Origin of the sequence: Microbulbifer taiwanensis, from assembly GCF_014904815.1 — a bacterium.
Lineage (GTDB): Bacteria > Pseudomonadota > Gammaproteobacteria > Pseudomonadales > Cellvibrionaceae > Microbulbifer > Microbulbifer taiwanensis.
In genome coordinates, this window is sequence record NZ_JACZFR010000012.1 from 57,672 (window position 1) to 115,342 (window position 57,671).

At 56.0% G+C, this 57,671-nt stretch carries 52 protein-coding genes, 2 tRNA genes and 1 pseudogene (1 of these 55 only partly in view); 20 read left to right on the forward strand and 35 right to left on the reverse strand.

The genetic code is table 11. The annotated features are described in order from the left end of the window. Window positions 1-158, forward strand: partial view of a hypothetical protein gene (locus IG627_RS04090; RefSeq protein ID WP_193190224.1) — the end only. 406 nt of this gene lie to the left of the window's left edge; the window shows 158 of its 564 coding nt (coding positions 407-564); its start codon lies off the left edge, out of view; its stop codon occupies window positions 156-158. Window positions 159-177: 19 nt separating this feature from the next. Here the strand turns inward: IG627_RS04090 and IG627_RS04095 are convergent, their stop codons facing one another. The 3 genes from IG627_RS04095 to IG627_RS04105 form a co-directional block, all read right to left on the reverse strand. Further along, window positions 178-438 (reverse strand): hypothetical protein, encoded by a 261-nt coding sequence (locus IG627_RS04095; RefSeq protein WP_193190226.1) that lies wholly within the window; start codon window positions 436-438, stop codon window positions 178-180. Next, window positions 435-647, reverse strand: coding sequence for a hypothetical protein (locus IG627_RS04100; RefSeq protein WP_193190228.1), 213 nt, complete (start codon window positions 645-647; stop codon window positions 435-437). Before IG627_RS04100 ends, IG627_RS04095 begins: the two co-directional genes overlap by 4 nt. A gap of 154 nt (window positions 648-801) precedes the next feature. Next, window positions 802-3,525, reverse strand: coding sequence for a hypothetical protein (locus tag IG627_RS04105; protein ID WP_226864696.1), 2,724 nt, complete (start codon window positions 3,523-3,525; stop codon window positions 802-804). Between the two features lie 713 nt (window positions 3,526-4,238). Between IG627_RS04105 and IG627_RS04110 the strand changes: the two genes are divergently transcribed. Then, window positions 4,239-4,793 (forward strand): recombinase family protein, encoded by a 555-nt coding sequence (locus IG627_RS04110; protein ID WP_193190232.1) that lies wholly within the window; start codon window positions 4,239-4,241, stop codon window positions 4,791-4,793. Window positions 4,794-4,935: 142 nt separating this feature from the next. On the opposite strand, the gene IG627_RS04115 is transcribed toward IG627_RS04110, so the two are convergent. Next, window positions 4,936-5,208: a helix-turn-helix domain-containing protein gene (locus IG627_RS04115; protein ID WP_226864697.1), complete on the reverse strand. Its 273-nt coding sequence runs from the start codon at window positions 5,206-5,208 to the stop codon at window positions 4,936-4,938. A gap of 179 nt (window positions 5,209-5,387) precedes the next feature. Between IG627_RS04115 and IG627_RS04120 the strand changes: the two genes are divergently transcribed. The 6 genes from IG627_RS04120 to IG627_RS04145 all read left to right on the forward strand — a co-directional run bounded on the left by IG627_RS04120 (window position 5,388) and on the right by IG627_RS04145 (window position 8,130). Beyond that, a complete protein-coding gene (locus IG627_RS04120; RefSeq protein ID WP_193190234.1) occupies window positions 5,388-5,798 on the forward strand; it encodes a hypothetical protein in 411 nt (136 codons plus the stop codon). A gap of 52 nt (window positions 5,799-5,850) precedes the next feature. Next, complete coding sequence (locus tag IG627_RS04125; protein WP_193190236.1) at window positions 5,851-6,177, forward strand: hypothetical protein; 327 nt, start codon at window positions 5,851-5,853, stop codon at window positions 6,175-6,177. A gap of 631 nt (window positions 6,178-6,808) precedes the next feature. Beyond that, a complete protein-coding gene (locus IG627_RS04130) occupies window positions 6,809-7,075 on the forward strand; it encodes a hypothetical protein (RefSeq protein WP_193190238.1) in 267 nt (88 codons plus the stop codon). Then, entirely contained in the window at window positions 7,072-7,326 is a 255-nt protein-coding gene (locus tag IG627_RS04135) for a hypothetical protein (RefSeq protein WP_193190240.1), read from the forward strand. The genes IG627_RS04130 and IG627_RS04135 overlap by 4 nt, the downstream gene beginning before the upstream one ends. Continuing rightward, window positions 7,304-7,711, forward strand: a complete 408-nt coding sequence (locus tag IG627_RS04140; RefSeq protein WP_193190242.1) for a hypothetical protein — start codon at window positions 7,304-7,306, stop codon at window positions 7,709-7,711. The genes IG627_RS04135 and IG627_RS04140 overlap by 23 nt, the downstream gene beginning before the upstream one ends. Next, the gene (locus tag IG627_RS04145; RefSeq protein WP_193190244.1) at window positions 7,708-8,130 is read left to right on the forward strand and encodes a hypothetical protein; all 423 of its coding nucleotides are present in this window, start codon (window positions 7,708-7,710) and stop codon (window positions 8,128-8,130) included. Before IG627_RS04140 ends, IG627_RS04145 begins: the two co-directional genes overlap by 4 nt. Window positions 8,131-8,268: 138 nt before the next feature. Here IG627_RS04145 and IG627_RS20835 read toward each other — a convergent pair whose 3' ends face one another. The 5 genes from IG627_RS20835 to IG627_RS04165 all read right to left on the reverse strand — a co-directional run bounded on the left by IG627_RS20835 (window position 8,269) and on the right by IG627_RS04165 (window position 12,298). After that, window positions 8,269-8,568, reverse strand: coding sequence for a hypothetical protein (locus tag IG627_RS20835; protein WP_226864698.1), 300 nt, complete (start codon window positions 8,566-8,568; stop codon window positions 8,269-8,271). A gap of 174 nt (window positions 8,569-8,742) precedes the next feature. Then, the gene (locus IG627_RS04150) at window positions 8,743-8,994 is read right to left on the reverse strand and encodes a hypothetical protein (RefSeq protein ID WP_193190246.1); all 252 of its coding nucleotides are present in this window, start codon (window positions 8,992-8,994) and stop codon (window positions 8,743-8,745) included. A 2-nt stretch (window positions 8,995-8,996) separates the two neighbouring features. After that, the gene (locus IG627_RS04155) at window positions 8,997-9,434 is read right to left on the reverse strand and encodes a hypothetical protein (RefSeq protein WP_193190248.1); all 438 of its coding nucleotides are present in this window, start codon (window positions 9,432-9,434) and stop codon (window positions 8,997-8,999) included. A 307-nt stretch (window positions 9,435-9,741) separates the two neighbouring features. After that, the gene (locus IG627_RS04160; RefSeq protein WP_193190250.1) at window positions 9,742-10,254 is read right to left on the reverse strand and encodes a hypothetical protein; all 513 of its coding nucleotides are present in this window, start codon (window positions 10,252-10,254) and stop codon (window positions 9,742-9,744) included. An 88-nt stretch (window positions 10,255-10,342) separates the two neighbouring features. After that, complete coding sequence (locus tag IG627_RS04165; RefSeq protein WP_193190252.1) at window positions 10,343-12,298, reverse strand: recombinase family protein; 1,956 nt, start codon at window positions 12,296-12,298, stop codon at window positions 10,343-10,345. 35 nt (window positions 12,299-12,333) lie between these two features. On the opposite strand from IG627_RS04165, the pseudogene IG627_RS04170 reads away from it, so the two are divergent. Next, window positions 12,334-13,743 (forward strand): annotated as a pseudogene (locus IG627_RS04170) (YifB family Mg chelatase-like AAA ATPase); the annotation flags it as partial. Window position 13,744: 1 nt separating this feature from the next. Here the strand turns inward: IG627_RS04170 and bla are convergent. The 9 genes from bla to IG627_RS04215 form a co-directional block, all read right to left on the reverse strand. Beyond that, window positions 13,745-14,599, reverse strand: coding sequence for a subclass B3 metallo-beta-lactamase (bla, locus tag IG627_RS04175; protein ID WP_193190254.1), 855 nt, complete (start codon window positions 14,597-14,599; stop codon window positions 13,745-13,747). A 41-nt stretch (window positions 14,600-14,640) separates the two neighbouring features. Then, entirely contained in the window at window positions 14,641-15,585 is a 945-nt protein-coding gene (locus IG627_RS04180; RefSeq protein WP_193190256.1) for an alpha/beta hydrolase, read from the reverse strand. Window positions 15,586-15,611: 26 nt separating this feature from the next. Then, window positions 15,612-16,019: a cupin domain-containing protein gene (locus IG627_RS04185; protein WP_193190258.1), complete on the reverse strand. Its 408-nt coding sequence runs from the start codon at window positions 16,017-16,019 to the stop codon at window positions 15,612-15,614. Between the two features lie 36 nt (window positions 16,020-16,055). Continuing rightward, complete coding sequence (locus tag IG627_RS04190; protein ID WP_193190260.1) at window positions 16,056-16,625, reverse strand: GNAT family N-acetyltransferase; 570 nt, start codon at window positions 16,623-16,625, stop codon at window positions 16,056-16,058. A 26-nt stretch (window positions 16,626-16,651) separates the two neighbouring features. Further along, window positions 16,652-17,134, reverse strand: a complete 483-nt coding sequence (locus IG627_RS04195) for a GNAT family N-acetyltransferase (protein ID WP_193190262.1) — start codon at window positions 17,132-17,134, stop codon at window positions 16,652-16,654. Between the two features lie 8 nt (window positions 17,135-17,142). Then, on the reverse strand, window positions 17,143-17,598 hold the full coding sequence (locus IG627_RS04200) for a YaiI/YqxD family protein (protein ID WP_193190264.1): 456 nt from the start codon (window positions 17,596-17,598) through the stop codon (window positions 17,143-17,145). Then, window positions 17,595-17,819, reverse strand: coding sequence for a DUF3565 domain-containing protein (locus IG627_RS04205; protein WP_193190266.1), 225 nt, complete (start codon window positions 17,817-17,819; stop codon window positions 17,595-17,597). The genes IG627_RS04200 and IG627_RS04205 overlap by 4 nt, the downstream gene beginning before the upstream one ends. Before the next feature lie 268 nt (window positions 17,820-18,087). Then, a complete protein-coding gene (locus IG627_RS04210; RefSeq protein ID WP_193190268.1) occupies window positions 18,088-19,458 on the reverse strand; it encodes a hypothetical protein in 1,371 nt (456 codons plus the stop codon). 90 nt (window positions 19,459-19,548) lie between these two features. After that, the gene (locus IG627_RS04215) at window positions 19,549-20,409 is read right to left on the reverse strand and encodes a helix-turn-helix domain-containing protein (RefSeq protein WP_193190270.1); all 861 of its coding nucleotides are present in this window, start codon (window positions 20,407-20,409) and stop codon (window positions 19,549-19,551) included. A 130-nt stretch (window positions 20,410-20,539) separates the two neighbouring features. On the opposite strand from IG627_RS04215, the gene rep reads away from it, so the two are divergent. Continuing rightward, complete coding sequence (rep, locus tag IG627_RS04220) at window positions 20,540-22,573, forward strand: DNA helicase Rep (RefSeq protein ID WP_193190272.1); 2,034 nt, start codon at window positions 20,540-20,542, stop codon at window positions 22,571-22,573. A gap of 134 nt (window positions 22,574-22,707) precedes the next feature. Here rep and IG627_RS04225 read toward each other — a convergent pair whose 3' ends face one another. Further along, window positions 22,708-23,121 (reverse strand): c-type cytochrome, encoded by a 414-nt coding sequence (locus tag IG627_RS04225; protein WP_193190275.1) that lies wholly within the window; start codon window positions 23,119-23,121, stop codon window positions 22,708-22,710. Between the two features lie 360 nt (window positions 23,122-23,481). Between IG627_RS04225 and IG627_RS04230 the strand changes: the two genes are divergently transcribed. The 4 genes from IG627_RS04230 to IG627_RS04245 all read left to right on the forward strand — a co-directional run bounded on the left by IG627_RS04230 (window position 23,482) and on the right by IG627_RS04245 (window position 27,722). After that, window positions 23,482-23,558 (forward strand) — tRNA-Arg (locus IG627_RS04230). 206 nt (window positions 23,559-23,764) lie between these two features. Next, window positions 23,765-24,445 carry a monofunctional biosynthetic peptidoglycan transglycosylase gene (gene mtgA, locus IG627_RS04235; protein WP_193190276.1) on the forward strand — a complete coding sequence of 227 codons (681 nt, stop codon included), beginning with the start codon at window positions 23,765-23,767 and terminating at the stop codon, window positions 24,443-24,445. Window positions 24,446-24,730: 285 nt separating this feature from the next. After that, the gene (locus tag IG627_RS04240) at window positions 24,731-25,315 is read left to right on the forward strand and encodes a CAP domain-containing protein (protein ID WP_193190278.1); all 585 of its coding nucleotides are present in this window, start codon (window positions 24,731-24,733) and stop codon (window positions 25,313-25,315) included. A 148-nt stretch (window positions 25,316-25,463) separates the two neighbouring features. Beyond that, complete coding sequence (locus IG627_RS04245) at window positions 25,464-27,722, forward strand: TonB-dependent receptor (RefSeq protein WP_193190280.1); 2,259 nt, start codon at window positions 25,464-25,466, stop codon at window positions 27,720-27,722. Window positions 27,723-27,797: 75 nt separating this feature from the next. On the opposite strand, the gene IG627_RS04250 is transcribed toward IG627_RS04245, so the two are convergent. The 3 genes from IG627_RS04250 to IG627_RS04260 form a co-directional block, all read right to left on the reverse strand. After that, window positions 27,798-28,508, reverse strand: coding sequence for a class I SAM-dependent methyltransferase (locus IG627_RS04250; RefSeq protein ID WP_193190282.1), 711 nt, complete (start codon window positions 28,506-28,508; stop codon window positions 27,798-27,800). A gap of 39 nt (window positions 28,509-28,547) precedes the next feature. After that, entirely contained in the window at window positions 28,548-29,003 is a 456-nt protein-coding gene (locus tag IG627_RS04255; protein ID WP_193190284.1) for an Rrf2 family transcriptional regulator, read from the reverse strand. Window positions 29,004-29,259: 256 nt separating this feature from the next. Beyond that, a complete protein-coding gene (locus IG627_RS04260) occupies window positions 29,260-30,954 on the reverse strand; it encodes an alkaline phosphatase D family protein (protein ID WP_193190286.1) in 1,695 nt (564 codons plus the stop codon). A 145-nt stretch (window positions 30,955-31,099) separates the two neighbouring features. Here IG627_RS04260 and IG627_RS04265 point away from each other — a divergent pair, with 145 nt between their 5' ends. Further along, on the forward strand, window positions 31,100-32,593 hold the full coding sequence (locus IG627_RS04265; protein ID WP_193190288.1) for a C13 family peptidase: 1,494 nt from the start codon (window positions 31,100-31,102) through the stop codon (window positions 32,591-32,593). Between the two features lie 187 nt (window positions 32,594-32,780). Here IG627_RS04265 and IG627_RS04270 read toward each other — a convergent pair whose 3' ends face one another. Next, a complete protein-coding gene (locus IG627_RS04270) occupies window positions 32,781-35,261 on the reverse strand; it encodes a hypothetical protein (protein ID WP_193190289.1) in 2,481 nt (826 codons plus the stop codon). A 251-nt stretch (window positions 35,262-35,512) separates the two neighbouring features. Here IG627_RS04270 and IG627_RS04275 point away from each other — a divergent pair, with 251 nt between their 5' ends. Then, entirely contained in the window at window positions 35,513-38,182 is a 2,670-nt protein-coding gene (locus IG627_RS04275; RefSeq protein ID WP_193190291.1) for an FG-GAP repeat domain-containing protein, read from the forward strand. A 218-nt stretch (window positions 38,183-38,400) separates the two neighbouring features. Here the strand turns inward: IG627_RS04275 and IG627_RS04280 are convergent, their stop codons facing one another. From IG627_RS04280 to IG627_RS04295, 4 genes are all read right to left on the reverse strand, one after another. Then, the gene (locus IG627_RS04280) at window positions 38,401-40,602 is read right to left on the reverse strand and encodes an OsmC domain/YcaO domain-containing protein (RefSeq protein WP_193190293.1); all 2,202 of its coding nucleotides are present in this window, start codon (window positions 40,600-40,602) and stop codon (window positions 38,401-38,403) included. Between the two features lie 234 nt (window positions 40,603-40,836). Next, window positions 40,837-41,148 (reverse strand): hypothetical protein, encoded by a 312-nt coding sequence (locus IG627_RS04285; protein WP_193190294.1) that lies wholly within the window; start codon window positions 41,146-41,148, stop codon window positions 40,837-40,839. Between the two features lie 8 nt (window positions 41,149-41,156). Then, window positions 41,157-41,693, reverse strand: a complete 537-nt coding sequence (locus tag IG627_RS04290) for a hypothetical protein (RefSeq protein ID WP_193190296.1) — start codon at window positions 41,691-41,693, stop codon at window positions 41,157-41,159. Window positions 41,694-41,997: 304 nt separating this feature from the next. Beyond that, window positions 41,998-42,570 carry a tRNA-uridine aminocarboxypropyltransferase gene (locus tag IG627_RS04295; protein WP_193190297.1) on the reverse strand — a complete coding sequence of 191 codons (573 nt, stop codon included), beginning with the start codon at window positions 42,568-42,570 and terminating at the stop codon, window positions 41,998-42,000. Between the two features lie 2 nt (window positions 42,571-42,572). Here IG627_RS04295 and IG627_RS04300 point away from each other — a divergent pair, with 2 nt between their 5' ends. Continuing rightward, complete coding sequence (locus IG627_RS04300; RefSeq protein WP_193190299.1) at window positions 42,573-43,028, forward strand: GNAT family N-acetyltransferase; 456 nt, start codon at window positions 42,573-42,575, stop codon at window positions 43,026-43,028. After that, window positions 43,021-45,039 (forward strand): DUF2075 domain-containing protein, encoded by a 2,019-nt coding sequence (locus tag IG627_RS04305; protein WP_226864699.1) that lies wholly within the window; start codon window positions 43,021-43,023, stop codon window positions 45,037-45,039. The genes IG627_RS04300 and IG627_RS04305 overlap by 8 nt, the downstream gene beginning before the upstream one ends. A gap of 196 nt (window positions 45,040-45,235) precedes the next feature. Here the strand turns inward: IG627_RS04305 and IG627_RS04310 are convergent, their stop codons facing one another. The 5 genes from IG627_RS04310 to IG627_RS04330 form a co-directional block, all read right to left on the reverse strand. Then, on the reverse strand, window positions 45,236-45,781 hold the full coding sequence (locus IG627_RS04310) for a DUF6933 domain-containing protein (RefSeq protein ID WP_193190301.1): 546 nt from the start codon (window positions 45,779-45,781) through the stop codon (window positions 45,236-45,238). Between the two features lie 222 nt (window positions 45,782-46,003). Continuing rightward, a complete protein-coding gene (locus tag IG627_RS04315; RefSeq protein WP_193190302.1) occupies window positions 46,004-47,161 on the reverse strand; it encodes a slipin family protein in 1,158 nt (385 codons plus the stop codon). Between the two features lie 417 nt (window positions 47,162-47,578). Next, window positions 47,579-47,649 (reverse strand) — tRNA-OTHER (locus IG627_RS04320). 175 nt (window positions 47,650-47,824) lie between these two features. Continuing rightward, window positions 47,825-48,940 carry an RNA 3'-terminal phosphate cyclase gene (gene rtcA, locus IG627_RS04325; protein WP_193190304.1) on the reverse strand — a complete coding sequence of 372 codons (1,116 nt, stop codon included), beginning with the start codon at window positions 48,938-48,940 and terminating at the stop codon, window positions 47,825-47,827. Window positions 48,941-49,077: 137 nt separating this feature from the next. Continuing rightward, window positions 49,078-50,304, reverse strand: a complete 1,227-nt coding sequence (locus IG627_RS04330) for an RtcB family protein (RefSeq protein ID WP_193190306.1) — start codon at window positions 50,302-50,304, stop codon at window positions 49,078-49,080. Between the two features lie 225 nt (window positions 50,305-50,529). On the opposite strand from IG627_RS04330, the gene rtcR reads away from it, so the two are divergent. Both rtcR and IG627_RS04340 read left to right on the forward strand, forming a co-directional pair. Then, entirely contained in the window at window positions 50,530-52,125 is a 1,596-nt protein-coding gene (gene rtcR / locus IG627_RS04335; RefSeq protein ID WP_193190308.1) for an RNA repair transcriptional activator RtcR, read from the forward strand. 508 nt (window positions 52,126-52,633) lie between these two features. Further along, complete coding sequence (locus IG627_RS04340) at window positions 52,634-54,553, forward strand: FG-GAP repeat protein (protein WP_226864701.1); 1,920 nt, start codon at window positions 52,634-52,636, stop codon at window positions 54,551-54,553. 174 nt (window positions 54,554-54,727) lie between these two features. On the opposite strand, the gene IG627_RS04345 is transcribed toward IG627_RS04340, so the two are convergent. The 3 genes from IG627_RS04345 to IG627_RS04355 form a co-directional block, all read right to left on the reverse strand. Beyond that, window positions 54,728-54,859, reverse strand: coding sequence for a DUF885 family protein (locus IG627_RS04345; RefSeq protein WP_193190311.1), 132 nt, complete (start codon window positions 54,857-54,859; stop codon window positions 54,728-54,730). Then, window positions 54,843-55,559 (reverse strand): virulence RhuM family protein, encoded by a 717-nt coding sequence (gene rhuM / locus IG627_RS04350; RefSeq protein WP_319024499.1) that lies wholly within the window; start codon window positions 55,557-55,559, stop codon window positions 54,843-54,845. Before rhuM ends, IG627_RS04345 begins: the two co-directional genes overlap by 17 nt. An 81-nt stretch (window positions 55,560-55,640) precedes the next feature. Then, the gene (locus tag IG627_RS04355; protein WP_193190312.1) at window positions 55,641-57,413 is read right to left on the reverse strand and encodes a DUF885 domain-containing protein; all 1,773 of its coding nucleotides are present in this window, start codon (window positions 57,411-57,413) and stop codon (window positions 55,641-55,643) included. Window positions 57,414-57,671 lie beyond the last annotated feature (258 nt).

The window sequence follows — 57,671 nt, forward strand, 5'->3', positions numbered from 1 at the left end:
CCATAATAAATAACATAAAGGAAGGAATTGGCGGACTGATTGCTAGACACGCTGATAGATTAATTAATGGGGTAAAATACCACCCAATGTTGATTGGCGAAGATTTTTTACGTGAATCAGGTCTACTTATAGAGTTTGGCATTTCCAGACCGGCATGAAAAACAAACAACAAAGAGATTAACCCCATCGGAGATGTGCACCAGCGATAACACGCGGTGAAAACAATTCTTCAACCTCTTCTTGGAGAACCTTCATCTGTTCGGAGTTTCCGCCTGACAAGATTAGCTCATCTAAAAGCCCTTCAATGAAGGGTTTCAACATAGATTTGAAGGCGTCTGCACGATCAATCTTCAGTATTTCAACAGCGGTTTTAAAAATATCGGAATACCGCCGATCCAGCTTGTTGATAACCAAATTTGTTTCATCTGGTGTGTTCATCGCTGCCCCTCCATCCATTCACTAAAACTCTTGAACGGCAAATTATCCGGGCGTTCAAAGTTGTTAACTTTCTCAAGTATCAGTTTTTCATCTTCGGTACGGTCTTCTTCTGGCTTTGCTGCAATTGCGATTATATTACTTACACGCTTCCAGATTTTTCGCTTTACAACGTCAACCCCAGATTTCGCTTGCTGTTCTGACAACTCCATTATGCGTCCCCCCGGAAAACTCCAAACCCCTTAAACTCATCAAAGAAACCCAGCTTATCCAGTAATTGAAGGGTTTCGTAATCGAAATTTAATTTTGACATCATGCTCACCTTTGTTGATTTCGCACATATATTTATCCAATGTGCAAAATCGGCTATTCGCATGACAGGATTGAAGCATCCAGACCATAACGCTCCAATTCACGGGATTTCTTTAAGTTGAAGATACCGACCACCCCACCCGTGTAGAGCGTACAGACTCGCATAGGGTCGCCAGAACGCGGATCAAGCCCACTGTCTGGATAGCCATTCTTCGCCAGAACTGATACAACGTAGTTCAATACAGCGTGATATTGTTTCTCACTGGCTATTCGCGCTTTCATGAAAAGGTAGACACGGAAACTTCCACTGGGGCTGTAATTGGAGCAGACCACAAACGAATGCTTGATGATACCCTTTTGTTTATTTTTCCGAGTTGGATTAAAGATTTTCACGAAGTCGTCCGGCGTCAAGCATGATCCATAGAAATCCAGTATTACAAAATCAGCTGAAACATTCTCGCCTTGTTCGATTCCGGCAGATATGCGCGTCATATCCTTCTCATTGTGGAGAAATTCCTTGTGCTCACGCTCCACCCACTTGGCAAACTTAACGGGTGGAAGAGTCTTCAATTTTGGCTTATCGCGCTTCCCACTGTGGACCGCACAAGAAACGCCTTCCCGCTCTTCCACCGCACTGCCACTAGAGAATCCATTGACACCGTGGGTGCTACTGATTCCCGTGAAATTCCCTTCACATGTTGAATCAATTCCACAAGTGGCGGGAGCGGAGCGCCCCCCGGCGAAGCCGGTAAACGAGGTTACAATGTTGGAATTTGGTTCAAATGGCTGAAGGCTAGTCACTATGCGGGATTGCACCATTTCACCTGTACTATAAAAGCTATTAGGTACAAGAAATTTGGTGCAAATTCGCATGGCTAAAGGGATGTAGCAACCTTGACCTTTGGATGAACATTCACCGCTTCGCGGGGTGGTCGCTTCGCGCCCGCTTTTATCTGTCGAATCAGCTTCACATGTGAAGGGAGCGAAGCGCCCCCCGGCGAAGCTGGTTAAGGTGAAACCACTGGAAACCTGTTGAAACTGCTGAAAGTCAGCAATCATGCGGATTTGCACCGAACCTGCTGTACTATAAAGACTATTAAACACAAGAAAATTGGTGCAATCCGGCATAGTTACAGGGATATAACCATTTCGACCACTGGAACCAATGTTACGCATTTTCCGGCGATGCCGCCGGGTGGTCGCTCCGCTCCCACAATCCTTTGTTGAAGTCGAACTTGTTGAATCAACTTCACTAGGCTCCAGAAGGTGACAGGCGAACTCATTTTCATCAATATGGCGGATTCGCACCACTTGGTCCGGATATCCACTTGCGAACCGCTTTGCTGTTTCCACCGCAGAAGAGCGGTCCATTAGGAAAACGGTAACAACGGCTTCACTTTTGTCATCTCGGATGGAAGAGCGCGAAACAGTCTGATACACAGTGTTTAGTGTCATGTCTTGATAGATGAGATCATCCGTATAACCCAATGCTGCAAGCATAGATTGCTGTTTCGGCGTGTTGTTCAGCGCGGCATCAAAAACTATCACGTTCTTGTCTTGAAACTTGTTGGAACCATGCTCCTTCGCACTGATTACTGTGCAATTGTCCAAACAGGTTATTTCACGGTCTTCACGCCGGTCATTGTTGGTCGCCAGCAGGAAGTTAGGGTTCCCCATCTTGCGCAGTTCTCGCATTAGCTTATTATCAACATTCGTTCCATGACCCTTCAAGTATTCCTTACTGTTACGGCGCTTTTCGTCATCTGATATGACGTAAATGAATTGCAGGCGGTCAAGGCAATTAGGTTTATGATTACCCCCATAGCGAAGGGAGTTCTTGTACACGGCGTTCCGTAAAAACTTCAGTTTATGGATACTAGAAAATCGGTGATGAAACATAGACAGGGAAAAATCGGCACTGATCACTGTGCAGCTGTTCCAGCCACTCAAAAAACCGCTATTCAACTGAGATAGGAAGTAGGTTTCACCATCTTCAGAGTCGTATTTCTTCTTTAACGGCTTCCCTATCATTTCCCATTGCGAATTTTTTACATAAACAGTTTCAACGCGACTCAGTACAGCATATAGAAACTTTCGTTCTGATTGGTGATATGTTTGCGCGTGATTTTCCAAATGATCCCGCAATTCTCTTACAGAATTTGGAATAACAGTAAAAACTCGGTCATCAATGGTCTTCTGTTTTACGCGACCATTCTTGTAATATTGGACTTTGCCATCCTTAATGACGGGAACTTCCGACTTGCAATGTGAAACAAGTCGATCAAGTTTCACATAGTCCTTTACGGTTTCTGGGAAGTTATGAACCTTTGTATTATGCGGCTGAAACAATGTCGGGAGTTCGTCAAAGTATAAATCAATGTCCCAACGCTGAGGACGTTCCAACCGCGATAGATGTTTGAACGTCTCTTGAGTGATCAACAGGATTCCGGATGCTCCGGCGATTCCTGCTGTACAGTTCTTCTTCCCGGTATAACGGTTGATCCACTGTTGAGTCTGTGCGCTTACGCTCAAATCTTTCGTGGCGCGTTTGTGGTTAAGGTTTTCAATCTTCTTTTCTGGGCAACCAGCGTCAAGCAGCCCCTGTTCCCACTGGTTAAGGTGTTCAATCTTGTGGCAGACGACAATCTGGGGATTGAACCGGGAACGGTTCTTCACCAGTTCATAGGCTAAGGTTGACTTGCCGGAGCCGGTAGCGGCTTCCAGACAGCCAAGGGGCGGAAAATTGCCGATTTTATTTCGTGCTAAATACTCTTGCATTGTGGACCTTGTTATTGTTTTTATGTTGGTCATTCATCATTAAAGACGCTGATGGGCGTTCACGTGTGTCGTCACGTCTTACCTTGCCCAAGGATGGGCACTAAAGCCACTGTCAGTTTTTCCACGGTCTGACAGTGGCTTTTTCATTTCCTATCAGGATTTCCCTTTCAGATACTCCACAAGAGCCATATGGACCACATGCGAGGCGCTGAAGCCCGACTCGTGGGCATAGTCTGAAAGTTGCTTGACGACATGTGGGGGAAGGGTGAAATTCTTCCGCACCTTGGGTTTACTGCTGATCATAATTTAAACACCTTTATTATTGTTATTCGTGGTGCACGTTTTCGCCCACTATTGTATGTAGACGCGGAAAACCGGTAATTCTGAAAAGAATTGAAATTTTTTGGAATGGCGGGATGTTGAGTGAAACGAACTCAACAAATTAAGTTAGTGCGTCTGCCCATTATACCACCCTCTGGCAAGATGCCACTCCCTCACCTATCGCTACCCCTTCACCGAGCTTCCAGCCCCTTCAGCACTGCCCGCGTCCAAGTGCCGTATGCACTCAGACTTATAGCCGGGTGCACCTTCAGGCAAGCCCAAGGGCGGAATCCGAACGCCTCACAATGTATAGAACGTGAGACACCACCTTTTCATGTCTCACAAAGTGGCTCATAATTGCATTCTCATTTTCTCTTAGGAAACTTGGAACAATGGCAATTGTTGGCTATGCACGGGTCAGCACCACCGGGCAAAGTTTGGATGTGCAGCTTGATAAACTCAATGCCCACGGCTGCGAACGAATCTTCAAGGACAAGCTTTCAGGCACCACAGCACAGCGTCCACAGCTTCAGGAGTGTCTTCGCTACCTAAGGGACGGGGACACCCTTGTTTGTACCAAACTGGACCGTCTGGCGCGTTCTACGCTACACCTACACCAGATTGCCGATGACCTGCAATCAAGAGGGGTAGAGTTTGTTGTGATTGATCAGGCTATTGACACCAGCACTTCCACCGGGAAACTTATGTTCGGCGTCTTGGGGGCTATCGCTGAATTTGAAACTGCGTTGAGGCATGAACGCCAGATTGAAGGCATTGAGAAAGCCAAGGCGAACGGAGTCCGATTTGGACCAAAGACTCTCCTTGATGATTCCCAGATTAAAGAACTAAAGGCAAAGCGTGACTCAGGCGCGTTGATTCGGGACTTGATGAAGCATTACCGGCTAAGTAAGGCAACTGTATACCGGTACCTGAAAGAGTCCGTCTAGACCTTCCCCCATGTTAAATAGGCTGTGGGACCACTAGCCTCCCGTATAAATAATACTGTGAACGCTCCTTGAACATGTTCACTGCCGGGCATAGCTCCCCCGGTACCTAAAGCCCCCTGAGTCTGCCAATAAAGGGGGCTTTTTACTTTTCTGTACTTTTTGGCTTCCCCGCATCGTCGTAATTCAATAAATCTTTCGGCTCCACCTGTAACGCCTCTGCCAATTTAAATAGATTCAGCAAAGAGCAGTTCCTTTTTCCCGTCTCAATGCCGGAAATATATGTTCGGTCAAGCTCACAAAGCCCACCAAGGTCTTCTTGTGTTAGGTCCAGTCGGACCCGCAATTCCCGTATATGTTCTCCAAACGGCTCTAGTACGGGTATCCGTTCCATCTTCGTGCGCTTGTCTCGCGCCATTTGTGTACCGCTCCCAAATGGCACACATAAACAACAATGGCACAAAAATGCCCATGGACTATACGTCACATATCGGAGAAAATAGGGAGACGTAGACTTTAAGTCACATTTCATGTGTGAATTGCACGCATGACGATCACTTTACATACAGATTGATAAAACAAAGAAGGACCCTACAGATGAAGCCGATCAAATTTTGCTCACCTTTGGTGGCTGTCCTTGCCTTCACACTGACAGGCTGTGACCAAGGTGGCTATTCCGGGAACGGCGACGTACTAGCACAGGCAGCAGACAATGCGAATGCCGCACTCGCTACCGCTGAGAGTATGGTGTACGCAGGCTTTGCGAAAAGAGTGGACGCTGAAATGCTGAAGCTCTTTCAGGAGCAGCCAGAATATCAGGGTTTCGTATCATGTATTCAAATAGAACTGGCGCTGCAAAAATGGACGGCGGATCAGCACGAATTCTTCATGAATGCCACTGCCGGAACAGGTGACATAGAAAAAATTGACGAAGAAAAGTATTCCGAAGCTGAAATGAAATATTACTTTGGTCCCATTCTTATGGCGAACGGTCAATGCGCTGGCTGATAAGCAGTCGCTGACCAAAAGTCAAAAACTTAAACATTAAGGAAAAATTGAAATGCTTTACCTAATCGTGGCTGCCAGTGCATTGTGGGTCTATTTGGACGCGACTAAACATAGAATAGGGAAGACTCCAGAGGGTGGCTTCCTGAACGCAAGCGCGGGTGGACTTGCGATAGCGACCATGCTCTTGTGGGTGGTGGCGCTCCCCCTGTACTTGATCAATCGTAATAAGCTCAAGAAGAAGGCTGAAGAACACCCTGTAACTGTGAAGGCTCGCGGGGTGAAAGCATTTTTGATAGGTCTTATCGGCTTCGGATTCTGTGCAATGGTTCTTTATGCTGATTACATAGCACGAATGGAACAAATGGCGCAGCTTCAGTAAACCGCTGTCCGGGCATCATATACCATATGGTGCCCTATCCTGCCCTTTCCCTACCTTCACCCTCGTCCCATAGAATACAACCCCAGACCGCCCTGTTTACATCCGAAGCCAGAAAGCAGTTGTATCCCATGCATCCTTATGGATGCGCATAACATAAACACCTTCAAAACACCGATTCTGGGAAATCTGACAAATTCGCCACGTGAAGAAATTTATAAACGCGATGATGTAAATTTTACCTGATTTTAAACCATATGAAGAAACTACCAGCAGCCAGCCCCAAAATTGCATCCTAAAGCTCTTTCACCACCCATTATCGGGACGATCCACGTAACCCACCAAGCGTTTGCCGAGGAATGACGCATAAAAAATACCGATTCCCCGACAAACTCGTATCCCGCAAACACCAATGCGTCAAAAACTCGCCAATTCCTGTGAAAACCAGCAATCCAATAAAAATCTTTGCGTCATTCCGGTGTGGACTCTTTGCGCACTCGCACTTACGCCATACCCGGCGAGTCTCGACGAAAAACTCTCACAAGTCGCAATTCTTCCACACGATGAATTCACAAATGTATAAATACTCTATAGGGATTTACCCATTTTTAGCCAATTTTGGAGACGCAACACTATGCCACTTCCACAACCACTCGAAGCAAAACCAGCCGCAGAATATGCCACTGCCGTAAAGACAGCTATCGGTACCGCTGTTGATTCCGCTGATCTAATAGCGCAACTGACTACATTCGACGCCGATGCATTACGGTTGAACGCCCGACTTGTACAGGGCATGAAGAACGCACTTCAAACCCTCGCATTCACTGCACTGGAACAGAACCTGATTCTTGAGGCTATCACAACGCTTGGCGGTGAAGCCGCGGGATTTGACTTGCCATGAACTACGCAAAAATCCTGAGCGAGCGTTACGCCATAGATGACGAAGTCATCAAAAAATTCATTAAACAGATAATGAAGGAAAACGGTTTCTCGACACTGGACCAAGTTTGCGACTTTCTTCTTCGGCAGTTCGTAACTGTACCAGATACCCACCCAAACTATGAGCCTTACCGATACATGTATGCGCGCATCAAACAGATGCTCCGAGAAGAACAAGGAGGAATAGCAAATGTATATAAAAGCCGTCGATGAACTAAACGAACATCCAGAAGGGGAAAAAATTCTAAAGCGTGTGAACCGGAAAATTTACAACCAGGGCGAAGATGGGAAGTTCTGTGCCTTCCTTCCTTCTTACATCTTGACCGCAGCCTCGTATATAGATCGTATGGATAAACTCTCGGATGCAATGGAAGTTGGTCATGCACTTGACCGATTCAGTCCATACGAAACGCGTTTGTTTCTGCGGGCTTGCGCGATTGATGACGAAGAAGATTGCGGGAAAGACTACCGAAAAGAAGTTAATAACCAAATTCGTGTAGCGAACCGAAATCTATCACGACTGATTGAACGTGAAATGGAAAAATATGAAGAAGAAAAGGGAACCTTCTGGGGTAAGATGAAACAGGTGTTTGTATGATCAAGTTCTTTTCGCAGCTAAAACAACAAGAAAAGACTGCTTTTGACGATCTGTATAAAACTGCGGTGAAGGAAGGTCCGGAATGGTTTTGTACAATGTCGTTTGGCGAGTTAAAACGGATTTCCGATTTCGCTTCCCAGCATTCTTGGGAAGTTGACTTGAACAAGGTCAAGAACAAGTTCACACCGTTTGAGTTCCACATGATTGAATCGTTACAGAAAACGAACCGCCAACAAGCAATAGAACAGCGAGAACGAGTGGTGAAAACCAATACCCAACGTTCAACACGATTTGCCGAACACTGGCTTTCAAACCTTCAGACACGACGACAAATTGAAGAATTGGAATCCAAGGTTAAGCAGAAGGCGCCCAGTGATATGGAATCACAATGGCGAAATCTTCAAGGGATTTTCGAATAACGGACACAGCAACGGTTATAGTTAAAATGTTCCCGGTTCGTGATCCGAATCATCGCATTCTACATAAAGAACCGGGAACGCGTTTACGCCCATTTACTGGGGCGTTTTTTATTGTGCCCATACTTAGTCTTGCCAAGTTTATTTTGGCAATTCTTCGTTGCTGTAATCGAAGTTCGCTCTTTTAATCGAAGACCTTTCATAAGCTATCTGCTCTACAACATCTGAATGTTCGTACATATAGTAGACGTGCTCCCAATCTGGCGGGATTTCGCGCATGTATATATTTGGGTAGCCAGAACTTTCTAATAGCCACTTTAGTGTTGATGCCAATGACCGAGATATTGAGCCATTCCAGTATCTACCGCAGTGCCTAATTGATTCTAGAGCCTCATTCAGAAGATGCTCTTTTACATGTGCTTCTTTTTCTTCGGGAGTCATATTTCACTTAAAATTAACAGTTTCATTCTTTGGCTAGTCATACAAGCGCGCCCGAATCATTGGATAGGTCGGCAACTACGGAATTACTATTTTTTGTAGGGAGGTCGCATCTGTCATGATATAATTGCAATACCAGTTTAGCTGAGACTTCCCTTAGCTATACCCTCTATTACTTCAAACAAGTGCGTTAATTTTATTGACTAAATCCTTGGGAAGTTCACCTTTATCCTGAAGACTGTTGTACTTATCCTTCAGGCGTCCTAACAGAGTCACGTAGTCATTTAACTCTTCCTCCGCTTCATAAAGGTCATCATCGTCAACATCTTCAGAATCGACATACTCCTTCAAATTCTCGATGTTACTTATGAGCGAGTTAAATATAACTATGCAGTCTGACCACGATACTTCAACATTACTTTTGCTCACTACTACGCTCTCCTACCGGACAAATTAGCCTTATTTAAAGCCAGTTCAGATTCAATGTTTACTATTTTTTGGGCTTTCTCAAACATGGTTTCCAGCAATGCGATATATTCACTTTGCTTCATTCGCCTAGTGGCGACAATATGAACATGCCCAGCATTTACAAGATCCACAGCTATAGCCAAGCCCGAAGGAATAGGTGTATTCGCCTTAATTTTCCATCTGTTTCTACCGCCGTCAAAAATTTCATTCGCGGACACGCCGGCATGGGAAGGTAAAACATACACAATTCCAGTATGCGGGTCTGTCATTAACTTAGAATCCTGCGAACGTATATTCCCATCCTTATTTGTAAACTTGGGAATATTGGAATTGCCATTCCTATATAAATCACGCTCAATTTGTCGTATATCGGAAATATAAAAGTCCATTTCGGTTTTCATCAGCTTTCTCCATTACTACTGTAGCCAAATATTATGAGAGTCCAAGAAGTTAATCGAAGTCAAGTATGGTCTGTCAATTTCAAATATTCGATTCATGCGATTTGATTGCACATTAATCGACACTATTTGAGTATTGACTTAGAATTCTTTCTATATAAGATCATCCTTGCTGGTTGGCAGGACTCACCAATCCTGCCAACGATACCAGAAAGCTCCGTACCAGTCCCATTCGCTACTTCACTGGGCTTCATAGCTGGCGCGAAAATCTATTATCTGAGGGGTGGCATTTGGACAAGTGAGTGGATTTCTATTCACGGACTTCTTCCGGATATTTTTCCCGATAAATCGCGTAGACTTTGTTCATCAAATCATTTTGACGCTTATACGCGTCAATTTCCCAAGGACGCTTAAGATATGGTGTACCTTTGGGATAAAATATTCCTTCCCACTCCCAACCTAACCCCATAGGTACACGATGTTCTTCACCGGTATCAAGACATCTCATCGAACGGGCATATTCACCATAATTGAGTCTACCTGAAGCATATTGCTGTACGTGGATTAACTCATGGCATATAGCTACCATTTGTCTATCAAGGGAAGCATCTTGCTCAATTTCTATAAGAAATTTTGCCCAATTTAATCCATCTCTCTTTGAAATTACATGCCCATACCGTCCGTATTTTTCTTCGCTCGAAGCGAATTTTTTAAATCTTAATTCTATACAGGGCACATCCAGTTCAAGAACGTCAGCAATAATACGGGTAAAGTTTTCAAGATTTCTCCTATATCCTTCTGGAACAGAAAGCTGCAAATCCATACATCCTCCTTAATGAACGATTAAACATGTTACGTAAAATAATGCCGGTTTTTGGTGCTTTCTAACTCTGAGCGCCTTACACTTCCCATCATATATTGACAGCCTCAATTGGTGATGGTGGACGCCATTCCAGATTATCTAAACTTCCACTTTCATCTAACTTCATGTTCATATGGATCTTGGTTGGGTCTTCAGTGTGTGGCATTACCAGTCGGCTTTCTCCAGACTTGTACCGAATAACAAAGTACGGCGCTTCTACTGCCGTTGATTCCATACGCTGCTTGTCACTCTTGCGGATGGCATTTTCTATCTCTATAGACCAGTTGTTACCAGCATTCTTCTTCATCCGCTCTATCTTCTGATCAGTGACTTCATCGCTAATGAAATTTCCCCGATTGAAAACTTCAATTTTGTCGATAAGGGATTGTAGAATCCCTTGAACCTTAAAGCGAAGTTCATACAATTTCTTATCATCTTTACATTCGTTCATTTTGGCAATCAAGCCAATAAGATTATTGTGAAGCTCCTTACCTTGCTCTTTACGGCTATCAACTAATCTTTTTTCCGACTCTAGTTTTCTAATCTCCCTTGGAATCTCATCCTGTCTTGACTCATACTTTATTAACTCATCCATTATTGTTCTTGAAATAGCATTAGATTCTTGCATTGCTTTCTTATATTTTGTTATCTGCCTGTTAGCTTCCTCCAACTGATTATTAAGTGATTCAATTTTATTATTTATTATTTGCGTTCTAGTTTTCCTATCATTATCGGTCCCAGTGATAACCGATTCCGGAATATCTTTGACGTGGGTGAAGAACGCAACCTCAAAGTCGTCATACCGATAAAGCACCCGACAACCCTTACACTTAGAACCTTTCTCCTTTGCCGCTGCACATTGGAGATAACGGTTCTCGTAAATCTTTCCGTTGTATTTCGAGTCTTTATTAGCGTAGACCATGCCGCGATTTTTGTCTGGGCACCTGTACTTCGATGCATTCCCATCAACTGAATAACCACATACAGCTAACTTCTGGAAAAGATTGGAGATTGTTTTTCCTTTTCTTCCTCCGCCTCGCATTTTCTGGTCTGCCTTTAAGTTTCCATCTTCATCGCGATTCAGATCACGTGAACGGCGGGCAGCTTGCACTTTTTCGTAATACTCTTCACTGATTATTGCCGGGAAGTGATTTTGGATAATTTCTTTTCTTTTGCTCTCCCCACATTCACTCGGGATACTTATCTCTAACTCGCCAATTAACTTGCGGTTGTTAACAATTCGCGTTATTGAACTGTTGTGCCATTGATTTGGCTTTCGTTTATCGACTTTAATTCCCGATCCAGACCCCCAAGGCTCAACTCCTTGTTTCGTCAGTCGTTCAAGTATGTACCCATTGCCCCGACCTTCTATAACCCATTCGAGAATTTTTTTAATTACTTTTACTCGCTCGTGGTTGATCTTGTAACCGGTTCCTTCGTCGCCCTGACCGTCTTCAGCAATATCAAGCCATTTTGGGGCGCTCCATTTACCAAGAACCTTTCTTTTACCGTCTAACAAATCTTGTTTGGCGTTTCTCTTTGCAGAACGAATATTAATGGACTTGATTCTACTCTCATCATGAGAACGCTCCATGTGAAGAATCGTCGCCAATAATTCGATGGCTCCGTCATTTTCTTCACCATGTATTTTATTATTGTCAATGACCGCAACTTTAATACCGCTATTCACGAGCGTTAAAAGAGGAGCTAATGCCTTTCTAGGCTCCATGCGCGAAAACCTGTCGAAGTTCTGAAGCAGAAGGTATGAGCCCTTTGCAATTGTTCCATCTTCTACAAGATCAATGAAACGCTTCAAATTGCCAGATTCAAGGTTCTTTCCTTTATAAGCACTCACACCAAGATCATGTAGCTTCAAACTGTCGTCATAATCAAGGTTATGAACCTCGGCAAACTTTTTAGCCGTGTCGATTTGGCGACGTATTGAATCGCCCTTTTCTTGGGCTGTGGTACTGAATCGAACATATTGATATGCCTTCGGCTTCATGATCGGGTCACCTTGCGCTGATTTTTGGGTTAATCATACCATCAATTCATATCGTCGGCCTGCCCGAAGCCGCGGTGCGCGAGAGCCGCGATCGGGTGCGCAGCGCGCTGGTCAACAGCCACTTCGAGTTCCCGCAACGGCGCATCACCGTCAACCTGGCACCGGCGGACCTGCCCAAGGAGGGCGGCCGCTACGACCTGGCCATCGCTATCGGCATACTCGCCGCCTCCGGGCAGGTCCCCTGCGAGTCGCTGGAAAGCTATGAGTTTATTGGCGAGCTGGCGCTGACTGGCGCCCTGCGCGAAGTGGCCGGCAGCCTGCCCGCCGCCATCGCCTGTGCCACTGCCGGGCGCAAACTGGTACTGCCGCGGGAATCCGGCTCTGAGGCGGCGCTGGCAGGCGGTGAGGTGAAGGTGGCTGACTCCCTTCTCCAAGTATGCGCCGAGCTACACAGTCGCGAGCCCCTGCCGCAGGCGCAGCGGCCAGAGAGAGAGGAAGCCAGGGGCTGCGCCGACCTGGCCGATGTGCGCGGCCAGCTGAAGGCGAGGCGCGCGCTGGAGGTGGCCGCGGCCGGCGGCCACAATCTCCTTTTTTACGGTCCACCGGGGACCGGCAAGACGATGCTGGCCAGCCGCCTGCCGGGCATACTGCCACCGCTGGCTACGGACGAGCTGATCGAAGTGGCCGCCGTCTATTCCAGCGCCGGCCTGGCACAGCTGCGGCAGCGACCTTTCAGGGCCCCGCACCACTCTGCCTCATCCACGGCGCTGGTCGGTGGCGGCAGCAACCCGAAACCGGGGGAGATCTCCCTGGCCCACCGCGGCGTGCTCTTCCTGGATGAGATGCCCGAGTTCCCCCGCCACGCCCTGGAGATACTGCGCGAGCCGCTGGAGAACGGCGAAGTGCGCATCTCCCGCGCCCGCGCCCAGGTCACCTACCCCGCCAACTTCCAGCTGGTCGCCGCCATGAACCCCTGCCCCTGTGGCTACCTGGGCGAACCCCGCTGCCGCTGCACCCCGGACCAGATAGACAGGTACCGCAATAAACTCTCCGGCCCACTGCTGGATCGCATCGATATGCAGGTGGAGGTGGCGAGCATGAGCGCGGGGCAGCTACAGGATACGCCGGTCGGCGAATCCTCGGCACAGGTGCGCGCGCGGGTGGCCGCGGCACGGCAGAGGCAACTGGCACGACAGGAAAAAATCAACGCACAGTTGCAGGGTTCCGAGCTGGACCGCCACTGCGCGCTGGGAAAAAACGAGCAGACACTGCTGCGACACTCGGTGGAACAGCTGGGTCTCTCTGCGCGCAGCTATCATCGCGTGCTGAAAGTCGCGCGCACCCTGGCGGATTTGGCTGGGGAGGAGCAAATCGGCGCAGGGCAGATTGCCGAGGCGCTGGCGTATCGCAATCTCGACCGGCGGCAGCTGGCAGAGACTATCTGAATCACTCGTTCAACTGATTGTCCAGATTCTTCTCTGCTGTTTCGGTATAGGCCCTGCAGTTGATCCCATTCTTTTGCACCGCCTTTTCCCTGAACTCCCAACCACTACCCCCCGGATGCGGTGTCAGCAGCAGGTCGCAGGGAAGCGCGCGCACCTTTTCAAAAGTGCTGCGGTAGTCTTCGACGATACGCGGGTAGCGGGGATTGTTTTTCAGTTGGTAACCGGGCGCGCTGAGGCTGTCGACATAGGCGATGTTCACCGGCTTGCCATCGCGGCTGTCGCGCCAGGTCCAGGCCATGCTGCCGGGGGTGTGGCCGGGAACAAAGTGCACACGTAGTTTCAAATCGCCGAGAATCACTTCCTCGTCGTCCTGCAGCAGGCGATCAGCTTGTACCGGCGGGAAGAGAATGCCGTCGCCGAAATGGATATCGTCGGCACCACCTCGGGCGAGCAGTACGGCGGATTCGGCGTTGCTCAGCAGCTGTGCACCTGTTGCGCGCTTTATTTTTGCCAAGGAGCCCGCATGGTCACCGTGGGCATGGCTGTGCAGAATCAGCTTCAGGTCAGTCGGCTCGACGCCAAGGGCGCGCATATTTGCCAGCAGGTGATCGGCTGTCTGTGGCATGCCACCATCGATCAGTATGGCGCCGTCGCTGCCTTTCAGCAGTAGCGTGGTCATCGCCTCTGTGCCTATCTGCCAGGTATTCTCGGCGATGCGCAGCGGTGCGACCGGCGTGATCCAGGAATCCGGCACCTCGTAGGCCTTCAGTTGCGGCAGGGGATCATAGGCCTCTGCCTGCACCGTGCAGGCCATGGCCGCAACAATCGCGGCTGCAATTCCGGCTTTTACTTCCATTAATTCACTCCGTTTGCTTCTTCTTGCTGTTTTGAATTTTTTCAGGGGCAGCCGGGTCTGTCGCCGCCCAGCGCAGAGCCGATCCACGCGGATATTCTGGAAAAGACTGCTTCGCGGTGATTCTCACCGTCACTGTCCGTCATAAAGTGGTCGTAGTCGGACAGTTCCCAGTAGGTAAGCTCGCAGCGACTGGCGGCCCGGTAGGCGTCGCGCGCGGCGCGCGCAGACTGCACCGGCGCGAACTGGTCCCGCTCGCCCTGCACCAGCAGCACCGGCGCTTCAGATTTCAACAAATGGTTTACCGGAACGTCGTCCACGACATCGGCCCACCAGCGATAGGAATTGCCGCCCCATCTCTCGGCACTGTGCGGGTTGTTGCGCGCCTCCGTGAATTTCGCATGCGCCATTTTTGCCGCTTCCGGCGGTATCACCCGCGGGAGGGATACGGCCAGGGATTCGCCAGGTCCGGAGGAGAAGACCACCACCGCGTCGGGCTGCAACCGCGGCGCCAGTCGCGCGACGACGGCGCCGCCCTCGGAGCCGCCGAACAGCACCAGCTCGCCATTCCACCAATCGGAATCCTTCAGTTCGCCGATGACCTGTGCCACATCGTCGGCACGCTGGCTCACCGTGTGATGGGCAAAGTATTCTTCGGAACAATCGCTCATCGGGTTTTGCGGCTGGTCGCCGTGGCTTACGCCGTATTTCTCCACCAGCAGCGTCGAGAAGCCCTGTGCGACGGACCTGGCCTGGGCGACGACCGGATTCCGGATTGCCGGCAGGCAGCCGGAACCCTGGGCGATCAGCAACAGGCCCCGCTTTTCTTTCTGGGCCGGATGCTCGATGGACCAGTGGATGGAGGAGCCATCCTGGCGCTTGCTGGTTTTCTTGATCGGCTCCGCGACCAATTTAGCGGCCGTCAAAACGGATAGAGTGGCGATAAAAATCGCCGTCGCGGCTTTTGCGATCGATAAATTCGGCTGCACGGATTGGAGCTCCCTGACGTCCGGTGTTACTGGTGCTCGCGAAACCACTGTACTATCGCCGGCATATCCTGCTCGAAGCCGCCGGGAATATAGATATTCAGCAGGCCCGCGCGCTGGTCGGAGTTGTTGGCGAAGTCGTGGGTGACGCCGGCGGGTACGCGGATAAAGTCGCCGCGGCTCGCCTGCACCCAATTCTGATCCACCAGGAAATCCATGGTTCCCTCGATCACATAGAAAATATCGTCGTTGGCATCGTGGCAGTGGGCACCCGGCCCCGGCTGCCCGGGATCCAGCCACCACTCGGAGATGGAGTAGCTATTGTCTGTCTCTGCACCATCGGCGAGGAACAGGCTGCGCATGCCGCCCATGTCGTAGCGGCGGCCCTCGCCGGCGGGGATATGCAGGACGCTGCTTCTCTCTTTCTGTTCGCTCATCAGACGACTCCATTTGTCGATGGATTAAATCAAGTTTCAGTCAGGTTTGTTGTCGCGTCTCCACTCGGCGGCCCTCAATCGGTAGAGGCAGTGACGCCGCAGCGGGCTGCCTTCCGGCAGCAGCGGGTGCTCGAATGTCTGCGGATCCTCGCGCATGCCCAACCTTTCCATTACCACGCGGGAGGGGCGGTTGTTCACCACTGCGAAGGACACCACTTCGTTCAACCCCAGTACCTGGAAGGCCACATCCAGTGATGCGCGCGCGGCTTCGGTGGCATAACCATGGCCCCAATAGGAAACCCCGAGACGCCAGCCAATTTCCACACAGGGGGAAAACGGCAGCTCCTCCGGCGCATGCTTGATGCCGACAAATCCTATAAAGCGGTTGTCTTCCAGTCTTTCCAGCGCCCAGAAGCCCCAGCCGTGTTCGGCGATATGGGCACTGGCACGGTCTACCGACGCATCACTTTCCTGCCTGGTCTGAATTCCAGGAAAATATTTCATCACCCGCGGGTCTGCATTCAACTCGGCGAAGGGCGCCCGGTCCTCGTTGCACCACTGGCGCAGCAGCAGGCGCTCGGTCAGTGGTTCGATTAATTTCTTCATAATCCCAGTGGTGCGCACGACGCACCCTACGCTGCAGTTAAAGCCTCTGCCGGCGCGATCATATAGTCGCAGCCTTCCAGCCAGCCGGGGGAATCGGGGTAGTCGCTGTAGGCAAAACCGAGTTTCTCGTACAGCTTCCGCGCACGGGTATTGTCTTTCAGTACGAACAGCGAGCACTCGCGCGCGTTCAGTTCTCGGCAGCCCCTTTTCGACAATTCGGTGACCAGTGTCCTGCCCAGGCCAGCGCCCCGGTGCCCGGGTGACACTATCAATCGGCCCAGGTGACAGCGGTCGCGGCGCTCGTAGTACTGGCCGAAAGCGAGCGACTCGCCATCTTCGTCGAGCAGCACACAGCTCGGCAGGTCCGGCCAACGGCAGTCCTCGATAAAGGTCTGCTCGGTGAACGGATAGCGGAAGGTCGGCCCGCCCCACTGGCGGCATTGGCGCAGATCCGGCAGCCAGGTCATCAGGGTGCGCAGGTGCTCTTCTGTGGCGGTGATCAGTCGCATAGGGTTTCTCAAGTCCTTTTGTTTTTTGCCAGCCACTGGTCGAGCTGATCGGCGAAGGCCTTGCGCTCCTGCTGCCCGAGGGGTGGCGGCCCGCCCGTGTGCATGCCGCTGGCGCGCATGGTGTCCATAAAATCACGCATGTTCAGGCGCGCGCGAATATTCGCTTTGGTGTGGCGCTCGCCGCGCGGGCTGAGGGCCGTAGCGCCCTTGTCGATCACCTCAGCGGCCAGGGGAATATCACTGGTAATCACCAGGTCGCCGGCATCGCAGCGCTGCACGATTTCATTGTCGGCCACGTCGAATCCGGAGCTCACCTGCATCGACTTGATAAAGCGCGACGGCGGCACCCGCACCGGCTGGTTGGCCACCAGGGTCATTTCGGTGTGGGTGCGCTCGGCGGCGCGGAAGAGTATCTCCTTGATGACCACCGGGCAGGCATCGGCATCGACCCAGATTTTTGTCACGACTTTCTGACCTCGTCTTGATTGTCCGGCGGCGCGCCTTCATCGCATTTTTTGCAATTGAGCAGGTGCCCGAGCATCGACTCGCGCCCTTGCGCCGTCTCCACCCAGGGGCGGTTCTGCCAGGGCGGGTCGTGGCGCACATGCTGGTTGTGGCCGCAGGCGAGCTTCGCCACCCAGTGGTTTTCCTCGTCGCGGTGATAGCCGGCGATGGGTTGTTGCATGGGGTTGGGCCCGGCTGGGGGGTTTTGGGCTTTATAGCGAATCGGGGTGGGGATGTATATGGAGGGCGGGAATCCAGGATGTGCAACTTTCACATCTCTTCGTCATTCCGGCGCAGGCCGGACTGTGTGGGCATGGATGCCGTAGCGAGCATTCGCGCAGCGAATGGCCCCAAGGGCGTGGCGCAGGAGCGCCACCTAATCCAGGTGCCACCAAACTGGATACCGGCCTGCGCCGGTATGACGTGACAATTGTGCAGGCGCGGCGGAATCAGTTTTCGCTGGCTTCCGGGACTGCGCCCTCGGCTTTGCGCCAGCGGGGCATATTGCCGTTCACCGCCACCAGCAGGAAAACCGCCGCCGCGATCGCTGTCCAGACGCCGAAGATCGCCAGCAGATAGCCGATCAGCAGGGCGCAGACCATCTCCAGCGGCTTCTTCACCAGCGGTGCGGCCACCATAAAGCAGGCGAAGGCGGTCAGGGCCAGGGTCAGCATCAGGGCGATACTCATCAGCGGTTTTACCAGGCTGATCCAGGGCCAGCAGAGGTAGATCAGCGGCAGACCCCACACATAGTAGGAGCCGATACCGCTGCGCAGGTCCACCACCTTGTCGCGGCCGGACTTCCACGCCTGCACCACCACCGCGTGCACACCGGTCCACAGCACGCCCTGGAAGGGGAACAGCGGTGCCACCACCGCGGACACGGCATTGCGGCCGGCCACCGCTACCTGGGTGCGCTCGAAGTTCAGGTCGATGGGATCGTCCGGGCGCTCCGGCTGGGCGCTCCTGATCATCTCGGAACCGGTGACGAAGTCGCCGAACAGGATCACATAGGCCACGAAGGCCAGCGGCAGCACTTCCAGGTACATGGATGCCGGCGGCCAGCCGATGGACAGGGGCGATACCTTGGCCAGGGTCTCGCCGATCGGCGGCAGCAGCCAGCCCCATTGCATGTTGAACTGCACCTCACCCACCGTCACACCCACCAGCGCCGCGACAACAAATCCGGGCAGCAGGCCCAGGCTGGCGACCATATCGATCACCCTGTTCCTGGCCCGCAGCCGCTGAATCGGCGCCGAGAAGGTAAACAGCAGCGCGACCACCAATGCGGTGCTGGCGCTGATCGGGTGGCTGTCGAACAGGGCCGCGTCCTTGACGAAGACCCGGTCCAGCGCCGAGATGGCGGCGCCGAAGATGATCCCCGCCTTCAGCGCCGCCGGCAGCGAAGCCATCACCCGTTTCGACAGCCCGGTGAGGCTGAAGAAAAGCGCTATTGCGGCCAGGCTCAGGGACAGTGCCGTCATCACCTGGAAACGTTCAGGCCCCTCGGGGTAGCCGCTGACGATAAAGGTCAGCACCAGCGGGAAGGCCGGTGTCAGCATCCCCGGCGCAAAGGGTTCACCGAACAGCAGGAAGGAGGCGCAGAGCACCGTGTTCGCCAGCAGTATCAGCGCCAGGGCCTCCTCGAAACTGAGACCGAAGTAGCCGGTCATCACCGGCGCCATGATCATGCTGGTGCCGCTGGCTACCACCAGGCCCTGCAGCATCTGCGAGGGCACCGCCTTCAGGTGCAGGAGGGGAAGGCACAGGGTAAACGGGCCCCAGTGCCAGCCGCGGTTCCGGCTATTCTTCTCTGTCATCGCATCGGCCTCGTATCGACGGCTTCTTGTTATTGGGTTCCCAGCTTAGGCGCACGGGCGCGCGGACCCCATTACTTGCGAGGTAATGCCCTACAGGTCCCTGAACAGCAGCGGGTGTGCCACCGGCGCCGCCGCCAGTTGCGCATCGCTCAACAGCTGTGCGCCGTCATCGCGGTAGATGCGCCCGATCAGCAGGCGCGGCTGCACCAGTTGCGAGGTGGAGGAGAGGGTGTCGTTGTAGACGGTCAGGTCGACCGCGCCACTGTCGGATTTGAGTGCCAGCGGGTATTCACTGGTGTGCACCAGCTTGCGACCCAGCTGCTGCCAATTGTCCGGTATCGAGCCGGAGGCCTGCAGCCGCTCCAGCAGCGCCCAACCCTCGGCGTCGTCGCCCTGCAGCGTTTCCATCGTCAGGTAGAGGGCCAGTCCGCTGGCCAGGGCGGTGCCGTTGTGGAGGCGCGGGCGCAGGCCCTCGGGATTCATCATCAGCTCGTAGATATTCGCATCCCGCTCGATCAGGTGCGGGGAGACCCGCGGCAGGAAGAAGGCCAGCCAGGCGCGATTCACCGCCAGCAGGCGGCCGAAGCTGTCGTGCACGAAGGCCGGCGCCGGCTCGCTCTGCTGCAGGGCCACCCGCATGGCCTTACGCAGCCACACCGCCAGCTCCGGGCAGTCGAAAGCCGAGCGGTCGGCGGCAAATCCGGCCGCAGCCAGCAGATAGGCCCTGTCCCTGGCCGACAGCTGGAAGATATCCGCCAGCGTCTGCGCGACGATGCGCGAGGGCTTGGAGCGGCCCGTCTCGAGGAAGCTGATATGACGGGTGGACACCCCCAGAGGTCCGGACAGCTGCTCCTGGGACAGGCCGGAGGCCTTGCGCCAGAAGTGCATCAGACGGCCGAAGGCACTCTCACCTTTGGATTTCTCGACCAGGGACAGGGGGGATGGCTTCACGGTTGGGGCTTCTCATTATTGTGTTTTGAACCAATATAAAACGATTTCGCGGTGACCGCATAGTGACCACTCACAGACGCCCAAGACTGGTAGAATCCCGCCTCGCCCATACCGAAGATGTAAGCCCAGAATGACCAAGCTGAACCCCCGCCAGGCGGAGGCGGTGAAATATGTCGACGGCCCCTGCCTGGTGCTGGCCGGCGCCGGCTCCGGCAAGACCAGCGTGATCACGCGCAAGATCGCCTACCTGATCGAGGAGTGCGGCTACGCCGCGCGCAATATCGCCGCGCTGACCTTCACCAACAAGGCGGCGCGGGAGATGAAGGAGCGGGTCGGCAAATTGCTCGCGGGCGCGGATGGCAAGCGCTCCAAGGCCAGCCACGGCCTGACCGTGTCCACCTTCCATAACCTGGGCCTGAACATTCTGCGCAAGGAATACCGCGCGGCCGGCTTCAAGCCCGGCTTCTCCATCTTCGACGCCGAGGACGCCCGCGGCCTGATCAAGGAGCTGATGCTGCGCGATGGCGACCTGGATACCGATCTGCTCGACCGGGTGCAGAACCAGATCTCCAACTGGAAGAACGACATGCTGACTCCGCGCAAGGCCCTGGAGCAGGCGCAGAGCCCGGGTGAACAGGCGATCGCGGTGGCCTACGGGCGCTACTGCGATGCCCTCAAGGCCTACAACGCGGTGGACTTCGACGACCTGATCCTGCTGCCGGTGCAGCTGTTCGACACAGATCCGGAACTGCTGCAGCGCTGGCGCAGGAAGATCCGCTACCTGCTGGTGGACGAGTACCAGGACACCAACAACTCCCAGTACCTGCTGGTGAAACTGCTGGTGGGCGGCCGCGGCGGCCTCACCGTCGTGGGCGACGACGACCAGTCGATCTACGCCTGGCGCGGCGCGCGCCCGGAAAACATGAGCCTGCTCAAGCAGGATTTCCCCAACCTGCGCCTGATCAAGCTGGAGCAGAACTACCGCTCCACCAGCCGCATCCTCAAGGTGGCCAACCACCTGATCGCGCACAACCCGCACGAGTTCGACAAGGCGCTGTGGTCCGACCGAGGCCTCGGCGAAGAGATTCGCGTACTCAAGGTGGCCAATGAAAACGAGGAGGCCGAGCGGGTCGCCAACGAGATATTCCTGCAGAAGGCGCGCCGCAGCTGCAAATTCATGGATTTCGCCGTGCTCTACCGCGGCAACCACCAGGCGCGGCTTATTGAAATGAAGCTGCAGGAAAACCAGATTCCCTACCAGATGTCCGGCGGCACCAGCTTCTTCGCCCGCGCGGAGATCAAGGACGTGATGGCATACCTGCGTCTGTTAGTTAACCCGGACGACGACAACGCCTTCCTGCGTATCATCAACACCCCGCGCCGGCAGATAGGCACCAGCACCCTGGAGGCGCTGGGCAACTATGCCAAGGGCCGCGAGATCTCCATGTTCAACGCCTGTTCCGAGATAGGCTTCAGGGAGCATATCAACGAGCAGGGCTACGAACGCCTGAACCGCTTCGCCCTGTGGCTGGAAGGCGTGCAGCGTAACTGCCGCGACAACAGCCCCGATGCCGCCCTGCGCGAGATGCTCGACGATATCGACTACCCCGGCTGGCTCAGCCAGAACGCCAGCAGCGAGAAGGTGGCCGAGAAGCGTATGGAGAACGTCTACTGGCTGCTGGAAAGCCTGAACAAGATCATGGAGGGCACCGACGACGAGCTGGAGCAGGACGTGCGCCTGGAACAGGCCATTTCCAAGCTGATTCTCAGGGACATGCTCGAGCGCCAGGAGGAGGAAGAGGCCACCGACAAGGTCAGCCTGATGACCCTGCACGCGTCCAAGGGCCTGGAATACCCGCACGTGTTCATGATCGGCATGGAGGAAAACCTGCTGCCGCACCGCAACAGCATCGAGGACGACAATATCGAGGAGGAGCGCCGCCTCACCTACGTCGGCATCACCCGCGCCCAGCGCACCCTGACCATGACCCTGGCCGGCAAACGCAAGCAGTTCGGCGAGACCCAGGACACCACCCCCAGCCGCTTCCTCGACGAGCTGCCGGAGGAGGATTGTGAATTCGAGGGCTTCGGCAAGGCGACGCCGGAGCAGAACCAGGCCAAGGGGGAGGAGACGCTGGGGTCGCTGCTCAGTATGTTTGACTGACAGGACCCGGGTAAAACCTCCCCTGTAGGAGCGGCGGGGCGGCCATCCGCTCCTACAAAGGCATAAAACCTTCCGCAGCAACAAAAAAAGGCCGCTCAATGAGCGGCCTTCTCGCAATCGAAGTAAGCAGTCGCTTACTTGCTGCCTTCCACCATGTAATCCACGGCGGCCTTGACCTCGTCGTCGCTGCAGTCCATGCACAGGCCCTTGGCCGGCATGGCGTTGAAGCCGCCGATCGCGTGGGTGTAGAGGGTATCGATACCCTTGCCGATACGCGGGCCCCAGGCGCCGGCGTCGCCCAATTTGGGGGCACCGGCGGCACCAGTGCCGTGGCAGGTGGCGCAGGTGGCCTTGTAAACTTCTTCACCGCTGCGGGCCGCACCGCCCGCCGCCGGCGCTGCCGCTACCGCCGCCGCGCATTCGTCGCCCTGCATGCAGGTCTCGCCCACCGGCGCGATACGCTGGGCTATCTCCTCGTCCACAGACTGCGCCACCGCAGCTGCCGCCCCAACGGCCAGCGCCGCCACAATACCCAAAATCTTCTTCATCCTATCCCCCTAAAGGCCGACTTTCCCCTAATGGCCGACTCGGGCGGCCCATAGACTACCGGCACACTGCCGCATACTTCTACCAGCGGCGCATTATAAGCATTGTGTTGCCCGCTGCGAAGGGCGCCAGAACACAAAGGCCGCAATCCGCTTTGCCCGACCACCGCCCTTCTGTATAATCCGCGTCCTCCCCGCCCCTAGCTCAGCTGGGTGAGGCAAGCGTTTGCAACGCACCGCGTTGCGCGCAGCCGAACGACGCCAATCTGTGATTGGCGGCCGGGCCCGAAGGGGAGCGTTGCCGGAAGCCGCAGGCTTCCCGCCCCGAAGCAGGCACTACACCTGCTGGCAACAAAAAGTTACCCGCCCCTAGCTCAGCTGGATAGAGCGTTGCCCTCCGGAGGCAAAGGTCAGAGGTTCGAATCCTCTGGGGCGGGCCATATACAAAAACGGCCACCCTTGCAGTGGCCGTTTTTGTATATGGCCCGCCCAGGCGCTCCTTTTTTGTATATGGCCCGCCCAGGCGCTCAGATTCGAACCTCCATTCCCACCCCGAACCACAGGAAGCCGGTCCCTCTCGGCGGAACCCACGGCGCCCGGCGGCGTCTCAGAGTGCAGATCCCGATAAGCAGCCCCAGCCTCCACAATGCCCCGCTTACTGAAACGCGCCTTCAGGCTCACACTCTGGTTCTGCGCCGCCTTTGCGACGGTCACCGCCGTGCCGGTTCTGGCACTGCGCTGGATAGATCCACCCAGCTCAGCGGTGATCCAGTCCTGGCAGCAACACAGCGGGCGCGAGGCTCAGCAGCAGTGGCGTCCGCTGGAAAAGATATCCCCCAACCTGCAGATGGCCGTTATCGCCGCTGAGGACCAGAAGTTTCGCCACCACCACGGCTTCGATTTCGCCTCGCTGCAGAAAGCCCTGAGTGAGACGCGCAGGCGCACTCGCGGTGCCAGCACCATCACCCAGCAGACGGCCAAGAACCTCTATCTGTGGAACGACCGCAGCTACCTGCGCAAGGGGCTGGAGGCCTGGTTTACCCTGCTGATAGAGCTGTTCTGGTCCAAGGAGCGGATACTGGAGGTCTACCTGAATATTGCCGAGTTCGGCGAGGGGATCTACGGCGCCGAGGCCGCGGCGAGAAACTTTTTCGGCACATCTGCGCAGCATATCAGTCGCCGGCAGGCCGGGCTGATGGCCGCGGTCCTGCCGAGCCCCAGGCGAATGTCGGCAAAGATACCTTCCCGCTATGTGCGCAGCCGCGCATCGACCATCGATCGACAGGTCCGGCAACTGGGCGGCACCGTCTACCTGAAAGGGCTGTGAAAACGAATTCGGTCACGGGGTCTGAATGTAGGATGGGCAAAGGAGCGCAGCGACGTGCCCATCTTCCGCGACCTTGACGGGCACGCTTCGCTTTGCCCATCCCACGAAAATTGCCATATCAACTCTTAACTCGGTGCCTTTCGGTTCTGACCGGCCATTCACTCCTCTCGTGGACCCGGTGCCCCGCGACCATACAATTTCAGCGTTTTCTGGCGTAACCATTTCCCGGGTGACCAAGTGAAGAATATTTGCAGCGCACTACTTGTCCTATCGATGTTTTTTGCCATGTCCACGCCGTCATATGCGGCCCAACCGGATTGCACCAAACCCGGTAAGTGCAAGGCACTGGACCTGCACAACCAGGTGCGCAAGAACCTGAACGCCGGTCGCCTGCCCAACAGCCCCAAACCCAACCCGCCGGTGGCCATGCTGAAATACGACAGGGCGCTGGCGCGCACCGCCCACAACTGGTCGGCGGCGCAGTGCCGCTCCGGTCCCGGACACAACAACAAACGCAGGGAGCACTTCATTGCCAATGGCGGCAATCCGGCCTACTCCTCCATCGGTGAAAATATTTTCTTTTACTCCGCGCGCCTGCCGGAAGAAGTCGCCCTGACCCAGGCCGTGGCGAGCTGGGCTGCGGAAGCGGGACAGTATCGATATCGCCCCTTCAAGGATCTCACCACCGGCCACTACAGCCAGCTGATCTGGGACAACATGAATGCCTTCGACGCGAACGGCAAGAAGCTGCCGCGCGCGGTGGGTTGCGGTGTCTACTACTGTGTAAAGGGTAAATTCCGGACCATAGTGACCTGTAACTACGCGCCCTCGGGAAATATCTACAAGCACCTGCCCTACCGTACCGACTAGTTTTACCGGCGCTCAGAGGTATTTCCCTTAGTGACCCGGGTGCTCTCTACGACCGAATACTGATTGTCACGAATCAGTCACGTCACCGTATCAATCGCCCCCTAATATCCAGCACCTCGAAACACCGACAACAAGTGCTGGAGTCACCATGAAAAAAGCAGCAAAAAGGACTTTCCCCGTATCCCTCCTGTCCTGCCTGATCGCGGCGGCAGCCTCGCCCTCGGTACAGGCGCAGGCCGGCGATTCGCAAATGCTGGAAGAGATTATCGTCACCGCGCAGAAGCGCGAGCAGTCGATCGTCGATGTGCCGCTGACCATCAGCAGCCTGGACAGGGAGACCCTGAAGGACCTGGGTATCGATCGCTTCGACAGCCTGTCAGACATGGTGCCCGGCCTTGTGGTACAGCAGCAGAGCGTCAACAACAACGGCTATGTGATCCGCGGCATCACCTCCGACGACGGCAGCGCGCCCGGTGCCGCGCGGGTCTCCGTATACCTGAACGGCACCGACGTGTCCCGCTCGCGCGCCTCCTACTTCGAGGTCTACGACATGGAGCGCATCGAAGTGGTCAAAGGGCCCCAGTCGACCCTGTTCGGCACCGCCGCCTCCATCGGCGCCATGAGCTTTATCACCGCCAAACCCCAGCGGGAATTCGCCTCCGCGCTGACCGTCGGCGGCGGCGATTACGCTATGCGCAAGATCGAGGGCATGGTTACCGGCGGCGGTGAAACACTGCAGGGCCGCCTGGCCTTCGTCTCCCGCGAGCGCGACGGCTACATTGAAAACACCAGCGGCGAAGCGGACCTGAACGGCTACGAGCGCTTCGCCTACCGCCCCAGCCTGCGCATTGCGCCCAACGAGAGCCTGACCATCGACCTGGTCTACAACTACGACAAGGCCGAGGACCCGGGCACCGCCTTCGTCAACGAGGCCTTCCTGTTCACCGACGACGCCGCGCTGAGCGTGCCGGATAACGACGTGCTGGGCATGGACGATATCGGCGTCGACCGCACCGTTAAGGATTTCAACGCGACCGTCTCCTGGGAACTCAGCGACAGCCTGGCGCTCACCTATATCGGCGCCCAGCGCGAATACGATTCCCTCGAGGCCTTCGATGCCGACGGGACCGGCTACGAAATGCTGAACTTCTCCGAGGAAGCCACCGGCGACCAGAGCAGCCACGAACTGCGCCTGAATTTCAGCGGCGAGCGTATCAATGGTTTTGTCGGTGCCAGCTATTTTCAAGAAGAGGCCGAGCAGTTCGTCGGTTTCGCCTCCGAGGAAGGGCTCTTCCTCAGCTGTGCCGGTGCACTCGCCCTCGCGGGAATCGAAAGCTGCAACGGCGATGCCACCGCACTGCTGACCGGCGGCCTGGTCTCCGCCCTGCCCTACGAGAGCTACTATGCCAACGGCGCCGACAACAGCAGCCTGAACCTGTTCGCCGACGTCTCCTACCTGATCACCCCGGAGCTGGAGGCCACCGTCGGCGCGCGCCTGATCGAAGAGGAGCGCGAGTCCAGTTATCGCAGCGCACTGCCGCCGTCGGCGATACTGGCCGCCCAGGGTATCAACAGCGATCTCTTCTTCGGCCTGGCACTGAACACCCAGGGCGAGACCATTGCGGGCGACACCGACAACTCCGCGCTGCTGCCGCGCTTCAACCTGCTCTACACCCTGAACGACAGCGCCAACCTCTACGGCACCGTCTCCCGCGGCGAACGCGCGCAGGTGATCGACATGGCCTCCGGTGTGGAGAGCATCATTCCGGCGGAGGAGATCACCAACTACGAGTTCGGCCTCAAGGGTCGCCTGAGCGACACAGCGCTGGATTACTCGCTGGCCGTCTTCTACCAGGACTACGAGAACTTCCAGGTCAACGTGGTCGACCAGGACAGCGGCCAGATCCGCACCGAGAACGCCGGCTCCGCCACCAACACCGGCATAGAGGCAGACCTGCGCTGGAGCGCCACCGAAAACCTGATGCTGCTGGCCAACGCCGCCTATATCGATGCCGGTATCGACGACGATACCAACAACGGCACCTACGCCGGCAACCAGTTCCGCCTGCAACCGGAGTTCACCGGTGCGCTCAGCTATATCTACGAAATGCCAATCAACGCCGCACTGCTGTTTACCAGCAGCGGCAGCTGGAGCTACAGGTCATCGGTGTATTTCGATATCGAGAACCGCTTCGAGGAAGACGCGGTGGATCTGCTCAACCTGCGCGCGGGCATCGCGGCCAGCGACCGCAACTGGACCCTGAACCTGGCGGCGAGCAACCTGCTGGACGAGGAGTACATCATGGACGCAGGCAACAGCGGCGATGCCTTCGGTTTCCCCACTTATATCCAGGGCGCACCGCGCACCCTGAGCCTGGAGTTCAGCAAGCAGTTCGGCGCTTTCTGAGCGACGGCAACTGCGCCCATCAACAAGAATGCCGGCGCTCCAGGCGCTGGCATTTTTGTTCCACCATTCAACCGGCTACGCGGTGTCAGTCGATAGATGGGAATACCAGGCGCGGATCAGCCCCGCCTGGTAGAAGGGTGTCGCGCTGCCGAAACCGCCGCACTCGATAATCTTTTCCACCTGCTCCGCGGGCAGCACGGCCACATCGCGACCGTAGGCATTGCGCATATTGTCCAGCCCCTCGGGCGGCATGTCGGCGGCCCAGCGCATCATGCGCAGCCACACCTCCAGCAGGCTGCGGTAGGCCGCGGAAGCCATATCGGATGAGAGGTCGGAACTCACCAGTATTCCACCGGGCTGCAGGCGACAGGCGATATCGCGGAAAAACGCCGCGCGCTCTTCGCGCTCAAGAATAAACTGGGAGACCAGCAGTGCACTGGCGCCGTGGAATTCCGCCGCGGCCGGCAGCAATTCCACATAACCCCGATGAAAATGGCAGCGATCGGCGAAGCCCGCCTCCACGGCATTGCGGCGGCATACCTCCAGCATCGCCGCCGACGGCTCCACCACGGTAAAGTGCCAGCGCGGAAATTTTCCGGCCAGGTAGCGCAGCTCCGCCCCGGTACCGGCGCCCACACAGAGGAAATGGGCATCCCCGGGCAATTCGGACAACAGTGCCCCCATCAGCAGATGCAGGGCCTCGTTCAATGCGGACAGCCGGGCCCACTGGCTGTCGTAGCGGTCGGCCATCTGGTCGAAGGCCTCGCGTATGGATTCTCGCTGCATGCCGGTCTCCTGATAATTAATTCGCAGTCTCCTGCGCGGCTAGTGCCTATGCTGGTCGCAGGTGCTGGCATTGCGTTTTCTGCGCCGGCTGAAGTCCCGGCTCAGGGACGCCAGGGTGATACTGTGGAAGCGCTCCAGCAGCAGCGCCTCCGCCGCCTCGAAAGCGTCGCTCATGGCCGCATTCACGGCCTGCTCCACCAGGCAGCCGGGGGATTCGGTGCGATTGCCCAGCGCCAGTACGCCGGGTGCGCCCAGGGCGAGGTGGATGTCGTACAGGGTGACGGACTCCAGGTCGCGCGCCAGACGCCAGCCGCCGCCGTGGCCTTTTTCCGACTGCACCAGTCCCTCCTTGCGCAAGCCGCCGAGGATGCGCCGGATCACCACCGGGTTGGTCTGCATCATGCCCGCCAGGGCCTCGGACGTGACCGGGCCATCGGCCTCGGCCATATGCAGGAGCAGGTGGAGTACGCCGGAAAGTCTGCTGTCTCTCTTCATGTAACTTAAAATATTACATGAAAGTGGTGAACGCAATCTTTGTGGAGGAAATCAGGGGAGGCTGGGAGTAACTGTAGGATGAGCAAAGCGCAGCGTGCCCATCGGCGCCGTGGAAGATGGGCACGTCGCTGCGCTCCTTTGCCCATCCTACAAATCGGGCTCCTACAGCGTGGCTTCGTCGTACCGGCGCACGCCGGTATCCAGTTCAGTGGCAGCTGGACTCCGGCCTGCGCCGGAGTGACGAAATGAGATCGAATCAGGCCAGGCTGTGCACCACCCTATGGCTGCCGGCTTCCGCGTATTCGGTGCTGAGGATATTGTCGATGTACTTCCACTCCGCCTGCACCTGATCCCTGCGGAAGGTCAGCGCCATATAGCCGCGCTGGTGCAGGTTGCAGTACTGCAGGTCGTCGACCAGCAGTGACATGCCCCGGGCCAGTTCCGTCGCGGCCTCTTCGTCCAGCTTCAGGTAGCTCTCCATACCCGGCGACGTGACACTGGGTGTGGCGAATTCCAGACCCACCAGTTTCCCTTCGGTATCCTTCAGGTGATTGAACCAGGCGTTGTGGGTATCGCCAGCCACTACCACCAGGTTTTTCTGCAGCTCACCGATACGCCTGTACAGCGCCTCGCGCTCCACCGCATAGCCGTCCCAGGCGTCGAGGTTGTAGGGCAGCCGCTGCTCTAGCCGCGCGCGCTGGGCGTCGCTGAGCGGTTCACCCTTCATGCTGGCCGCCTTGAGGGCCACCAGTTCCGGGGTGGGATTTTTCTTCTTAGCGCCGGAAGCGAAGTTCATCATGATCTCCGCCGGCAGGTGCATCTTGCCCATCAACACCTGCTGGCCCAGCAGCTGCCAGTGGCCGCTGGATTTCTCCAGCGTCTCGTCCAGCCAGCCGAGCTGCGATTTGCCGAGCAGGCTGCGCTCGGGATTCGCCATTGCCGCAGCGAAGGCGCGGCCGTCGAAGCTGCCGTCCTCGCCGATATAGCCGGCGAAATCGATTTGCTGGTCGCGACCGATCACGCGGGTGTCGAGCATATGCAGGTCCAGCAGGTCGCCGAAGCTGAAGCTGCGGTAGATCTGCGGGTGGCGCTCGCCCATCGGCGGGCGTATCGGCAGCCATTTGTAATAGGCCTGTACCGCCGCCGCGCGGCGCGCGAAGAAATCGCCCTCGCCCTCGTTGTGGTTTTCCGCCCCTTCCTTCCAGGTGTCGTTGGTGATCTCGTGGTCGTCCCACACGGCGATAAAGGGCGCGGCCGCGTGCAGCGCCTGCAGGCCGGCGTCGGTGCGGTAGAGGGCGTAGCGCTTGCGGTAGTCGGTCAGGGTCAGTATCTCGCCGCCGTTGTCCGCCGGCAGCGCGCGGCCGATTTCCGCCGAGCGCTCGGTGGCGTAACCGTCGGCCGCATATTCGTAGATGTAATCCCCCAGGTGCAGCACCGCATCCCAGTCGTCGCTCTGGGCGGCCAGCTGGTAGGCATTGAAATAGCCGGCGGGATAGTTGGAGCAGGAGAAAACGGCCAGCTTCACCTGCTCCACGCCACCCGCGGGCAGGGTTTTGGTGCGACCCACCGGGCTCTGCTCGCTGGCGCCGACAAAGCGGTAGAAGTAGCTGGTACCCGGCTCCAGCCCCTGCACGTCGATCTTGATGGTGTAGTCGCGGGCCAGATCCGTCTCGGCGCTGCCGCGGCGCAATACGTCCGCAAACTGCCGGTCCCGGGCCAGCTCCCAGGTGACCTTGACCGGCGCCGCCGGCTTGTCGCCCTCGGCCGGTGTCGCCCGGGTCCAGAGGATAACCGCATCCTGCAGCGGGTCGCCGCTGGCGACGCCGTGCTCGAAGGTGACCTCAGAGGGCAACTCGGGGCGGGTCATCGCCTGCAGCGGAGTGGATACCAGCACGCCGCCGAAGGTGGCCAGGGCGGCCTTGATGAAATTGCGTCGGGTGAATCTGTTCACGGGTGTCACGCCTGTCTTGTTCTGGTTATCGAAAGTGACTTCACAGCCTAGCGGGGGAGTATGACAGCCCGGCTAAATGGCAATGAAGCAGAACAGCTGTCTATTTGTTAATCTATCTCCAATAATCAGAATCATGGATCCGGCAATGAAGTCCGCCAATCTCACCCGCCCACTGCTACTCCCCGCCCTGTTGTTGCTCCTCACCGGCTGCAACCCGGATCAGTTCGCCGGCGGCACCGCCCTGCCGGACGGCTCCGTCTACAGCGGCGATCTCGAAAACGGCCTGTTTCAGGGCCAGGGCACGCTGACCTGGCCGGATGGCCGGAGTTACGAGGGGGAATTCCGCCAGGGGCGGATGACCGGTCAGGGGCGGTTTGATTACGGCGATGACTGTGTCTACGAAGGAGAATTTGTCGATGGCGACTTCAATGGCAGCGGTCGCTACACCTGCGGGGACACCGTCTGGGAGGGGCAGTTCGAGCAGGGCGAACTGCTGAAGGGCTCGGTGCACTGGGATAGCGGTGAAGTCTACGAGGGCGAGTTCCTCGAATGGGTGGCTCACGGCCAGGGCCACCAGACAACCGCCGAGGGCGCCCACTACGAAGGCAATTTCGAAGAGGGCTACCTGGTGCAGGGCAGCTACAGCGATGCCGAGGGCTATCGCTACCAGGGCGGCTTCGAGTACTCCTACTACACCGGCGAGGGGGAACTGACCCAGCCGGACGGTACCATCATCCGCGCCACTTTCGAATACGGCGAGGCCAGCGGCGAGGGTGTGCGCATCCGCAAAGACGACAAGGGCGAGCCGCTGGAGGAAAAGGGCTATTTTGTCTCCGGGCGCTATTACCCCAGTAAAAAGGCCTGGCGCGGCGACGACAGACAACAGCGGGCGGCCGTGGAGGCGCGCCTCTATTCCGAGTCCGACCGACTTCAATCCCTTTTCTCGTCACTGGCCCCGCAGCGGCCCGGCGTGCGCGACGTCTACCTGCTGGTGGTGGGCGGCGACGGCACCTCGCCGGTGTTTGCCAAGGAGGTGGACTGGGTGTCGCAGCGGCTCGCCAGCGTATTCGATACGGAGCGGCGGCAGCTGCACCTCTCCAACGGCGGCGGTGACAAATATCCACTGGCCACCCGCACCAGCGTGCGCGAAAGCCTGAAGGCACTGGATGCGGTGATGGACCCGCAAGAAGATCTGCTGCTGGTGCACCTGGTCAGCCACGGCGGTGACACCGGCGACTTCAAGCTGGCCGAGAAGAAGCTGCCGCTGAACGACCTGTCGGTAGCGGACGGCAAACAGTGGCTGGACGGCCTCAAAGCCCGGCACCAGTGGATCATCGTCTCCGCCTGCTATTCCGGCCTGTGGAAAAATGCCCTGGCCAACTCCGAGCGCGCCGTATTCACCTCCGCCGCCGCGGATCGCACCTCCTTCGGCTGCAGCGACGACTCGGAGCGCACCTGGTTCAGCGCGGCGCTGTACGGGGATGCGTTGAATGTGGGTGTCAAAGATCCCGCCGCCTGGTTCGCCGCCGCCAACAGGCGCGTAACCGAAATGGAAAAGGAACAGGGGATTGAGGGAGAAGAACATTCACTGCCGCAGAGTGCGGTTGGGCAGATGTTTATGGGATGGTGGCAGCGGTAACCCACTTTCTGAATACGACAGCCGTAATTTCGCCAAATCATACATTGAGGAGTTGGGTTAGAGGCCACTGCCTCGTTCCCAACTGCCTGGCGCCCCCTGAAGCGAAGCAGGCTATCGAACTTGCCAACCCGGCGAAATAGCTCGCCGAGCTAGCAATCTGAAATGGCTCTGGCCCGCAAAAGCTATTCTATTGGCCAACTTTTATTTCGGTAATTCTGTAGGTTTGCTTAACTGGTCCCTGATAGCCATCTTCTGTAGGAATGTAAGTCGGCAAGAAGAAACTGTTTCCGGAGTATATGAAAGGTATTCTCGAAGTTGCGTGAAAATACATACCGGGAAACTCCAGCTTCATTGCCAGCTCATAATTTTCATCATACAGCCTGAACTGGCTGATCCAGGCCCTGTTGACCGAATCAAAGATCTCACCGGCATTAACTATACCGAGGCTGTTCCAATCGAAGGCCCTCCCCCCAGTATCATTCAACCTTGCAATTTCTTCCCTGGTTTCCATTGAGTAAATTCTGGCAGTGGCGCTATCCAGGGCGTGACTACCGTCCGGTGCGACAATCAATTGCCCGGGATAGGGTATAAAGGTCTCATTTTCAAACTTGTCCAGGCCGTTCAATTCCGCATTGATCGTGTAGCCCTTTTCTACATATGGAGCGAGGGCCCGGATGGTGTAGTTATAACCGGTTTCAATAATTGGGTCTTCTAGGGTTACCGATGATAGCTCCGCATCGAACACCTCTGCATAGTTGAAATTTCCATCTACATTACGGGTAACGCGCACGAAGATCTGCTCATCGGTGTAGTATCTCAGCACCCAGTCATAGGGTGGTGCCGGGATTTCTGTCTGTACTGCTTCAGGGTTTTCCTCTGTCAGATCGAAATAATCAATCTCGGAATCCCGGAATATTACCAACAGACGATTAAGCGTTTTCTGGTAATACACATCGAAGCGCTCTTTTTCTTCTCCCAGGGTACGGGTCAACAGCAGTGGAGGCAGAAATACTTTGCGATTGCTATCCCAGCGGAGGATGGAACCGACCTTGGGGTTACAGCCGTCGGAATAACAGCGGTCCCAAAAATATGCAATTCCGTTGACATCTACAGTGTGATCCATCCAGTAAATCAGCTCTATATAGCAAGTTTCCCCATCGCCATCAGATTCAAGTGCGCAATTGGGGTTAAGAGGATAATGATCCTCGGTATCTGCCACATCGTCGTTATCGTCGTCAGTGTCAGCGTTATTGCCAATTTTGTCACCATCTGTATCGCTGTCTTCTGTGGCATCCATAGGAAAAGCGTCATCGGAATCTGGCACCCCATCATTGTCATCATCCAGATCGTTCTCATTGATGATGCCGTCTCCATCTGTATCGCGGGAATCGGTGACAGTTACGGTGGCGTAATACAGGCTGAAAGTTTCACCTGCCGGGTCGGTAGCTGTTATGGATATCTGCCATTCACCAGGCTCGTCAAAGGCTATCTTATGAATACCGTACCCCGCCTGGTCAACCTGGGCGTAATCGTGTATCTCTTCTCCTTCAGCTCCATACCCCTCATATAGGTTCCAGAGTTCCAGCCCTATTGTGAGCAGGTCACCGTTGTCGTCGGTTATGTATTTGCTGTAACCACTGATGGTAATCTGTTCACCGAAGTCGGCCGCCTTGGAATCAGTGAACAGGGCACGATCATTTTTTTTCGGAGGAGTGTTGCTCGCACTGAAGAAATCGAACTTCCCTTCATTCAAGTCGGAAAATCGCAACCGAACCCCGGCACTGGAAAAATTCTGAGTAGATGTAGCAAAGTAGAGTAACTCCAGATCGCGGCTAGAAATGATTCCAACGTGCTGCATGACACCAAAGCTGTCGCTGGTACCGGTGATATTGCTGCCGCCGGTATAACGGTCGCCGATATCGAAGATCTGCCTCTTCAGCACTGCCATACCAGAAGACTTGGTCCCCAGACCACCACTGAAGTTTTCGGCATCTGTCAGTGAACTGCTATTCCCCATAGGGAGTTCATACATGAAATCTTCCGCGAGATAGAGCTCCCCATTGCGGTTGTCCACTGCCTCCAGATTGGAAACCACATTGATCCTGAACGGATCCTCATTGCTGCCGGGTACCACTACCAGGGCACTGCCATCGATGCTCAGATTGTAGGTGGCCCTGGTCGCCGTGAGACCGGAAAAGCTGAATTCAATATCGTAGGCGCCGTCACCGTCGGCTTCGGAAGTTGCAATTTCCAGCTTACCGTCCAGCACCAATCCATTTTGCAATTGGCAGTCCTGGAACGTCAGGGATTCGGCGGCGCCATTCTCGGAAACCACATTGGTCATAGTGCCATCCGCAAAACAGCTTTCACTGTTGCTGCCGTTTCTGCTGGAGGAAAAGCTGGGCGAATCCAGTGGAGAGGTAAAATTGTTGATGAGCGTATTGTGTACATCCACGAAGGTATAGGCGCTGCCGGCAAAAGTGCGGGTGTTTTCCCGGGTTATTTCTGCCGTAGGCGTAATCGACGCTGAGTCACTTCCACTCCCCTGCCCGGAATCATTACCGCTTCCGTCACTTGCGCCGCTGTTATCTCCTCCTCCACTGCCGCCGCAAGCAACGAGGGTAAATGCACTGATCAGAAGTAAGGCTCGAGCGAGGGAAGTTTTCATAGGTATTTTCTTACGGAACGTGGATTCGGATCTTACCGGCGGGCATGACAACCGGGGCGAGGATATTAGTGGATATCGGCCGCTGAATAAAGATTGACCAGGCATAGAGAAAGTGGCCGGGAACGGACAAGCTGATCAAAAAACATACAAAAGTCTACGACGCAAGAAAAAGCCGCCCGGGCCCTCGCTTCCCGATTTCTGGTATCCTGCCCGCACAAATCATAACCATGTTCCTTGGGGGAGATCGACTCGTGGGGCCATTTAAGTTTTTACCGGGAAATTCAGCCTTCCTCGCCGTGAGCCTGCTCACCGCCATTGCAATGGCGGGCTGCGGCGGCGGTAGCGGTAGCGGTAGCGATTCCGGGCAGGAGGCATCCAATGGCGGAAGTGGTTCCGGCTCCACCCCTCCCAGCTATAACGGCCCCACCACTGCGGCGCCGGTGAACCGGGATACGGTGCTGGAGCTGTCCCGGTCCCTGATCGCCGCTGCCGGTATATCGGAAATTGCCAACAGCTTCTGGATTAGTGTTGACCCTGGCTCCAGTAGTCCCAAGGAGAGCAAAAACGGCTCGGGCGGCGGCAAGGTTACCGTCGAGGTCAAGTCCACCGGCTCCAGCAGCTCCGAGGTAATCATCGGGTTCAATGATTTTACCGAGGAGGGTGTCACCGTCAACGGCCGGATTGTCCAGAATGTGGAGCGACATCAAGTCAATCAAGACGGAAGCTACTACACCTATATTTCGGGCGATCAATCCTTTGAAAACTTTACTCTGGAAACCAGTGAAGAAAGTTTTTTACTGCACGGCAGCGTCGAAGGTGCCGGACCCGAATCTCGTCAGCAGCAGCTCAGCCTCATTCTCGCCGACGAGGCAGAAAACCAGCAACTCAAACTGCAGGACTTTTCCATAGACAAAACGCTGGTAAGCGGCTACCCATACAGCTATTTCGACACCGAGGTCAGCGGCACCCTGTATGACTCAGCTCAGGGGAAAATCACTATCAGCACCGAGCGCCCCATGGCCGAGTTCGGCCTGGAGGATAATCGTAATTACTGGCGGGGGCGGCGCAACGGACTGATCCGCTTCGAGGGCGAGGGCGAAGGCGAAGGCGGACTCTTCGGTCTGAGCGGCACCTACGCCACACTTCTGCTCGACGAAGACGGCGATGGCCAGCTGGAAACCGGCACCCGGGTCACCTGGGAGCTGCTCAACAACAGCGAATCCTTTGTCTGGCAGAACAACAACCTCCCACCTGTTTCCAACCCGGGCGAATCCATTAGCAGCCGAGAGCGCCTGGATACTTTCCTCCACGGGCTCTACAGCCACGACCCCGACGGCAACTTCCTCTCCTATCGCTGGGAACTGGTAGCCAAACCTGCGGGCAGCGCCTTCGAGCTAGAAAACCCCAGGACTCCATACTTCACCTTCCAGCCAGACCTGGCGGGAGACTATGTTTTCAATCTCCACGTTTCCGATGGCGAAAACCACTCCCGCTCGACTTCCAGCGTCACCGTCTGGGAAAACCTCACCAATGAAACCTATTCCGTGGAGCAGCTACACGCGGGACTGGAAGTAAACCGGCTCGACACTGCTCAGCCGGCCTTCGCCCTGGATGCCACCAGCGGCATCGACGGCCCCTTCGACGAAGGCGACGTCGACTGGAGTGCCAGCTCCGGCGGGATCGGCAGGGGAGAAACCGGGCTCGAGGAGAACAACCACACGCCGCACAACACCGTCTCATCGCTGTCGTCCTATGGCCACATATTCACGGCCAGCGCCAGCGGACCGGACTTTTACAGCTCGACCACCATCAACAGCGGGGATGTCCCCATCGCCGTCAGCGCCCGCCTTGCGGGAGCATACGGCTTCCAATCGGAGTCCGCGGCCGCCGCAGACCTCAATGGCGACGATGTCCCGGATATCGTTTCCCTCTACAAGGTCGATAACACGCAGTTCGAAAGCGAAATTTTCGTCAACAAGGGAGACGGGACTTTTACCCGCAAAGAGTCGGTATCAGCGGGAAACAAGTTTCTGGTCACCGGCGATCTCAACAGAGACGGCCGACCGGATATCGCCAGTTCGGATAATGAGTCAATGGTTGTGGCCATACAGGATGGTCAGGGCGATTTCAGCACCGTGGAAAGGCTGGCGTTCCCCGAATCCCCCTGCAACCGAGAAGACCACAACTATACCCGGGATATCGCCATCAGCGACGCCGATGGCGATAGCGAAAAAGATCTTATCGCCCTGCGCAGCTGCTCGGAACTGGAAATTGTCTATTGGCCGCAAGGAGATAGCGGGCCCGGGGAAGCCACACGCATTCTGTTGATGGAAGAATGGGTCGATGCTGCCACCCTTGCAGACGTAAATAGCGATGGACGTGAAGACGTCCTTATTATCTACACCAACACCTATACCGACGAAGAACAGGTTCGGATTCTCTACAACACCGAAGAGGGTTTCACGCAAACCACCCTGGATACCTCTTTCAATACCAACGTACCCGGTGTTGCAGCTGAAGACCTGACAGGAGACGGTTTGGCCGAGATAGTGATACTCAACGGCAGTTATATCAACATTCTCTACCAGGATGAGGCGGGCAACTTTGAAGAAATTACTGAAATTTCCGAATTCGATTTCTCCGGGAGCAAGAGCCAGAACGTAAAGTTTGCCGACCTGGATGGCAATGGCCGTACAGATATCCTGCTTACAAATCTGTATAGATCCTACGCTGTCATGAACCAGGGAGAGAACAACTTTACTCTGAACTTTCTCAGCGAAAAATTCTCTCCGCGGGACAATGCCAGCACCGGTGTAGCAGACGTCAACCGTGATGGTTTTCCCGATCTTGTCGTTCCCACCAGTGAAGGGGTAGTAATCGGATATGGCGACCTCACCTATTACGGTACAACCCAGGACTGATCCCGGCAACGGGATTCAGGCTTCAACCGCCTACAGTGGCGGGTGTGCACCGTGCACACTCGCTGCTAGAGGGAAGTGACGGTAACTCGCCACGATTACCAAAGAACAGGGCCGGGCCCCGAAAAGGCCGGGAGCCCTACCCGGCATGGGGCAGCAGCGGCTGTGCCTTCCCAACGAAGGCAGCGACAGAGCCCCCCGCCACTACCTGCTCACAACCATCAGAGCTTTCCCGCCTTGGGTGCCCGCGCCGCATGCAGCTTCTTGTAACTCTCGATCAAGCGCAGGTGCTTATCCAGCCCCCCCAGCTGCATATTGGTCGGCGTCAGTCCATGGAAGCGCACGCTGCCATCCACTGATCCCACCACCGCATCCATCACCTCCTCGCCAAACATGCGCCGCAGGTTGGCGATGTAATCGCTCAGCTCCAGCTCGTCGTCGAGCACAATTTCCAGCACCGCATTCACCGCCTGGTAAAACAGGCCGCGCTCGACGGTGTTGTCGTTGTACTGCAGGAAGGTCTCCACCAGTTCCAGCGCTTCCTCGTGGCGCTGCAGCGCCAGGGTGATCAGCAGCTTCAGCTCCAGCACCGTCAGCTGTCCCCACACGGTGTTCTCATCGAACTCGACGCCGATCAGGGTGATGATGGTCTCGTAGTTGTCGATCTGGCTCTCCTCCAGGCGCTCCACCAGATCTTCCAGTTGCTCATCGTTCAGAGAATGCAGGTTGAGGATATCCTCGCGGTAGTCCAGGGCCTTGTTGGTGTTGTCCCAGATCAGGTCCTCGACCGGGTAGACCTCGGAATAACCCGGCACCAGGATGCGGCAGGCCGGTGCACCCAGGTCCTCGTAGGTGGCCACATACACCTCTTTACCCATCTCCGCGAGGATCCCGAACAGGTCTGTGGCCTCTTCCTTATTCGTCTCGGTGTGATCCTGGGTGAAATCCCACGCGACGAATTCGTAATCGGCACTGGCACTGAAGAAGCGCCAGGACACCACGCCGGTGGAATCGATAAAGTGCTCGACAAAGTTATTCGGCTCGGTCACCGCCTGGCTGTTGAAGGTGGGCGGCGGCACGTCGTTCAGGCCCTCGAAGCTGCGGCCCTGCATCAGTTCGGTGAGGCTGCGCTCCAGCGCGACCTGGAAGCTCGGGTGGGCGCCGAATGAGGCGAAGACACCGCCGGTGCGCGGGTTCATCAGCGTCACGCACATCACCGGGAAGCGGCCTCCCAGGGACGCGTCCTTGACCAGGATCGGGAAGCCCTGCGTCTCCAGCGCCTCGACACCCTCGAGGATGTCGGGGTACTGTTCCAGCACCGCGCGCGGCACCTCCGGCAGCGCGATTTCCTGCTCGATGATCTCCCGCTTCACCGCCCGCTCGAAGATCTCCGACAGGCACTGCACCTGCGCCTCGGCCAGGGTATTGCCGGCGCTCATACCGTTGCTGAGGAACAGGTTCTCGATCAGGTTGGAGGGGAAATACACCAACTCGCCGTCGGACTGGCGCACAAAAGGCAGGGCGCAGATACCGCGGTCGGCGCGGCCGGAGTTGGTGTCGATCAGGTTGGAGGCCCCGAGCTCGCCGTCCGGGTTGTAGATGGGCAGCGTGTAGTCATCCAGGATGCCCGCCGGCAGCGCATCGTCCGGCCCCGGCGCAAACCACTTTTCATCCGGGTAGTGAACGAAATCGCTGTGGGCGATTTCCTCGCCGAAGTACTGGTCGTTGTAGAAGAAGTTGCAGTTCAGCCGCTCGATAAACTCGCCCAGCGCCGAACACAGGGCCGCCTCCTTGGTGGCGCCCTTGCCGTTGGTAAAGCACATGGGCGAGGCCGCATCGCGGATATGCAGCGACCACACATGGGGCACGATATTGCGCCAGGAGGCGATCTCGATCTTCATGCCGAGATCCGCCAGTATCCTCGTCATGTTGGCGATGGTCTGCTCCAGCGGCAGATCCTTGCCCTCGATAAAGGTGCGGTGCTCCGCATCCGGCTGGACCATCAATAGCGCCTGGGCGTCCTCGGCCAGGTTCTCCACCGTCTCTATCTGGAACTCGGGGCCCGTCTGCACCACCTTCTTGACCGTGCAGCGATCGATGGAACGCAGAATGCCCTGGCGGTCCTTGTCGGAGATATCCTCCGGCAGCTCCACCTGGATCTTGAAGATCTGGTTGTAGCGGTCTTCCGGATCGACAATATTGTTCTGCGACAGGCGGATATTGTGTGTCGGAATATCCCGCGCCTTGCAGTAAACGAGCACAAAATAGGCCGCACAGAGCGCAGAGGAGGCCAGGAAGTAGTCGAACGGACTCGGCGCCGAACCGTCGCCCTTGTAGCGGATCGGCTGGTCGGTGATGACCGTGAAGTCGTCGAATCTGGCTTCGAGGCGCAGGTTATCGAGAAAATTGACGTTGATTTCCATTGGGAACTACCGGAACTGGAGGGTTTGCGGGCCGTAGGGCTGAGGCGCGCATTATCCAGTTTTAGCACTGCCGCGTCTCCCCATCCCGGAATACCCCTATGTCGTCACTCCGGCGGAAGCCGGAGTCCAGAGAAGCCCCGGAGCTGTGGATTAAGGCACCAGACAACCGCGATCTGAACAAGGGTGTCCCGCCAGTCACCCGGGCCTCAAATTCTGCGGGCACACTCCCTTTGATCAAGCATCATCACAAACCTGCTCCCAGATTTCCCCATAGCCAGCCCGATCCAGATAACCCCCGATTAAGTGAAACAGCCTCTCTACGGCATAAGCTATTTCACTATCGCTAAGCTGGTTAATCTTGGGTCTCTCTTTAGCTGTCTCATCAAGAACGAACCAATAGAATTCGGCCAAGGATTTCGCCTGATCACTCGACCCTACTTCCGCGTCATTCGAAATGATTGCGCTCACGTCAGAATTATTGAAAAGCGCGCAGTAATGTTTTGCAACTGCTTCGCAGTGCTTGTTGTTTCCTGAATAATTAAGCATTTCTCACCTCAGAAAGTCTCGTCCTGGATCATATTCATGTGGTACGCAAAGAACTGGAGATTCTCGACAAGCTTGCGAACATGCATACGCTCTGTCACTGCCAGGAAAAAATGATTTTTGTCGTCCGGATCTTGTATGAATTCCATGCCAGAAGGCATGTTGTGCTCACCAAGAACCCACCAAGACACATCGACTGGACCAGGATTTTTATACCCTTTCGCATGACGACTGAGCATCTTTCTCACATTCTTTAAATGAGAAAATGTTTTCGAAAATGACAACCCCATTGTCCGATCAGGGAGAACCCACTCAAGACCACTGGCCTTGTCAAAGTTATAGTCACATACCCTCACGCCTTCGACCAATTGGTAGGGGCCCTGTGAACCCTCGATATAGGAGGTTGAATCATTGGGGGGAACAACCACCCTAAATAAAACCCCAATAGGGTTGGTTTTCGCATCTCTATGAGCTTCTATAAGCTCATTCACATAGGACCTCAGATCCTCAATAGTTTTATACTGAGCAACATATTTACTTGGCGGCATTATCAATCCTTGAAAATAGCTCTATAGCTGGCCGTCGCGAATTATGGCCAGCTTCATCTGAAATGGCAATTGCACAATATAAGCAGGCGGTTAAAGCCAAACTGCGAACGCCCAAATTATTTCGAATAAAGCGATGTCCGGCTGCGAAAGTTGGAACGGTCGCCCCTGTCTAGTAGTGCATAGAGAAATAGCAGAACTGGGTTGGCGATCAAGGTATGGCTTGGCAATATGAGAGATAGTTCCGACTCATGCCAAAGGGGCAATCAATGAACTGTGGCCGGGCGCCGTCGATTCATCAACATACCTACAAACTCCGCTTCTGCAATGAAATCATCATTTCAAACGGCCCCAACATCCCCGAAAAATCCTGTTCAGGCTCCAACGCCCCCATAGCCACCACAATACTCTCCAACGTCGACAGACTATTGGGCAACGAAGACCGCCGAACCCGATAATTCGACCGCAACTCCCCCTCAAAACTAACCCGCGGCAACCACTGCAACACCGGCTGCAGATGCAACATCTTCTTCGACTTCCGCCAGCTGGCATCAATCACCACCAACTGCTCCAGTCCCCGAGCCTGCGGAGTACCCGTCTCCACCCGCTCCACCATCGGCAGCCAATCCAGCGACGGATAGAGCAACGCCGATCGCGGCGCCAGCAGCCGCCCCAGCTCCGCTTCAGACAGGCTCTCCGTCACCACCAGCTCACTGTTGTCCAGGCACAGCTGCGCCATGCGCCCGGTGTTGAACGGGTGCTTCTGTTCCAGCGGGTGCTGTATGATCAGCACCTTGATCCGGTTGGCGATATGGACCAGTGCGCTGCAGTAGCAGACTTTCGGCGGGCGCTGGCAGGTTGGGCAGATTTGGCGCGGCATAGATGAGTCTAGATAAGGAATTTTCGGCGCAGTGGCTCTCCGAAGCGGAGATACCACTGGCCAACAAATTTTACCGCATGTATAAATTCCGCGGCAAAGCGCGGCGACATGATCCCTGTATGGTGATCAGGGACGGGCAGAACCAGATTATTGCCTGTGGTTGCCTTAGGCAGTTAACGGAGTGCCAGTTGCTGGCGGGTGTAGCCGTGGCGCCGGATTACCAGGGGCAGGGCGTAGCCCGGCTGCTGCTGAGCAGCATGGCGGGAGCTTTTGATGACCAAACCTTCACTTTCTCCTATTCGCACCTGGTGGCATTTTACCGGTCTATGGGATTTGTAGAGTTTGACAAAGATGGGCAGCCGTCTGCGATTCTCGATCGGTTTCACACCTACCAGAAACAGGGGCGAGATATTGTGTTAATGCGCTATCGGCAATACGGGCAAATTGAGAATGAATGATCGTCAAGTAGACTCCGTTGGTTCTATTCGCCGCTGGATGTACGGTGAAAAGCTGGAGAATTTTCTGAAGCAAGATCCGAACTCGATACTCGGAGAACTATTGAGACAGTCAGTGGGCGACGTCGAGATGACTCAGCGCAATGCTTGGGATCATCAAATTTGCATCATGAAATCGTTTTCTTTGCCGGAAAATCTAGTTTCCGGAGCGCGTATCTACTTTGAATTGACAGTACCGAGGCTTGGACGCCGCGCCGATGTTGTGCTGATCATACGCCATATCATGTTCATCCTTGAATTTAAAGTTGGCGAATCTGCATTCAATAGATCCGCACTTGATCAGGTGTTCAATTACGCTCTGGACTTTAAAAATTTTCATGAACCCAGTCATGATATCAACGTAATTCCTATCCTTGTTTCCACAGATGCTCCCGAACAACCTTTCCAATTAAATACTACATCGCGTAAAGACGGTTTAGTTTTTCCGATATGTTCGGCGCCATCTCAAATAACAGATATTATTCAAGAAGGACTGATTAATTTTAGTGCGCCATCGATTGATGCAACCGCCTGGGAGCAAGGTCGGTACATGCCTACACCTACCATTGTTGAAGCCGCCCGTGCTTTATATAGTGGACACGATGTCAAGGAAATTTTTCGTAGCGACGCTGGAGCTCGAAATCTTACAGCTACAACACAGACTGTAGACACGATCATAGAAAAATCGCGAAATCATTGCCGTAAAGCGATTTGCTTTATAACGGGTGTACCGGGTGCAGGAAAAACTTTAGTTGGGTTGGATTTGGCAACTCGGCACCTTAATCCAGACAGCGAAACATACAGTGTATTCTTATCCGGAAACGGCCCATTAGTTGCTGTATTGCGTGAGGCACTTACGAGAGACCGAGTAGAAAAGGCATCCCTTACCGGCATGACGATTCGAAAGGGGGAAGCCAAAAAGGAAGTAGAAGCTTTCATACAAAATGTACATCACTTTCGTGATGAATATCTGCAAGATACGGGTGCACCGCCTGAACACGTTGTCCTGTTTGACGAAGCTCAGAGAGCATGGAACCTTGAGCAAACCAGTGCTTTCATGCGACAGAAAAAGGGAAAGTCCGAATTTAATCAATCCGAGCCGGAATTCCTTATCTCCTGCCTCGATCGACATGAAGACTGGTCCGTCGTGGTATGCCTAGTTGGTAGTGGACAGGAAATTAATAGAGGAGAAGGCGGCATTGGTGAATGGTTCGATGCTGTACTTAAACGATTCCAATCTTGGGATATCTACTTATCGCCCAAGTTAGTGGAGGCTGAGCATTCAACGGGCGATAAACTCCAGAAAGTACTCGATCATAAGAACACCTATGTCAATGAAAATTTGCATCTCGCCACATCCATGCGATCATTTCGCGCAGAAAATCTGAGTCGCTTTATACGTGAAGTACTAGAATTTGAAATCGAGTCTGCCAAAGCAACACTAGCTGGATTGTTGGTTCAGTATCCGATCCTACTGACTCGAGACCTATCTCGTGCCAAAGAATGGTTGCGCAAGCAAGCGCGAGGATCTGAACGTTTCGGAATCGTGGCTTCATCGCAAGCGGAGCGCCTAAAGCCTCACGCCATTGATGTCCGGGTAAAGACAGATCCAGTTAAATGGTTTCTTGCGGGGAAAGACGATACACGTTCGTCTTTTTATCTAGAAGATGTTGCCACTGAATTTCAGGTTCAGGGGCTGGAGCTTGATTGGGCCTGCGTAGTGTGGGATGGAGATCTTCGCTACAGCGGAGATCGTTGGGCACACCACCAGTTTCGCGGATCACGATGGAATCGGATTAACAAACTGGAGCGCCAACGCTATCTTGAAAATGCTTACCGTGTGCTACTAACACGTGCAAGACAGGGCATGGTAGTGGTCGTACCGGAGGGAGATGATAGCGATCCGACACGTTCCTGTGATTTCTACGACCCAACTTACAACTACCTAGAGTCACTAGGGCTGCAATTGCTATAGCAACAGTAAGCGCTAGTGCCTTGGTTAACTGACCCTTGTGTGTCGAAACTTAATCAATTGTTTTAATGAGATACGTCTTGGGGAGGATATCGGCAAGTACTTGGGCCATGATCAACCTCGATGTAGCTTATTTAGCTACAAACGTAGCTTTTTTGGCTGCACTGCATCAGCTCGATGGCGAGAGCACAAAATGCCTTCAGGACAGACCGTCCAACAGCGCGAACATCGCCTTTATGGGCCAGACGCAGTCTTTGTGCCCCTTGACGGTACAGGGCCTGTCCGCGAGCCATACCGAGGTGCTGTAGGGAAGCAGCTCCTGCACATCCAGCCTGTCGTACCACAGTTTGTGTTCGAGATCGCCTTTCATCTGGTTCATGGTGCCCTGCACCGAGCGGTCGCTGTCGCTGTCGAAGCAGAGCCCTGAGAGCTGTGCCGCGGCCGCATCCAGTTGCTCCTGACTGGCACCGGCCTTCAGCAGGGTGTTCATCAACGTATCCTGGAAATGCCAGTCGAGCGCCGCGAAGTCTTCTTTGCGCAAGCATGGGATAAATACCGGAAAGCGGGTTGTATCGTGTACCAGAAGCACGCAATTGCGGCGCTGCAATAGCAGCAGGTTGGCATGCCAGCCGCTCAGAGGACTCGGGGCGGCGGCTGGCTGTGACTTCTCGCCGTCGGGGAGCCACCCTTTGTCATCAACGGGTAATTTGGCGAGCAGCTTTTTGGTGGCATGGACTTTGATCAAAATGGGCCCTTTCTGCTATCCCGGTTCAAACATTTGCAGCGATAGCCGATTCTCCGCGGCCATTAAGATACAGCTTCTGCCCACATGAGTAAAAATCCACCGACACTGTGCCCTGTATCCCCGTGGCTACTGGACCCCCGCCTTCGCGGGGGTGACGAGAAACGAATTTCTAGGTGCCCTGAATATGGTGAGCAAAGCAGCCCGCCCCTAAGGGCAGGTTGCTTACTGAGCAGAACCGGAAGGTTGCAATTTGACCAGGTTGTTCAATACACCTTCCAAGCCACCGTAAACGGATATCTTGTCGATCCGCGCGGTTACCCGTTCAAGCGCTTCGAGTTCCTTCAGGCGCATCAGAACCGGGTTGTTTTCCATCATCTTGGCGGTGTTATGCAGTGATCGCATCGCCTGGGTTTCCTCCCGGCGCTTGATCAGGTTGGCTTCGGATTCCTTTTGGGCTTCCACAACCTGATTGAGGATCTGCTTCATATCACCCGGCAGAATGATGTCTTTCACTCCAACGGTCACGATTTCGATACCGTACTGCGCCAGCTTTTCGCGCGCATCCCTGGCGATGCCGAGATTCAGGCTGTCCTTGTCTTCCAGCAGCGCGTCGAGGCTCTGTGTACCCACTGCCTCGCGCAGGCGCAGCTGGAGTTCCCGATAGATGAACTCGGCATAGTTTCCCAGCTTCAATGCGGCCTTTTCTGGGTCCAGCACCCTGTAGCTGGCGCTCAGGTTGATGCGCAGGCTCACCCTGTCTTTGGTCAGGATTTCCTGGCCGCTGACTTCCACGGTCTGCAGTCTGAGGTCCACCAGCTGTATGCCGATGGAGCGGTTGCATTTCCAGAAGCCGTAGCTGCCGGGGCGCAGTTGCTGTTCCAGTTTGCCGTTGACGGTCAGCAGGCCCAGATGTTCGTCCGGCACCTCGACAGTGTGGATCGCGGAAATCGCTGTTGCGCTTTTACCCAGTTTCGAGCCACGGCCGAGCAGGCTGACAAGCTTTTCGTCCAGGGTGTAGTGCTCACTGATATCGATAATATCGACGCGCACCTTCTCCACGCCTTTCCACACGGGCAGGAAAGTGCCCGGGTGCAGGACATCCACCAGGTGCCCGTCGCGGTAGAGCAGGCCGACTTCGGTATCGCTCAACTCGTAAGGTTCCAAATACGGAGCCAGCTTTTCGGCATGTGTGTTGAGCAGAAACTTTGCGTTAGTGCGGTCGAACAGCACCTTGCTGATATCGTAGACCTCGACACGGGTTTCGCCGGCCAGTCGCAGTATGCGATGGCGACCCGGCTCGAGGACGCGGATAAAGCGGTTTCTGCGAAACAGGAATGCGCGTTCGTTGTCCGCTATATCTATACATTTCCATAGAATCATTTTACTTCTCCTTATGCTGATCACCCGTAGCTGTATTCGGTAGCCACATCTGGTGCGCACGGCGCACCCTACGGTGATCGAGGGTGAGGCCCACCCGGAAACACGGAGGGCGACGGTTTGAACGGTGCTGGTCGCGCGGTCATGGGCGGAACCGGCCATTATCCGAGGGAGCGCTACAAACCTGTCCCTCATCTGCTGGCGAGTTCCGCTTAACTAAACGACGTGCAACGCTGCCCACCGCCGGCGTCTGTGCTTCCGGCGCTTTGAAACACCGAGGTGCTGTCTCCCCGGGAGGAAATAGTCCAGCGGCACCTCAAAGCCATGGGCCTCTGACAGACATCAAAAGGGCCTAAACCCTGTGGGGACTCGAACCCCAGGCTTTCGCCTTTACCAGATAGGTCGTTTCAAAGACGACGGTTACTTAGGCAGGATTCGAACCTGCGTCCGGCCGATTGGCATCGGCTGCTCTACCTCTGAGCTACAAAGTAGTGTTCAGGTGATTTTCCGGTAGGTACACAAGAGGCCAAAGGCCTTTGTGCCAGGCTGGCTTGCAGAACCAGCTCCGCGAACCGGAGAATTTTCCCAAACTCTTTTACGATCATCTGCGTCCGGCAGATGATCTGTGTTCTTGCGTTGGCACATCCCCTGTGCGACCGATCATCCTTAATGCTTGCTAAAAGCCCCTGTTCCGCCTGCGGGAAAGAGGGCTTCGATTAGCCCCCCCCTCTCCCTAACCCTCTCCCCCAAGGGGGAGAGGGGACTGTTGGGGTGAGTAGTCACGCTCCATACGAAGTCGCTTTCCTTTGTAAGCGCCACCTCAACACCGGTTAACTGGCGGATGACTTCGATATTGGTCTGCAGGTGCAGACTGGGTTCCAGTGTGGTGAATCTTCCGCCCTTACCCAGCACCATCGGCAGCAGTATCTGGTCGGCTAGGTGCTCGCCAACGGGCACATCCGCCTCCAGGTAGCGCTTCATCGCCTTGGCGGCACGCCCGGCGACCCGTTCCGCGCTGAGCTGCTTCTCACCCACCACTTCGGCAACTTCGGTGATCTGCTCCGAGAAGGCCCGCAGCGAAACAATGTTCCCCGGTCCGGCGGATTCCACTTGGCGCCGGTGAAGCACCTCCTCCGGCCAGTGACACCTTTTACGGATCTGTTGCAGTTCCCGTTTGGCGATATGCCCCGGTATCTGCGCAGAGGTCACCACGGCTTCCGTGGCCAGGAGCGCGCCGCGACTGGTCAGGTCCAGGGGCTTCAGCTCCTGCACCGGCTGAATAAGCGCCCGCCACTGGCCACCGCCTGCCGGATAAAAGCCATAGCGCTCCAGTTCGATTTCTGCCCGATAACCCAACTGCGCCATCAGCGGCAGAAAGGATTTCTCGATAAAGTCGAAACTGGGGGCATGGCCGTTGTGGGTGCCACCCTCCAGGCAGACTTCGCTGACGCCGTCGGACAGCAGCAGTGGCAGCAGCACCGTCTGGAACACCAGGCTGGTGCTGCCGGCGGAGCCTATGGCGAAGCGGTATTCCCCGGGCACAACCCTGCCCGGCTTGAATATCACCTCCGTGGAGCCCAGTTCGTCGCCGGAGATCTCCGCGCCGCAGATGGCCTGGCCGGCGCGCAGGCAGGCGAGGTGCTGGCGCAGCAGGCCCGGCTTGCTGCGGCCGGCGCGTATGTTTTTGATACGCACCGGTTTCTGCAGGCACATGGACAGCGTCAGCGATGTGCGGAAAATCTGTCCGCCGCCTTCTCCCTGTGATCCGTCGATAACCAACATTTTTTTGTCCCTTCTGTTTTTCTTGTCGGCCACCTCTAAAAATTCGCCTTTCGTCATCCCGGCTAAAGTAGATTTCAATAACCACGGAAGTTTCTGGATTCCCGCCTTCGCGGGAATGACGATTTTTTTGAGGGGCCCTATCCTTTCACACACACCACCTGTTTCAGGGTGTAAACGATTTCCACCAGGCCTTTCTGGGCTGCCATTACCTTTTCGATGGGTTTGTAGGCGGCCGGCGTTTCGTCGATCACGCCGCTGTCTTTGCGGCACTCCACATCGGCGGTCGCCTGCAGGTGCTCTTCCAGTGAGACCAGCTTTTTCGCCTTGGTGCGCGACATGACCCGGCCGGCGCCGTGGCTGCAGCTGCAGAAGCTTTCCGCATTGCCCAAGCCGCGGACGATAAAAGAGCGCGCGCCCATACTGCCCGGAATGATGCCCATTTCCCCCTCGCGCGCACGCACCGCGCCCTTGCGGGTGATCAGCACGTCCTTGCCGAAGTGGTGCTCGCGGGACACATAGTTGTGGTGGCAGTTCACCGCCTCCATACGCGCGTCGAAGTCCATTCCCAGTGCGTCTTTCACGGCCACAATCACGCGGGCCATCATCACTTCGCGGTTGATGCGCGCGAAGTTCTGCGCCCACTCCACCGCCTCGACGTACTGGTCGAAGTGTTCGGTACCTTCCGGGAGATAGGCGAGGTCGGAGTCCGGCAGGTGTATATGCCAGCGCTCCATATCCTTTTTGGCCATCTCGATAAAATGAGTACCGATGCGGTTGCCCACGCCGCGGGAGCCGCTATGCAGCATCAGCCAGACGCCGCCGTGTTCGTCCAGACACAGCTCGATAAAGTGGTTGCCCGTACCCAGGGTACCCAGGTGGTTGATGTTGTTGGTTTTCTTCAGCACACGGTGCTTGTCCTGCAATACGTCAAACTGCGCCGCCAGCGGTGCCCAGGCGTTCATCACATCGTCCGGCACATCGCACCAGGCGCCCTTGTCGCGGCCGCCCCGGCGGCCTGCCGAGCGGCCGTGGGGCACCGCGCGTTCAATGGCCGTGCGCACTGCCGCCAGGTTGTCCGGCAGTTGCGATGCCTTGAGGCTGGTGCGCACCGCCATCATTCCACAGCCGATATCCACGCCGACGGCGGCCGGTATCACCGCGCCCAGCGTCGGTACCACGCTGCCGATGGTGGCGCCCTTGCCCAGGTGGACGTCCGGCATCGCGGCCACCCACTGGTGAATAAACGGCAAGCGCGAGATGTTTTTCAGCTGCTGTTTGGCCTCAGCTTCGAAAGGCACCCCGACAGTCCAGGACTTGATGGGTACACCGCCATCCCGCATCACTTCGTACGCTTGCTGAGTCATTGTTCTTTTCCTTGTTCAGATCCGTTTTCGGTGTTGTTTGCTTGAAACTTGCCCCCTGTATTGCCAAGAAGGTGCCAACTTTGCACAAAGTGCCGAAAAAATTTTTAAGTTATTGATCCGTAAGGATTTATTTTCTGTATTGGTGAATTTGGTTGCGGCAACGAATACACTACCTTGATCCTTTTATCTATCTTTTCAGATAGTAAAATAATATATTTGATAACCATGAAAACAGTAGCTATCAGTATTCTCGGCACCACCATGGATCGGCGCGGCAAGGGGGATAAGCGCTGGGACAAATGGCGGCCGACGATTTCCATGTGCCAGCACGACGATCTGCTGATCGATCGGCTGGAGTTGCTGTTCGACAATCACTCCCAGGGTCTGGCGGACCAGGTGACGGAGGATATCGCCCGCGTCTCTCCGGAGACGGAGGTGGTCCACCACCGGGTGAACTTCAGGGATCCGTGGGATTTCGAGACGGTGTACAGCCAGCTGCTGGATTTCGCCCGCGGCTATCCGTTCAAGCCCAACCGGGAAAATTACCTGGTCCATATCACCACCGGCACACACGTCGCACAGATCTGCCTCTACCTGCTGACCGAGGCGGGCTATCTTCCCGGCCAACTGCTGCAGACAGCGCCGGCCAGTCGGGGCTGCAATCTGCCCGGGCAGTACCAGGTCATCAACCTGGACCTCTCCAAGTACGACCAGATCGCCTCGCGCTTCCAAAAGGAGCACCAGGAAGGCACCGTCTACCTGAAAGGCGGTATCGAGACCAACAACGCAGCCTTCAACCGGATGATCGAGCAGCTGGAGAAGGTCTCCATCCGTTCCAACGCGCCCATCCTGATCACCGGCCCCACCGGCGCAGGCAAGACACAGCTGGCGCAACGGGTGTACGAGCTGCGCATGCAGCGGGGCAAACTCGAGGGGCGGCTGGTGGCCATCAACTGCGCCACCCTGAAGGGGGAGAACACCATGTCCGCGCTGTTTGGCCACAAGAAGGGCGCCTTTACCGGCGCCACGGCCGATCGCGCGGGACTACTGAAAGAGGCCCACCAGGGATTGCTGTTCCTGGATGAGATCGGCGAGCTGGGCCTGGACGAGCAGGCGATGCTGTTGCGCGCCATCGAGGACAAGCGCTTTATTCCGTTCGGCTCCGACAGGGAGGCCAGCAGCGATTTCCAGTTGATCGCCGGTACCAACAAGGATCTGGCCCGGAAAGCCAGGGAGGGGACCTTTCGTGCGGACCTGCTTGCCCGTATCGATCTTTGGACCTACGAGCTGCCGTCCCTCAAGGACCGGATCGAGGACCTGGAACCCAATATCGATTACGAGCTCGAGGCCTTCTCCAACAAGGCGGGGCACCTGGTCAGTTTCAACAAGGCGGCGCGGGAAAAATATCTGGCCTTTGGCCGCTCGCCGGAGGCCACCTGGTCCGCCAACTTCCGCGACCTCAACGCCAGCATCACCCGTATGGGGACGCTCGCTGACGGGGGACGAATCACCGCCGAAGTCGTCAACGAGGAGATCAATCGGTTAAAGCTCAAGTGGCAGACGGCCGCGCATTCTGAAGAGAGCCCTAAAACTACGATCGAAAGTGTTTTGGGAGCCGGCAGCAGTGAGGAGATGGATTACTACGACCAGCTGAAGCTGGCCGCTTTGATCGGGGTGTGCAGAAACTCCGGCTCGATGGCGGAGGCGGGTAGGAAGCTGTTTCATGTGAGCCGGCAGGCGAAGAAGTCCAGCAATGACTCGCACCGGGTCAAGCAGCTACTGGGCAAGTATGGGATTCAGTTCGACGAACTGAAAGCTTAGCCCGTATTTTCCACCAGGCCGCTTTATCTTCAGTTCAGCTCTATGTTTTTGGGGTTTTTCCGCGACTAAAAAGTCACCGGCAAGTAACTAAACATGGCCAAATCGCTCCTATCGTCAACCGAACAGGCGTGCGACCTGAACTTTCAAATAGCTAACAAAATCCCGAACCCTTTCCCAAAAAAGTTCCGGCAACTGTGTGATTGCCTCGAATACTACTCTCTATTCACACATTACCCGATCGCGATTTTCTCGTTTGACGAGGAGAGATAAAAACGGGTCAAATGTCAGCAGTGCGCGGGAGCGCGAAGGCGATGCAGTGGAGTATTAGCCCCAAAGCATGCCAACCATCTTGAGACCAGTAATCCTACAGGGAGGCATCATGACACGGACACACTCGTTTTCACCGCTTAGTATTACCCTGCTCGTCCTGGCAACGCTGACCGCTTCCTGCGGAGGGGACGGAGGTGGGGGGGACAGCGATAGTGGCGACCCCTCCCCTGTCACTCATATGGTCAGCACCAACGCGGGAGCGGGCGGCAACATCTCCCCGACGAGCACCACCATCAATCACGGCGATACCGCCAACTTCACCGTCACCCCTGATGCGGATTACGAGATCGACGAGGTGAGCGGCTGTGGCGGCACCCTGTCGGGAAACAGCTACACTACTGGGCCTATCACGGCAGCTTGCACGGTAGCGGCGAGCTTCAGCCTGCGATCTCCCTTCGAACCCAGCGCTACTCTCAGCTTTCAGGCGGTCAAGTCCTTTCATTTCAGTTGGGCGGATGTCGCAGGTGAGACCGAGTACCGCCTGCTGGAAAACCCCGACGGCATCTCGGGTTACAACCAGGTGGCCAGCATCGCGGCAGGTAGCACCAGCTATGATCACATAGTGCCGCTCTATAGGCGCACAAACGCCCGCTATATCTTGCAGGCCTGCAACAGCGCTGGCTGTGCCGATTCCAGTGAACTGAACGTAAGTGACACACTGGCCCAAGCCGTAGGCTACTTCAAAGCCTCCAACACCGGCCTGAATGACCGCTTCGGCTACGCGGTCGAGCTATCTGCCGACGGCAACACATTGGCGGTTGCGGCGCTTTTGGAGGACAGCAACGCCACCGGCATCGACGGCGATCAGGCCGACAACTCGGCGGGAAGCAGCGGCGCCGTCTATGTTTTCACCCGCAACGTCAGCACCTGGTCTCAGCAGGCCTATATCAAGGCCTCCAACACTGGTGCAGAAGACCGCTTTGGCTGGTCCATTGCGCTTTCCGCTGACGGCAACACATTGGCGGTAGGGGCGTGGCTTGAGGACAGCGCCGCCAGCGGCGTCAATGGCGATCAAACTGACAGTTCGGCGTCAGACAGCGGCGCAGCGTATGTCTTCATCCGCAGCAACGGCACTTGGACTCAACAGGCGTACGTCAAGGCCTCCAACACCGGTGCGGAAGATCGCTTTGGCCGGTCCGTCTCACTTTCCGCCGATGGCAACACATTGGCGGTGGGAGCGGATGCTGAGGAAAGCGCCGCCACCGGCATCGATGGCGATCAAGCCGACAACTCGGCGGAATACAGCGGCGCAGTCTATGTTTTCACCCGCAGCGGCAGCACCTGGTCCCAGCAGGCCTACGTCAAGACGTCCAATACCGGCGCGGGTGACGGCTTCGGTTTCCCCGTTGCGCTGTCCGCAGACGGCAACACGATGGTGACAGGGGCGCATGGCGAGGACAGCGCCGCCACCGGTATCAATGGTATTCAGACCGACAATTCGGCGTCAAGGAGCGGCGCTGCCTATGCATTCGTCCGCGATAGCAACGGCACTTGGTCCCAGCAGGCCTACATCAAGGCCTCCAACACCGACATTGATGATATCTTCGGCCACGCCGTCGCCTTGTCCGCCGACGGCAACACATTGGCAGTAGGGGCTAGTGGAGAGGACAGCGCCGCCACCGGCATCGGTGGCGATGAGATCGACGATTCGGAACCGAGTAGCGGCGCCACCTATGTTTTCACCCGCAGCGGCAGCACCTGGTCCCAGCAGGCCTATATCAAGGCCTCCAACACAGGCCGGTATGACAACTTCGGCGGCGCTGTCGCGTTGTCCGCCGGCGGCAACACTTTGGCGGTGGGAACAAGTTCCGACGATAGCATCGCCGCCGGCATCGGCGGGGGTGCGGCCGGCGGCTCGGCGGCGGGGCGCGGGGGCGCCTTTGGTTTTTCCCCCCGCGGCAGCACCTGGTCTCTGGAGACCTATGTCAAGGCCCCTAACACCGGCGCACAAGACACCTTCGGCACCGATATCGCGATGTCCGACGATGGCGGCACATTGGCAGTGGGGGCGCTTTTTGAGGATAGTGCCGCCACCGGCATTGGCGGCGATCAGGCCGATGATTCGCTAGATAACAGCGGCGCCGTGTACATTTACTGAAGCCGATTTCCCGGCTTGTCTCGCCTTCGGGGGGGGGGAGGAGCCGGGCTTAAGCATACTAATGCGATAGTACGCGTTGCCGAATTAAACTTTCTGAAAACCGATGGCGCGCACATTAGGGCTGTCCTGCGAATCTCCGCCCACTTTTACCCGCCTTACTAATTAATCCCGTTATTAATCCTCGATAGCCTCATCCATTTGCTCTTCCAGCAACGACAGCGGCAAGGCACCGTTGACGAGCAACACATCATGGAATTCCCGCAATTCAAATTTACCTCCAAGCGCCTTCTCAGACTTCTCCCGCAACTCCCGAATCTTGATCTCCCCCCATCTTGTAAGACAGCGCCTGCCCCGACCAGGAGATATAGCGATCCACTTCGGCGCGCTCGATCAGCAGTTGTTTGAGTTGACCCAGCGCCGCCATTGCCTCGTCAGGAGTGTCGAGGGTACCACCGCTCTGGCTGGCAGGCTCTTGCAACAGCCCCTCGTCGTAGCGCTGCAGCCACAGGAAGGTCTGGGTATAGCGGGTGACGATATCCACCAACCCGCGCCCGGCGCTGCCTGTGAGCTCGGGGCTTTTGGCGGCTTTCTTGATCAGGGCCAGAGCGTGCTCCAGCTCCAAGGCATTTTTCTCGAAACGGGCCTTGTCCAATACATAGCCCTGAGTCAGGTATTCCCGCAACACGCGGGTGGACCACTGGCGGAAGCGGGTGGCCTGGGTGGAATTGACCCGGTAGCCAACAGAGATAATGGCATCCAGGTTGTAGTGCTTCAGCTTGCGTCGAACCTGCCTTTTGCCCTCCATGCGAACTACCGAGAAATCCTCGGCAGTTGCCGGTTCATTCAGCTCCTGTTCGCGGTATATATTCTTGAGGTGCAGGCTGATATTGTCTGAGGAAGTATCAAACAGCTCCGCCATCTGACCTTGGGTTACCCACAGGGTCTCACTTTGCAGGCGCACCTCAACCCGGTGGTCGTCGGTTTCAAAGATGACGATCTCGGTCACATACCTCCTCTTCCCTAGGCCGGCCCACGAGATTAGAAGCCTCTGCCACTTCCGGCCGGCAATAGGGTACTTTTCCTGCTATTAATTTTCCTTTGACTTCGCAATATAGCGCTCCATCTGCACCTCGAGCATCTCCATCGGCAAAGCCCCATTCGCCAACACCGCATCATGAAACTCGCGCAAATCGAACTTATCTCCAAGCGCCTTCTCAGCCTTCGCTCGCAACTCCCGAATCTTGATCTCCCCCATCTTGTAAGACAGCGCCTGCCCCGGCCAGGAGATATAGCGGTCCACCTCGGCGCGCACGTTGGCCTGTGACAGGGAGGTGTTGTCGGCGAGGAAATCCAGCGCCTGCTGGCGGGTCCAGCCCTGGGAGTGGATGCCGGTGTCGATCACCAGGCGGGCGGCGCGCCACATTTCGTAGCTGAGGCGGCCGAAGTTTTCGTAGGGGGTCGTGTAGATATCCTCCATCTCTTTGCCCAGGCGCTCTGAGTAGAGGGCCCAGCCCTCGCCGAAGGCGCTGAGGTAGAGGTTGCGGCGGAAGTCGGGGACGTTTTCCAGTTCCAGGCTAAGGGCGCCCTGCAGGTGGTGGCCGGGCACGGCTTCGTGCAGGGTCAGGGCCGGCAGTTCGTACAGGGGGCGCTGGTCGAGGGCGTGGGTGTTGACCCAGTAGGCGCCGCCGCGGGTGCCGCCGATGGCGGCGGGGTTGTAGGAGGCGGTGGTGTAGTTGGGGGCGATTTCGTCCGGCACCGGCACCACGCCGTAGGGCAGGCGCGGCAGCGTGCCGAAAAATTGCGGCAGCTGGTAGTCGACTTTCTTGGCGATGAAAGAGGCTTCCTTGAGCAGGTCCACCGGTGTCTTGGCGTAGAACTGGGGGTCTGTGCGCAGGAACTCGGTGAATTCCTCGAAGTTGCCGTCGAAGCCGCTCTCTTTGATCAGTTCATCCATCTCTGCGCGGATGCGTTTCACTTCACTGAGGCCGATCTTGTGGATTTCCGCCGGGTCCATATCCAGGGTGACATAGGTATTGATCGCGTGGCGGTAGTAGTCCTTGCCGCCGGGCAGGTCTTCGGCGGCCAGTGAGTCGGTGGCGGCTTTCATATAGTCGCCTTCGAGGAAGTCGGCCACGCGGGCGAAGGCGGGAATGGCGGATGCCTTGATCGCTCTCTGGCCCCTGGCGCGCAGGCGCTGCTGTTGCTTCTCGGAAATGGAGTCGGGCATGTTTGCGAAGGGCTCGTAGAGCTTGCTCTGCTTCGGGTCATCCTTGACCTGGGCGCGCACCGTCGGCGCCACGCCCTCGACGACGATCTTCGGCAATACGAAGCCGTCCTTGATGCCCTTGCGCATATTGGCGATGTTCTCGTCGAAGTAGCGGCCGAAATCCTGGATGCGCGCTATGTAGTCCTCGTAGTCCTTGGCCTTGGTCATGGCCAGGCCGTCGTTGGCCTCGAGGGCGGCGGCCCAGAAGCTGTAGAAGGTGTTGAAGGGGATGCGGTCGAGGAACAGCTGGTTGGACTCGACGGAGTTTTCCAGCACCCAGGTGAGCAGATCGCGGTTGACGCGCTCGGATTCGCTCAGCTGTTCTGCGTCTATCTGCTTCAGGCGCGCGAGGAATTCCTGTTCGGTCTTCAGGCGGCGGGCGCGGTCTTTGGGGGAGACGCCGGGTAGGCGGTCGTTGTAGTCGGGCACACCCATGCGGCCGGCGGTAATGGGGTCTTCTTTGAGGCTGTATTGCCAGTGGTCGTCGATGATGCTCTGCAGTTGCTCTTTGGCGGTGGCGGCGTGGGCCTGTGAGGCCAGCAGCCATAGCAGTGCGAAAATAGTGGAAAGAAACGTGTGGGGCCTCAACGCCATCTTGTGTCTCCGCAGTCGTTATTCTCGATAGCGGTCAACGATAACACGGCTGGTGACTGTGGAGTGCTGTCTTTGCTTCGGTGCGGGCGGCAAGGTCCGAACTGGATACCGGCCTGCGCCGGTATGACGAGCGAACCACCGAATTGCCAGCATCTGGATACTGGTACCGGATCGAGTCCGGCACATTCTCTGCGTCGGTATGACGACAAGATGTAGAAAGGCCTCGGCGATTGAATATAAAAAAGGCCACCGCAATGG

Bases quoted from the DNA above. Each gene is read 5' to 3' on its own strand.
- IG627_RS04355 (WP_193190312.1), bottom strand. From the start codon at position 57,413: ATGGCGTTGAGGCCCCACACGTTTCTTTCCACTATTTTCGCACTGCTA.
- IG627_RS04300 (WP_193190299.1), top strand. From the start codon at position 42,573: ATGAGTCTAGATAAGGAATTTTCGGCGCAGTGGCTCTCCGAAGCGGAG.
- IG627_RS04095 (WP_193190226.1), bottom strand. From the start codon at position 438: ATGAACACACCAGATGAAACAAATTTGGTTATCAACAAGCTGGATCGG.
- IG627_RS04120 (WP_193190234.1), top strand. From the start codon at position 5,388: ATGAAGCCGATCAAATTTTGCTCACCTTTGGTGGCTGTCCTTGCCTTC.
- IG627_RS04330 (WP_193190306.1), bottom strand. From the start codon at position 50,304: ATGACTCAGCAAGCGTACGAAGTGATGCGGGATGGCGGTGTACCCATC.
- IG627_RS04145 (WP_193190244.1), top strand. From the start codon at position 7,708: ATGATCAAGTTCTTTTCGCAGCTAAAACAACAAGAAAAGACTGCTTTT.
- IG627_RS04135 (WP_193190240.1), top strand. From the start codon at position 7,072: ATGAACTACGCAAAAATCCTGAGCGAGCGTTACGCCATAGATGACGAA.
- mtgA (WP_193190276.1), top strand. From the start codon at position 23,765: ATGCCCCGCTTACTGAAACGCGCCTTCAGGCTCACACTCTGGTTCTGC.
- IG627_RS04155 (WP_193190248.1), bottom strand. From the start codon at position 9,434: ATGAAAACCGAAATGGACTTTTATATTTCCGATATACGACAAATTGAG.
- IG627_RS04290 (WP_193190296.1), bottom strand. From the start codon at position 41,693: ATGCCGCCAAGTAAATATGTTGCTCAGTATAAAACTATTGAGGATCTG.
- IG627_RS04315 (WP_193190302.1), bottom strand. From the start codon at position 47,161: ATGATTCTATGGAAATGTATAGATATAGCGGACAACGAACGCGCATTC.
- IG627_RS04130 (WP_193190238.1), top strand. From the start codon at position 6,809: ATGCCACTTCCACAACCACTCGAAGCAAAACCAGCCGCAGAATATGCC.
- IG627_RS04250 (WP_193190282.1), bottom strand. From the start codon at position 28,508: ATGCAGCGAGAATCCATACGCGAGGCCTTCGACCAGATGGCCGACCGC.
- IG627_RS04190 (WP_193190260.1), bottom strand. From the start codon at position 16,625: ATGAAGAAATTAATCGAACCACTGACCGAGCGCCTGCTGCTGCGCCAG.
- rtcA (WP_193190304.1), bottom strand. From the start codon at position 48,940: ATGTTGGTTATCGACGGATCACAGGGAGAAGGCGGCGGACAGATTTTC.
- IG627_RS04340 (WP_226864701.1), top strand. From the start codon at position 52,634: ATGGTCAGCACCAACGCGGGAGCGGGCGGCAACATCTCCCCGACGAGC.
- bla (WP_193190254.1), bottom strand. From the start codon at position 14,599: ATGGAAGTAAAAGCCGGAATTGCAGCCGCGATTGTTGCGGCCATGGCC.
- IG627_RS20835 (WP_226864698.1), bottom strand. From the start codon at position 8,568: ATGACTCCCGAAGAAAAAGAAGCACATGTAAAAGAGCATCTTCTGAAT.
- IG627_RS04195 (WP_193190262.1), bottom strand. From the start codon at position 17,134: ATGCGACTGATCACCGCCACAGAAGAGCACCTGCGCACCCTGATGACC.
- IG627_RS04100 (WP_193190228.1), bottom strand. From the start codon at position 647: ATGGAGTTGTCAGAACAGCAAGCGAAATCTGGGGTTGACGTTGTAAAG.
- IG627_RS04295 (WP_193190297.1), bottom strand. From the start codon at position 42,570: ATGCCGCGCCAAATCTGCCCAACCTGCCAGCGCCCGCCGAAAGTCTGC.
- rtcR (WP_193190308.1), top strand. From the start codon at position 50,530: ATGAAAACAGTAGCTATCAGTATTCTCGGCACCACCATGGATCGGCGC.
- IG627_RS04305 (WP_226864699.1), top strand. From the start codon at position 43,021: ATGAATGATCGTCAAGTAGACTCCGTTGGTTCTATTCGCCGCTGGATG.
- IG627_RS04160 (WP_193190250.1), bottom strand. From the start codon at position 10,254: ATGGATTTGCAGCTTTCTGTTCCAGAAGGATATAGGAGAAATCTTGAA.
- IG627_RS04245 (WP_193190280.1), top strand. From the start codon at position 25,464: ATGAAAAAAGCAGCAAAAAGGACTTTCCCCGTATCCCTCCTGTCCTGC.
- IG627_RS04205 (WP_193190266.1), bottom strand. From the start codon at position 17,819: ATGCAACAACCCATCGCCGGCTATCACCGCGACGAGGAAAACCACTGG.
- IG627_RS04255 (WP_193190284.1), bottom strand. From the start codon at position 29,003: ATGAAGAGAGACAGCAGACTTTCCGGCGTACTCCACCTGCTCCTGCAT.
- IG627_RS04210 (WP_193190268.1), bottom strand. From the start codon at position 19,458: ATGACAGAGAAGAATAGCCGGAACCGCGGCTGGCACTGGGGCCCGTTT.
- rep (WP_193190272.1), top strand. From the start codon at position 20,540: ATGACCAAGCTGAACCCCCGCCAGGCGGAGGCGGTGAAATATGTCGAC.
- IG627_RS04115 (WP_226864697.1), bottom strand. From the start codon at position 5,208: ATGGCGCGAGACAAGCGCACGAAGATGGAACGGATACCCGTACTAGAG.
- IG627_RS04110 (WP_193190232.1), top strand. From the start codon at position 4,239: ATGGCAATTGTTGGCTATGCACGGGTCAGCACCACCGGGCAAAGTTTG.
- IG627_RS04125 (WP_193190236.1), top strand. From the start codon at position 5,851: ATGCTTTACCTAATCGTGGCTGCCAGTGCATTGTGGGTCTATTTGGAC.
- IG627_RS04280 (WP_193190293.1), bottom strand. From the start codon at position 40,602: ATGGAAATCAACGTCAATTTTCTCGATAACCTGCGCCTCGAAGCCAGA.
- IG627_RS04105 (WP_226864696.1), bottom strand. From the start codon at position 3,525: ATGCAAGAGTATTTAGCACGAAATAAAATCGGCAATTTTCCGCCCCTT.
- IG627_RS04285 (WP_193190294.1), bottom strand. From the start codon at position 41,148: ATGCTTAATTATTCAGGAAACAACAAGCACTGCGAAGCAGTTGCAAAA.
- IG627_RS04165 (WP_193190252.1), bottom strand. From the start codon at position 12,298: ATGAAGCCGAAGGCATATCAATATGTTCGATTCAGTACCACAGCCCAA.
- IG627_RS04225 (WP_193190275.1), bottom strand. From the start codon at position 23,121: ATGAAGAAGATTTTGGGTATTGTGGCGGCGCTGGCCGTTGGGGCGGCA.
- IG627_RS04240 (WP_193190278.1), top strand. From the start codon at position 24,731: ATGTCCACGCCGTCATATGCGGCCCAACCGGATTGCACCAAACCCGGT.
- IG627_RS04140 (WP_193190242.1), top strand. From the start codon at position 7,304: ATGTATATAAAAGCCGTCGATGAACTAAACGAACATCCAGAAGGGGAA.
- IG627_RS04185 (WP_193190258.1), bottom strand. From the start codon at position 16,019: ATGAGCGAACAGAAAGAGAGAAGCAGCGTCCTGCATATCCCCGCCGGC.
- IG627_RS04265 (WP_193190288.1), top strand. From the start codon at position 31,100: ATGAAGTCCGCCAATCTCACCCGCCCACTGCTACTCCCCGCCCTGTTG.
- IG627_RS04270 (WP_193190289.1), bottom strand. From the start codon at position 35,261: ATGAAAACTTCCCTCGCTCGAGCCTTACTTCTGATCAGTGCATTTACC.